Origin of the sequence: Thermomonas sp. (assembly GCF_029945965.1) — a bacterium.
In the GTDB taxonomy this organism is placed as follows: Bacteria; Pseudomonadota; Gammaproteobacteria; order Xanthomonadales; family Xanthomonadaceae; genus Thermomonas.
The window spans coordinates 1-57,671 of the sequence record NZ_JAQSDO010000005.1 but is presented as its reverse complement, the minus strand read 5'-3'; the positions used below and the strand labels follow the sequence as shown (position 1 = coordinate 57,671).

Genomic DNA, 57,671 nt, shown 5'->3' with positions numbered 1-57,671 from the left:
CGCGGTGCCCACCAGATAACCGAGACCCATTGACATCGACACCGCATCGCCGCCGGTTTCGCCCAAGGTGGTTGCGGCGATCTTGATCAACCAGAAAACCAGGGTGACTTGCGGAACCTTGGCCAAAGCCTCGCTGGCCGCAACCGGCATATCGCCCCGCGTCATTTTGCAACCTTCATCTGTCCGTGCTCGAAGCGATATGCCGCGGTCTGGTAGTTGCTGACCGCCTCAAGGGTCAACTGCGGATCATCGGCAATCACTGGCTGCTCTTGGTCGCTTTCATAAGCCGGGCGCACCGTATCAACCTTGCGATGCGGCGATAGCTGCACCAATTTTCCGTGGCGCAGATAGCCCAGCAGTTGGTAGGTACCAATGAAGGCGCGTGCGCTGTCCGGTGGACGCTGGAATACATCGACGCCATAGAACTGGCTGTCGTAATCCATGCCCAGCATGCCCAGCAGGGTCGGCGCGATGTCGACCTGGCTGATCATCTCGGTGAAGCGACCAGGCGCGACATGTCCGGGCGCATACACCCACATCGGGATGCGATAGCGGAACACCGGCAGTGCCGCCTTGCCTGCGCTCGAGGCACAGTGGTCGGCGGTGATCACGAAGATGGTGTTGGCGAACCACGGATGGCTACGCGCGCGACGCAGGAAATCCCCGATCGCCCAGTCGGTGTAGGCAACCGCGCTCTCGCGCTTGCCCTGCGGCCATGGTCCGCGCCCAACCGGGAACGTATATGGGCGATGGTTCGACGTGGTCATGACATGCGCGAAAAATGGTTTTCCCGAGGCATGCACGCGATCGAACTGCTGCATCGCCATCGTGTACAAATCTTCATCGGCCACGCCCCAGATATTGGCTTGGTGGATGCTTTCCTTGGGGATTTCCTCGCGATCGTGCACTTCGTAGCCGTTGTGGCCGAAGAAGTAGTTCATGTTGTCGAACGCGCCATAGCCGCCATACAGGAACTGTGAGGTGTAGCCCTTCGCGTTGAACACGCTGGCCAGGCTGAACAGGCCTTCGTTGTGCTCGCGCTTGACGATGGATTCGCCCGGCGTCGGCGGCACCGACAGTGCCAATGCTTCAAGTCCGCGCACGGTGCGGGTGCCATTGGCGTATAGGTCGGTGAACAACAGGCTGTCCTTGGTCAGCGCATCCAGTTGCGGTGTCAGGCTGTGCTCACGCCCATAGGTGCCGGAATATTCAGCGGACAGGCTTTCCACGCTGATCAGCACTACGTTGAGGCGACGCTCGGGCGCGGCGTTGTGGATATGCCGCGCGATGCCAGTCGGGCCATCGAAGGTCGCGTCCGGCGTCGACAATTGCTTGCGCACCTGCGCGAAGGCCTCGTCGATCGGCAGCGTGCGGTAGTAGCGGTCGTAGTCCAGCGATGCACTGCGATATGCCGCGAAGAATTGATACATGCCGTTGCCGGCGAGTTCGTTGACGTAGGTGTTCTCGGTGCGGTCCTTCATCTCGCCGGTGACCAGCCAGGTGCCGAGCACGCTCAGCGCCAGCCAGCCGGCGACCACCAGCGTACGTGCGCCGAAGCGAGCTGTGTCGTTGCGCACCTGCCGCCAGCGCCGTGTGGCGGCGAACACGGCAATGCCCAGCGCCGCCAGTCCAGAGAAGATCCAACCCACCGGATACGACTCGCGGATATTGCCGATCACCTCGGTCGTATAGACCAGGTAATCGACTGCGATGAAGTTGAAGCGCGCCTGGAACTCCTCCCAGAACGTCCATTCCGACACCGCCACGAACAGCAGCACGAACAGCAGCAGCAGGCTCAGTCCGTCAACCAAGGCCATACCCGGCCGCCGCGCCAGCCAGCGCCTCGGCAGCAACCACAACAGCAGCACCAGCGGCCAGGCGAAATACACGAAGGTCAGCAGGTCGTAGCCCAGGCCGACCGCGAAGGCATACAGCCAATAGCCCGGCGACACCGGCACGCCGCCACCGGTTGCGACCAGAAGTGCGAGCCGGGTCAACATGGAAATGGACAGGAAGCACAGGCCCAGCCACAGCAATGGCCGGAAACGCGACAGCAATGGCGATTGAATCACGGGCGACTGGATCAAGACGAACTCCCACCGGTGCATCCGGCAGGGGCAGGATAACTGCCTGCGCGTAAGGCATGCTGAGTGAAATCTCAGCACATCGTTAAGCGCACCCTTCGTTCAACAGCCCGATGCACACCCGGCCCTCATGCGTGGCACCCTGTCGGCTGTTTCCGGGAGCACGCGATGGCCAACGACAGCCGCAACGGACTGCGGGTTCTCGTCATCGAGGACCAGCACGACATCGCCGCCAACATCTGGGATTTCCTGGAACGCCGCGGCCACGCGGTGGACCACTGTGGCGATGGCGTCTCCGGACTGGCGCGGGCGATGGGCGGTGGCTTCGACGTGATCGTGCTCGACCTCGGCTTGCCGCGGCTGGACGGCCTGGACCTGTGCCGGCAATTGCGCGCGGCCGGCCATGGTGTGCCGGTATTGATGCTGACCGCGCGCGACACCCTTGACGACAAGCTGCGCGGCTTCGGCGAAGGCGCCGACGACTACATGGTGAAACCCTTTGCGATGCGCGAGCTGGAAGCCCGCATCCGCGCCGTGCACCGGCGCGTGCAACCTGCATCCGACACCCTGGAGCTGGGCAGGCTCAGCTACGATCCCGCCACGATGTTGGCCACCCGCGAAGGCCGGAAGGTTCCTTTGACACGACTGCAGGGCAGCATCCTCGCCACCTTGTTGCGCGATGCCCCGAAGGTGACGTCGCACCAGCGCCTGCTGCAGGTGGCCTGGGGCGATGACGGCGGCGACATCGCTGCACTGCACACCCAAGTCTATGAGCTGCGCGTACTGATCGACCGGCCCTTTGCGCAGGCCATGATCCGATCCGTCCGCGGCATCGGCTATCGCCTGGTGGAATTACCGTGAACATACCCATGCCACTGCGGCGCCGGGTTGCGCTGGCCTTCACCCTGCTCGGTTTCCTGCTGAGCCTTGTGTTCTCGGCCGCGGTCATCCGCATCACCGGAGACTATGGAGACACATTGGCTGCAGAAATCCTGCAGAGCCAAGCCGAGGACTACAGCCTGCGCCTCACCAACCACCTGACCGCAGAACTGCCGCAGACCCATCGCCTCAGTGGCTACCTGGCCAATGCGGCCCGCACGCCACCGAAATACCGTGCGTTGCCGCCGGGCATCCACGAGGATGCCAGCGACAATGGCACCACTGTCGGCGTGTTCGACACCAGCGCCGGGCGGTTGATCTTCGTGATCGACCTGAGCGACATCGAAGAGCTGGAGGAGCTCCTGAACCTGTTCCTCGCCGGCATGGTCGTGCTCGGAACCGCACTGGCCGGTGGACTGGGCTGGTGGTTTGCGGGTTTTGCCTTGCGGCCCGTGCAGCGCCTGGTCGATGACGTCGATGCGCTACCGGTGCAGCCACGCCGCAGCCGGTTGGCCGCGCACACCAGCAAGGACGAACTCGGCCGCCTGGCGCATGCCATCGATGCCTACCAGGCCCGCCTGGTCGATGCCGACACGCATGAGCAGGCGTTCTTCGCCGATGCCAGCCACGAACTGCGCACGCCGCTATCAGTGGTGCAGGGTGTGACCGAAGTGATGCTGGATGCTCTCAATGATGATCGCGGCAATGATCCTGCGCATGTTTCGCGCCTGCGACGGCTGGAGCGTGGCGTGCGCGACATGGGCCACCTGATCGAAGCCCTGCTCGGCGTGGCCCGGCGCAGCGAACTTCAGCCCGAAGCGATGGATGCACTCACTTTCCTCAAGGAAGCCGCACACATCGCTCTACACGACAAGCAGTCGCGCATCGCCATTGAAGCGAGTGGCAGCCTGCAACTGCCGCGTCGCGAAGCGCTGCTGCTGGTCTCTGGCCTGCTGCGCAAGGTCGCCCAGCAATCGCCGGATGCGGTCATCCATGTCAGCCTGAGTGACCACGAATTGCTGATCGACAAGCAGCTCGATGCCGCTTCGATAAACGATGACACCAGCACCGCACGCAGCGACATCGGCCGTGGCTCCGCCCTGCTCGACCGGCTCGCACAGCGACTTGGCTGGCAGGTGAAATTCGAAAGCGCGACGCGCATCCGGATCCGCCTGCACGATTGACTCGAATAGCGGAAATCACTCCTGCCGCAAGGAGGTGATCGGATCCAGTTGCGCGGCCTGCCGAGCCGGATACACGCCGAAGGCCAGGCCAACCAGCGCGCAGAATGCGGCCGAGAGCAGGATCGGCAGGGGTGCCCATGCCACCTGCCAGCCAGCGAACGTGGCGATCATATAGGCGAGCGCGGTGCCGAATAGAAGGCCCAGCAGCGCGCCCACGACGCAGATCACGGTGGCCTCGCGCAGGAACTGTGCGACCACATCGCGACGGCGCGCGCCGAGGGCGCGCAGCAGGCCGATCTCGCGGCGTCGTTCGAGAACATTGGCGAGCATGATGTTCATGATGCCGATGCCGCCGACCAGCAGACTGACGCCAGCAATCGCGCCCATCACCACCTGGAAGATGCGCTGGGTCTGTTGGTGTTGGCGGAACAACTGCTGTGGCACCACCAGCGTGTAATCGCGCATGCCAGCGTGGCGCTGGTCGAGCATTGCAGCGAGGACACTCGCGCCTGCGGCAAGCTGTTCCGGATCGCGCAGGCGCAACAGGAAGCGGTCAACTTCGTCTTCCTGCTGCTGGAACTTGAAGCGCGCCCGCGCGCTGGCCAAGGGCAGGTACACCCGATTGCTCTCCAGTCCCAACGGCACACCTTCGAAACTGTCCTTGCCGAGGTCACGATCGGCCAGCACACCGACCACTTCCAGCCACACGTGGTTGACCTTGACGTGGTCGCCGATCGGATCAGTCTTGGGGAACAGGTCAGTAGCGGCCTGGTGGCCGAGCACGGCCACCGGCGCCAGTTCGGCATCGTCTTGCGCAGTGAGCGCGCGACCGCGTGCGACCTGCAACGAGGACAGGGCGAACCAGTCTGCACTGACGCCACTGGCCTGCGCATTGCCGCTGCCAAAATCGCTGAATACCGAATGGGTCTTCACCGGTTTTTCCGCGGCGAAGCGCTCCGCACCCGGCACCACTGCCAGCGCGGCGCGCGCGTCGGCAACATTCAGGCCCAAACTGCGCGCGCGGGTTTCCTTCAGCACGTCCTCATCCTGCTGCTTGGCTTCAACGATCAGGTTGTGAAGGCCCAGGCTCTCGACCAGCCGCAGTGCCTCGCGCTTGCTGCCTTCGCCGACCGCCTGCATCGCCACGATCGCGCCGACCCCGAAAATCATGCCAAGCAAGGTGAGCAGCGTGCGCAAGCGGCGACGCCACAGTTCGTCGATCGCCTCGCGCCAAATCTGCGGCAGGTACCGGAGCACGCGCTGAATCATGTCTTGGTCGCCCCGTCATCGCCCGCAGGCTTGTTGTCCTTGCCGTCCCCTGCAGTCGCTCCGGCATCGTCGGATTCGGGTGCAACACCGCTGGTCAGCCGTACGTTCTCGCCTGCCTTCAGCCCCTTGAGCACCTGCGAACGCGCAGTGTCGCGTATGCCAAGCGTCACTTCGCGACGCTTGAAACCATCGCCGTCGCGCACCTGCACGTAGCTGCGGCCGTCGTCACTTTCCACAGCAACGTTGGCCACGCTCAATGCATTGTCGGCGCGCAGCAAGATGATCGTGGCCTGCATGTTCTGGCCGGGGACCAGCCCGTAATTGCGGATCGCATCGGCCGGTATCGGCGCCTTCATCGTCAGCACCTTCACCGGGTTGCTGCGGCTACGCGGCTTGGCGGCGCTCGCCACCCAGCTGAGCTTGCTGGTGATCTTCTGCGCGGGCCGGCCCACCGGATGCACTTCCACCAGCATGCCAAGGCGCAGGCCCTGCGCCTCGATCTGAGGCAGGGTCAGCTCGACTTCCATCCCGCCGGGGTCGGGCAGGCTGCCGAAGTCGGTGCCCGCGAACAGGTTGCTGCCCACGCTCAGCTTTTCGCCGGACCAGTTGGCGCTGAGCATCAGCACGCCGTCGTGTGGCGCGCGCAACTCCAGCGCATCAAGGTCGTCCTGGCGCGTCTTCGCATTGATCGAATACGTTGCGCGCTGTGTGTCCAGCACCGCCAGCTCGGCACCGCCGCGCACGCCGAACTGGCCACGCTTCCATTGCATGTTGTCGCGCTTGGCGCCTAGGAACCTCGCATCCTGCACCGCGTCGAGCACGTCATTGCGCGCCATCGTGCTGAGGTCGGCGTCGGCGTAGCGACGGGCAATGCCGAGATCGGTACCGACCTTGGCCAGGTCGACGTCGACGCGGTCACGACCGGCTTCAAGCTCGTCCTGCTTGGCCGCGTGCGCCAGCGCGTTGCGCTGCAGGTCGATCAGCGCCTGCGCCAACTGCTGCTTGCCTTCATCGGCGGAAAAACGCGCGATCAGCTCGCCCTTCTTCACCAGGCTGCCTTCCGGCGCCATCCAGGTTAGCCGGCGAGACGACCAGTTCTGGCCCGGCACCATCAGCGGCGTGGCTTTGGAGGATTTCAATTCGCCATCAGCCTGCACACTGAGCACGATATTGGCTGGGGCGACAGTTTCAAGCACCGGCCCCGGCACGTCTTCGCTGCAGGAGGACAGCGCAAGCACGATGCACGCAAGCAATAGCTTGCGGCTGTTCATGGCGATGCCCCGGCATCGGCGACAGTCAATTCCACCCGTACCGGCTGGCCGGGTTTGAGCTTCGCCCGCGGATTGTCGAGTTTGATTTCCACGTCGATCACCGGGATCGGCTGCACCCGCGATTTGCTGCGCACGGTGCGACCAATCGCGGTGACACGGCCTTTCAGCGCACTGCCGACACCGCCTTCGATCACTATCCGTGCCGACCCGCCGATCCGCACCCGGGTCAGCTCGCGCTCGGGCAGTTGCGCGCGCACTGCAAGCGTCGTGGTGTCGGGGATCTCGGCCACCGACATCCCCTTCCACACTTGCGAGCCGACATCGAACTTCTCACCCTGCCAGTTGCTCTTGTGCATCATCAGCCCGGTGCGTGGTGCGGTGACGCGCATCGCCGCCAGTGATGCCTGCAACTCCAGCACTTCGCGCTGCAACTGCGCGACCTCGGATTCGAGCAAACGCCTTTCCTGCACACGCTGTTCCGCGCTCAGTTGCTCGCGGCGCTCGACCAGTGTTGCACGGCGTTCGGCTTGCTGGCGCGCGACCATCAACTTGCGGTACGGAATGCCGCCGATGATCTCCTCCGGCTGCGCGGTCTTGCGCTGCGCCTTCTCGCGGTTGGAACGCGCCTCGGCGGTACTCAGGTGTTCGTTGCGCTGGCGCTCGGCCAGTTCCAGCAGCAGTTTGTCGAACTGGCTCTGCTTCTCCTTGAGCAGGCTCTGCTTTTCGGTAAGCCGCTTCATCAATTCGCTGCCATCGAAGGCAAGCACGACTTCGCCCTGCTTGACCGTATCGCCGTCGGCAGCAAGCTGGGTGATGTTGAATTGCCAGAGATCATCGACCGCAGGTGGCATCAGCGAGGCGGTGCGCTGGGCATAGACCTCGCCGTCGATCTTGAGCGTCGCGGCGAAGGCGGTGGTCGCGCACAACAACAGGCAGACGCAAAGCAGCTGGCGTTTCATCGTTGCGCTGCTCCCGTGCTTGGTGGCTGGCCCGTTGGCTGGCCCGTTCCTTGGCCATTGCTCGGCGCAGTCACCCGCACGCTCATGCCTGGTAGCAGCTTGAGCGCACCCTGCTGGCGCATGTCGATGTCGATGGTGAAGTAGCGGCCCTCGCCCCATTCCGGCTTGCGGTCCGGTGCGCCGGCAATGGCCGTGATTCGGCCGGGCTGGGCGTGGCCCGGATAGGCGTCGAAGGCCAACTGCACGTCCTGGCCGACATGCAGGTTCCGACGGTCCGGTTCCAGCGCCCAGGCGCGCACGCGCATCGCGCCGCCGCTGACGACTTGCCCAGCCTTGCTGCCGGGCATGGTCGAGGAACCCTCGTCGATCCGTCCTTCCAGCCAGCCCTGGTTGAAGCCGTGCACGACGACGCCGTCGCGATCCGCGCGCACCTCCGCAGTCAGCATGCGCAAGGCGTGATAGTCGCGCTGCACTTGCAGCTTCTCCACTTCCAGTGCGCCATCGCGGCCGCGGCGCTCGACCGCAGCACGCGCATCAGTGAACTCGGCGCGCTTGAGCGCAGCTTCGCGAGTGGCACGATCAAGTTCGCCCTGATAACGGTCAAAATCCAGGCTCGAGATCAGCTCGCGCGGAATCTTCGCGTCGATCCTTGCTGTGGCCAACGCGGCATCGGCATCGCCAAGTGCCAGTTCGGCATCGACCGACTTGACCCTCAACTCCGCCAACTCCTTGGCTGCGCGTGCACGGGTTTGTTCGATCTGTGCCTCGAGCTCACGCACCTGGCTCGTGGACTGGCCGGGGTCGAGGCGCAGCACGACGTCATCTTTCTTGACCTGCGTGCCTTCGGGAATGAAGTAGCGGATCACCACCGGTGACGAATTCGACTCCGGCGTGTAAATGGTCTGCGCATCGACCGCCTGCACCTCGCCGGTGAGCACGGTCGCGGTTCCGGCCACGGCCGGCCATGCAGCCGCCAGCAGCAGGCAGGCTGCGAATGCGGCGCGCAGCTCAGTGCGCCGCATGCTGATGCACGTCATATTCGATCCTGCCGTCATGCAGACGGATCTGGCGCGCCGCGCGCGCGGCGATGTCATGGTCGTGGGTGACCATCACTACGGTCTGGCCGCCGGCATGCACGCCTTCGATCAGGCGCAGCACGTCCGCTGCGCTCTTGGAATCCAGGTTGCCGGTGGGCTCGTCAGCCAGCAGGATCGCCGGACGCAGCACCAGCGCACGGGCGATTGCAGCACGCTGCATCTGCCCGCCCGACAATTCCGTCGGCCGATGCGCCATGCGATCTTGCAGCCCGACCTGGCGTAGGAGTTCACGTGCATGTGCGTCTGCATCCTGCGGCGGTTGACGATGGAAGCGCAGCGGCAGCAGCACGTTTTCCAGCACGGTCAGGCGCGGCAGCAAGTGGAAACTCTGGAACACGAAGCCGATGCGACGGTTGCGGATGTCACTGGCGGCCTCATCATCCATGCCAGCGACATCCAGCCCCTCGATCAGGTAACGGCCCTCGGTCGGGCGATCCAGGCAGCCCAGGATATTGAGCAGGCTCGACTTGCCCGAGCCAGAGGCTCCAGTAATCGCGATGAATTCGCCAGCACGAATGTGCAGGTCGATGCCGGCAAGCGCGTCCACCACCTGCCCGTCCATGGCATAGCGACGGCGGACAGCATGCAACTCGATCAGTTCGGCCATCGTTCTCTATCCGTCACCCAAACCCCCGGCCCGCAGCCATTGACCGAAGGATGTGACAGGGAAGCCGAAGCACAATTCCCGCCGGCAACCGCGATTGCCGGACATGCACCTCGTCGCACACGCATGCTCAGGCCAACGCCCTCGCCGTCTCGACCACGTTCTCCACGGTGAAACCGAAGTGCGGCATCACGGCTTCGATCGGTGCGGAAGCGCCATAGGTATCGATGCCGATCACGGCGCCATCCAGGCCGACATACTTGCGCCAGAAATCGCTGACGCCGGCTTCAATCGCAACACGCTTGCGGCAGGCATTCGGCAACACCGCTTCGCGATAAGCCGCGTCCTGGCGATCGAACACATCGGTCGATGGCATCGACACCACGCGCACGCCATCGCCCAATTGCGCGGCAGCATCCATCGCCAGGCCCACTTCGGAGCCGGTCGCGATCAGGATCAGTTGCGGCGCGCCGACGCTGTGCTTGAGCACGTAACCACCACGCGTGATATCGCGCAATTGGTCTGCATCGCGCGCCTGGTGCGGCAGGTTCTGCCGGCTGAAGATCAAACAGCTCGGACCATCGCGGCGATCAATCGCGGCCTTCCAGCACACCGCCGACTCCACCGCATCGCAAGGGCGCCAGACATCGTTGTTGGGGATGTAGCGCAGCGATGCGAGATGCTCGATCGGCTGATGGGTCGGGCCGTCTTCACCCAAGCCAATCGAATCGTGCGTGTAGACATGAATCGCCTGCGCGTCCATCAATGCACTCATGCGCACAGCGTTGCGCGCGTAGTCGCTGAACACCAGGAAGGTCGCGTCGTACGGAATGAACCCGCCATGCAGGGCCAGCCCATTACTGATCGCGGTCATCGCGAATTCGCGCACGCCGAAATAAATGTAGTTGGCATCGGCATCAGCGGTCGCGACCGACTTGCTGCCCTTCCACAAGGTCAGGTTGGAATGCGCGAGGTCGGCCGAGCCACCCACCAGTTCCGGCAACTGTGGCGCGAATGCTTCGATCGCCATCTGCGAGGCCTTGCGCGATGCAATGCTCAAACCTTCGGCCTGCAACTTCTCGATGTACGCCTGTGCATTGGCCTCGAAATCGTCAGGCAATTCCTTCTTCGAACGCCGCACCAGTTCGTCAGCCTCGACCGGATAGCGCGTCGCGTACGCATCGAACAAGGTGTTCCATTGGTCTTCGCGGACCAGTCCGGCATTGCCGGCACGCCAGCCGTCGCGCAGCTGCTGCGGGATCTCGAACGCGGGATACGGCCAGCCCAGCGCTTCACGCGTCGCTGCCACTTCATCCTTGCCCAGCGCCGCGCCGTGGCTGGATTCCTTGCCGGATTTGTTCGGCGAACCAAAGCCAATCGTGGTCCGGCAGCAGATCAGCGTCGGCTTGCCATCGGATTTCAGCGCGGTCTCGATCGCGGTCTTGATTTCGGTTGCATCGTGCCCGTCGACGCCGCGGATCACGTTCCAGCCATAGGCCTCGAAACGCGCCGGGGTGTCGTCGGTGAACCAGCCCTGGACATTGCCATCGATGCTGATGTGGTTGTCGTCCCAGAACGCGACCAGCTTCTCCAGGCCCCAGGTGCCGGCCAGTGATGCGGCTTCATGGCTGATGCCTTCCATCAGGCAGCCGTCGCCCATGAACACCCAGCTGCGGTGGTCGACGATGGCCAGTTCCGGCCTGTTGAAACGCTGCGCGAGGAGCTTTTCCGCCAGCGCGAACCCCACGGCATTCGCGAAGCCCTGCCCCAGCGGACCGGTGGTGGTTTCCACGCCCGGGGTCATGAAGTTTTCGGGATGGCCCGGCGTCTTCGAATCCAGCTGACGGAACTTCTTCAGGTCATCGATTGACAGGTCGTAGCCGCTCAGGTGCAGCAGCGCGTAATGCAGCATCGAACCGTGGCCATTGGACAGCACGAAGCGATCGCGGTTGAACCATGTCGGATTGTTCGGGTTGTGCTGCAGGTAATCGTTCCAGAGCACTTCGGCGATGTCGGCCATGCCCATCGGCATGCCCGGGTGGCCGGAGTTGGCGGCCTGCACCGCGTCGATGGCAAGGAAACGGATCGCGTTGGCGAGTTCGCGGCGACTGGGCTTTTCAGAAGCAGGCGTGGTCATGTGGGCACGTTGGGCTGCGCCCGGCGGCACGCGGGCCGCGCATTGTCCCATCCATGGCCAGTGCTGTCGCGGTTGCGCCGGCCGGTGCGCGTTGCTAGGCGGCCTGCGCCGCATAACGATTCGCTGAGATACGGCTGAGCCACCCCTCACGCCTGCAAGCGCAGGCTGCATGCTCCCCAACCGACAGGACACGGCCATGGTTCCGCGCCCTCTAACTGTACTCGGTGCGATGCTTTCGCTGCTCCCGGCGTGCGCGATCGCGGGTGGGCCGCTCGGCATCGACCATCGCGTCACCTACGACGATTCCGGAATCTGGAAACGCAGCTACCAGAAGGACCTGGCAGCGGGCGCCGCATTGACGGTACTCGGCGGCGCGCTGTTCGCCGACAGCGATACCCGACTTGGCCGCACCTTCGACCAGTCGCTGGATGCCATGGTGTTCACCGCAGGCACCACCACGGTCATGAAATATGCGTTTTCGCGGGCGCGCCCCATCCAGGACGCCAATCCCAACGATTTCTTCAAGGGCCACGGTTACCAAAGCTTCCCGAGCGGCGAAGTCGCCGAAATCAGCGCCGTGGTGACACCATTCATCGCCGAGTACGGCCACGACCATCCTGCGGTCTGGGCACTTGCAGTATTGCCTGTCTATGACGCGGTCGCACGGGTCAAGGTGCAAGGCCATTGGCAAAGCGATGTGCTGGTGGGCGCCGCGATCGGCGTTGGCTGGGGCCTGTATTCGCACCATCGCAAGAGCCCGTTGATCATGGGACTGCTGCCCGGCCGTGGGCTGATGGTCGGCTACAACAGGAAATTCTGATTCCACATGTTCCACCCGTACCAGTCACGCTCGGCAATCGCCGGGCAATCCCCGAATCTAAGGAGAACCATCATGTCGTTCCGAAACAGCTTGATTCCGCTCGCCGCCGCAACCGTTTTCGCTATTGCCTGCAGCGCCCCTGCGCATGCTGCAGAAGCCAGCCAGGCTTCACTCCTGAAGCAGGCCAAGGTCACCAAAGAAGCCGCAACCAAGACCGCGCTTGCCAAGGTCCCGGGTGGCACGATCAAGGACTCCGAACTGGAAAACGAGAATGGCGCGTTGGTCTGGTCGTTCGACATCACCCTTCCGAAAGACCGAAACATCCACGAGGTTCAGGTCAATGCCCTGACCGGCATGATTGCCAGTAGCGTCATCGAGACGCCAAAGGACCAGGCCAAGGAACTCGTACAGGACAGGAAGGAAGCCAAGAAAGCCAGGAAAGAATCCAAGGAAGAGGCTAATGAAGAAGCCATGGAAGCCAAGAAAACCAAGTAATCCTGGATAGCGCCCTGCGCGAAGTCCTACCCGGCTATCGGGGAGCGGCTTCGCGCATCCACTTCGTCCTTCGACACGATGGTGGCCAGCATCAGATCGCCGGTGACATTGAGCGTGGTCCGGCACATGTCCAGGAAGCGATCAACGCCCAGGATCAGGCCGATCCCTTCCGGCGGCACGCCGACCATTCCGCAGATCAGGGCGACCACCGGTAGCGATCCTGCCGGCACGCCGGCGGTGCCGATACCGCCGAGGATGCAGACGAACATCACCGTCACCTGTTGCATCAGACTCAGGTCGACGCCGAAGAACTGGGCCAGGAACAGCACGGTGACGCCCTCGAACAGGGCGGTGCCGTTCTGGTTGGCGGTGGCACCGACGGTCAGCACGAAGCGCGATACATTGCGCGGCAGGTGCAGTTTCTCGTCGGCCACGCGCAATGCAACCGGCAGGGTGGCATTGCTCGACGCGGTCGAGAACGCCATCACCATCGCTTCCTGCACGCCCTTGAAGAACTTCGGCGGTGACCAGCCGGCCAGGAACTTCAACATCAGCGAATAAACCACGAACATGTGGATCGCCAGTGCCAACACCACCACGCCGACGTAGGCGCCAAGGCTGCGTAGAAGATCCCAGCCGAACAGCGCGGCCAGGTTGAACATGAAGCAGAACACCGCATACGGGGCCAACCGGATGACCAGTCCGATCAGGGTCATCGATACTTCGAACAGCCCCTGGATTCCCAGCAACAGGACTTCGGTTGCCTTGCTGCGGGTGAGCACCAAACCAATACCGAGCATCAGCGAGAAGAACATCACCGCCAGGATCGTGTTGTCCGCCGCTGCCTTGATCACGTTGTCCGGGACGATCCCGAGCAACATGTCGATGCCCTTCATCTGGCCACTGTTGCCACTGACGATGGCCTGCGCGCGGTCGGCGCCCTGCGCCAGCATTGCTTGTGCCGCAGCCGGATCCACGCCGGCACCGGGCTTGAGCCAATTGACCAGCACCAGGCCCAGCACGACCGCGATCCCTGAGGCCACCACGGTGTAGCCCAGCGTCTTCCAGCCGACGCGGCCGAGCGAACGCACGTCGCCCATTTCCGCCACGCCCATGATCAGCGCCGAAAACAGCAGCGGGATGATCAGCATGAAGATCAGGCGCAGGAACAAGGTACCCGCGGGTTGGGTGACATAAGTCGTCAACCACTGCACCCATCCCGCATCGGCGCCGGAGACGTAATGTGCAACCAGGCCCAACCCCAAGCCGGCAATGAAGCCAATCAGCATCTTCCAGTGCAGCTGCAGCTTGCCGTCGCCGGCCTTGGCTTCACTCATGGTCTGGTTCCGTCGTTTCCCGGTAAGCCGGCGAGCTTAGCAAACGACGGGGTCAGGACTGCGGATACAAAGGCGGTAACAGTGCTTTGGCCTGACGATTCTTCCGGCGCAGGCGCAGGCCTTTGCCGAAGGCAGCCCGCAACGAGGCAAGCGCCGCGGTCGCGTCGCCACTTCCCCAGCGCGCAGCCTGCAATCGGCCCACCGCGGCGACTTGGCCGGCATCGTCCAATTGCATGCGCAGCGTATCCAGGTCGTCGCCGGGCAGGCCCGCTGCGTTGCAGAGCGCTTCGGCGATACCGGCAAGCCCACCTGCCTTGAGCGCATCAGCCAACGACAGTGCTTTAGGCGCTGCGCCAATCGTGGTCGGTGGGGTCACGGCGAGGGCATCTACCCGGGTTTTCCGATGCCGTGCGAACCACCATCCGCCCAGCAACACGGCAAGTCCAAGCATCGCTGCCAGCCACGGCAGTACCTGCCTGAAACCGGCAAAGGCTTGCGCCACCGGCGACTTCCTGTCCTGCCGTGCTGCAATGCCTGTGGTCGGTTGCGAAGCGCCAGTAGCGTCTGCAGCCACAGTCGCAGCTCCCGGTGCAACCTGCAGCGTCAACGGCGGCAACGTGGCAGTGCGCGCAACGCCTTGCGTGGCATCCCACCAGTCAACGCTCGGTCCTGCCAGGCTCAGCGTTCCGGCATGCAACGGCACGATGGAAATCCGCAGGCGCAATGTGGCCCGCGGACGTCCATCGACCAATTGCACATCGGTTTGCGGCGGATCGGCGAATACCTGCGCATCCTTCGTTGGCGGAAATACCAGCGCCGGCAACTGGCTGGCGCTGGCACCGTCAGCGATCATTTCCAATTCGACGGTTGCTGCAACACCCGCGCGCGCCTGCTTGGGGTCCTGCACATAGCGCAACCGCAAGTCACGCAAGGGCAGCCATGGCTGCGGCGCATTGGCCGGGATCTTTTGTACCTGCAGCAGCTTGGCCGGCGCCGCGGCAGACAACGGCTTGCGACCATCGCCGAATGCGCCGTCGAAGAAATCGCTCACCGACTGCCCGTTGAAACGTGCGCCGGGAATCAGCAAGTCGCCGCTGCGTTCGGGGATCAGCAGGTAGCGGCGTTCGATCACGCTGTAGCGGCGACCGTCGATTTGCCGCTGGTAACGCAGGTCTTCACCGACCTGCTGCAGGCTGGTGCCGGGTGGCTGGTCCTGGTCCAACTGGCCAGACAACAAGTTCACCCCGACAAACAGCCGCACCACCATGCCAACCGCCTGCTGCACGTAAGGGTGGTCGGCATCGACCTCGGTTTCCACGAAGGCATCGGCATCGCTGCTGGCTTTTTGCACCGAAGCAGGCATGATCGTCATCCGCAGCGGTTCAGTGCTGGAATTGCCGACGCGTAACGCCGGCACCGTGACTACGCCGGGTCCGCGCGGGCGGATGCCGACCGCGAACAGCGAATGCGTGCTGGATTTCCCGTTTACCCGTTCGAAACTACGGCGCACGGTCTGCCCGGCGATCTCGAAGTTCGCGGCCAGCGGCGCATAGTCGATCTGCTGAACGGAGCTGTCGGTCTCGATGTTGAGGGTGGCAGTCTCGCCGTAGGTCACCTGTTCGCGATCCAGCCATGCACGCGTCTGCGCGAATGCAGGCAGCGTGCATGCCAACAACATCAGTGCAATGCATGCGTGTATCCACGCCTGGCGCAGGTTCGCGCTCACGGCCCTTCATCCAGCTGCTGTCGGCGCTGGTATTCGAGCCGGAACCTTGCCCGCAGCAGCGCACCGGGATCGTCGGGAACGCGTTGCAACTGCGCCTGGTTGGCGAGGCGGCGCTCGCGCTGTTCGGCGGTCTCGGATTGTGCTTTGGTCTGTTTACCGGGCTTGTCTGCCGGTGTCTGTTTGCCTAGAGCCTCCTGCATGCGCTTGCGTTGTGCGGCATCGGCATCAGCCTGCGACTTCGCATCCTGTGGTTGCGGCGCATCCTGTTTCGATGGCGACTGCCCAGGCTTGGACGGATCGACTTGTTGATCCTGTTTACCGGGCTGCGCCTGCCCTTGCTTCGGCTGCGAATCCTGGCCGCCCTCGCCGTGCTGGTCTTGCTGTTTGTCGTCCTGTTTGCCTTGCGGCTTGTCTTGTTGCTCGCCTTGCCCTGGCTTCTGCTGCTTGTCCTGCTGCGAGTTTTTCTGCTTGTCCTGCTGCGACTTGCCATCCGGTGGCGGCTTGCGCTTGCGTGCGGCCTCGACTGCTCTGCGGTTTTCAACCGCATCACGCATTTCGGGCTGCAGTTTGAGCGCGCGATCATAAGCGGCAATCGCATCATCCAGGCGCCCAGCCTGTGCCAGCGCATTGCCCAGGTTGTACTGCGCATCGGCACCGTGCAGATCCGAAAAATGCTCGATCGCTTGTTTGTAATTTTTCTCGCGATAGGCCTCGATGCCTTGCTGCATGCCCGCGTAATCCAGCTGGTCGCTGCGCTTCCACAGTTTGCTCGTGGATGGGCCCGTGACCTGTGCCTTCTGTGCCTGGGGTGCACTTGCCTGCGCGGCAGGGCCTGTCTGAGCCCGTGCCGGTACCGGTGACAGCGGCAACAGCACTGCAAGCACGAGTATCCCCGCCGCCATCATGCCGGCGCCGCGGCGGAATAGCGGCAACGCCAGCAGCATGACCAGCGGCAGCAGCCAAAAACCGCCATCGCGCCAGCTGGCGATTTTTTCGCCACGTGCTGCGGCGCCACTATCAGCTTGCGGATCCAGCACGCCCAATGCGCGCAAGTCTGCATCATCGACGGTCAGCGTCTGGTAGCTGCCACCACCACTACTGGCCAGCCTCTGCAGGCTTGCAGCATCCAGCCGCGCCTGGCCCAAGCCGGCGCCGGTATCGAACGTGCCGCCCTGCGCCGTGCCAAGGCCCAATGCCGACACCCGGTAGCCGGCCAGATGTGCCTTGGCCGCGACGCCCACCGCCGCTGCATCGGCATGATCAGTAAGCAGCAGGATCTCGCCATTGGCGAAGCCGGCCTGTTGCAACAGGTTGCGTGACCATGCGATCGCACGATCCGCGCGCTTGCCGTCTTCGGGCATCACATCCGGGCTCAGGGCATCCAGGAACAAGGCGACATTGGCCGCGTCTTCGGTCAACGGCGCGACCGTGTAGGCATCGCCTGCATACGCGACCAAGGCGACCTGGCCGCCCGCACGTTCGCGCAGCAATGTCGCGAGTTTCGCGCGTGCCTGCGGCAGGCGCGAAGGCGGCAGGTCACTGGCAAGAATGCTGCTGGAAAGATCAAGCGCAACCACCAGAGGCGCCTTGCTTTGCCACAACGGCTGCTCGTCCTTCTGCCAGGCCGGCCCGGCCATCGCCAGTACTGCGATCACCGCGGCGAGCAGGCCCAACCATCGCGTCCACGCGCGAGATGACGTGGCGACATCACCTACCAGCAGATGTGGCAGCAGGTGCGCGTCGACATTGGACTGCCACGGGTTGGCGCGCATCGCATCGACACGCCACCACCATGCAATGGCGGGCAACAGCAACAGTCCAAGCAGCCACCAGGGCCGCAGGAAATGTAGTTGGGCGATGCTGGCCAGCAAGGCGTTCATCGACGTCGCCCCAACACCAGCACAAGCAAGCCGAGCGACAGTGCTGCTCCCAGCGGCAGCGGATATCGCTCGATCTTCGGGCGTACCGCACGGCCCTGCCGTTGTAACGGTTCGAGCTTGTCGATTTCAGCATAGATGCCGGCCAGGTCGTCGGTGTCGCGCGCACGGAAGAACCGGCCACCCGTCAACGCAGCGATGCGCCGCAAGCCGGCCTCGTCAACATCATCGCCACCCATGGGCAACTGGAAACCGAACACCGACATGCTGCTGCCATTGCCACCGAACGCGATCGCGTGGATGCGCACACCACTGTCTCGTGCAATCTTGGCGGCCTTTTCAGGATCCAGCGTGCCAGCGGTGTTCACGCCGTCGGTAAGCAGGATCAGGACGTGCTGTTTCGAAGAACCATTCGCATGTTCTTTCGGCTGAAGCCGTTTGGTTGCCAGCGCGATGGCATCGCCAATCGCGGTTGCGCGCCCGGCCAGCCCGACCACGCTGTCGCCAAGCTGGTCGCGCACGCTGTCGCGATCCAGGGTCAGCGGAGTCAGCGCAAAGGCGCGTTCGCCAAACACGATCAACCCAACCCGATCGCCTGCGCGACGGTCGAGGAAATCGGACAGCACGGCCTTGGCCGCGGTCAGCCGATCAACCATGCGACCACCGAGCTGCATGTCTTCTTCGCCCATGCTCGCCGACAGGTCGACCGCCAGCATCAAGTCACGACCCACTTGTGGCGGCGCAATCGGCGGGCCGAGTTGCTGCGGGCGCGCGGCAGCAATACACAGCAGGCACCAAGCCAGGAATGCCAGCCAGCGGAACCCATGCACCCGCACCGCCCCATCGCCGGCGGCAGCAATGCGCTGCACGCGATCAGCCCACGGCACCCGCAGTGCGGCACCGCTATTCTTGCGTGCAGGCACCAGCACATGCACCAGCAAGGGCAGCGGCAAGGCTGCGAGCAACCATGGCCAGGCGAACCCTTCAATCGACAACATCGCCAGCAACGCACTCATCGCCGCTGCATCCACAGCAGGTAGCGCCGCCGCGCCAATATGCGTAACGCAGCGACGTCGCCCTCGGCCACGTCAGCGCGAAAACCGCCGTCACGCAACAGCGCACCCGCGCCGCTGCTGAACGGCTGGCCCGGCAAGCCGTCATCGAGGAAACACAGCCATTCCTCGCCTTCCAGCCGGTCCGCAGCGGGATCGCGACGGCGAGCGGCGCGGCGCAGGAGTTCCGACATCGCTGCGACCTGCTGCGACGGGGTTTCGGCGCGATCGACGGCTTCATCGAACAAGCGCAGCAGCGCGGCTTGGCGACGACGCTTGCGCAGCAGCCAGCCAACAAGCACGGCAACGCCAATCAAAATGATCGCCGCCAGCAGCCACCACCCAGGCGCAGGCGGCCACCAGCTGGGTGTGATGCCTGGATGCATGTCGTTCAATTTCAATGGCGCGATCATTTTCCAGCGACCATGCGCGGGCGTTCGAGCAGGGGCAGCCAGGCATCGCTGTCGTCAGCGCTGGACAGCTCCATCGCGCGCGCGCCACGACTGCGCAGCAAGGCGAGCGTGGTTTCCACCGGCACTGTAAATTCCTGCCGCCAACGCTGCCGGGTCACCGCGGCATCCAATCCAAGCTCTGTGCGCTGGCCAGTGGCCGATGCGAACGGCAAGCGTGCCTTCGGCGGTTGTTGTTCAATCGGATCGGTCAACAGCAACACCACCAGCTCGTGGTGCATCGCCAGTGCTGGCCAGGTCTGTGGCGCTATCGCGCCAACGCTCGCGGGATCTGCCAGCACCACGATGCGCGAACCGGGACGCAGCAGGCGCCTGGCGTGGTCGAGCGCCGTCGCCAGTCCGGCGTCATTCTCGGGGGGACGCGCATACCAGCGCACTAGCGCGTCCAGCACACGCAATGCACCGCGTGGGCCGGACGCGGGTGCGACCGGCGCTTCCCGTGACGAGCCACGCAGCGCTGCGATGCGGTCGCCATCGCGTACCGCCATCCATGCCGCCAGCGCACCGGCACGCGCTGCCTGCACCGACTTGAAACGCACGCGTGTGCCGAAATAAAGCTCCGGCGCGGTATCAGCCACGATCAGGCTCAGGCGTTCGCGTTCGGTCTGGAACAACTTGGTATGCGTGCGGCCACTGCGCGCAGTCAGCCGCCAGTCGATGTGGCGTGCGTCGTCGCCCTGCGCGTATTCACGCGACTCCGCGTATTCCATCCCGCGTCCACGCAGGCTGGACAGGGCATGCCCCTGCACACCGTGCTGGCCACGCCGCGCGCCACGCCGCCCCTGCACCAATGCCTGCAGGGCAATGAGTTCGGACAACGTCGGCAGGATTCCGGTTGCCGCGTCCGTTGGCTGGCGTGCCTGCTCCATCACCAGGCTCAGGGCAGCGGAACCCGCTGCAGCAATTCGCCGACCAGGCGGTCACCATCCCAACCTTCGGCTGTGGCCTCGTAGCTCGGCAATACGCGATGGCGAAGCACGTCCGGGGCTACTGCACGCACGTCCTCGGGCGTCACAAAGTCGCGGCCTGCCAGCCACGCGCGCGCGCGCGCGCATCGTTCCAGTGCGATCGAGCCACGCGGACTTGCACCCCAGGCGATACGCCGACCCAGGGCGGCGTCATAACGGCTGGCATCACGCGATGCCAGCACCAGCTCAATCAGGTACCGCTCCAGCGAAGGCGCCAGGTGCAGGTCGAGCACAGCCGTGCGCGCGGCGAATACATCCGCAAGCGGCATGCGCTGGATTTCGCGAGGTGCGGGCTGCAATGCCTGGCGGGCGCGCTCACGGGCCAGGCGCAGGATTTCGGTTTCTGCTTCGACCTGCGGATAGCCGATGCGCACATGCATCAGGAAACGATCGAGTTGCGCTTCGGGAAGCGGAAACGTGCCTTCCTGCTCGATCGGATTCTGGGTGGCCATGACCAGGAACAGCGCCGGCAGCGGATAGGTCTGGCGTCCAACGGTGACCTGACGTTCCCCCATCGCCTCCAGCAGCGCCGATTGCACCTTGGCCGGGGCACGGTTGATCTCGTCCGCAAGCAGGATCGGATGGAAGATCGGGCCAGGCTGGAATTCGAAGCGACCATCCTGTGGGCGCCAGACCTCGGTGCCGGTGAGGTCGGCAGGCAGCAGGTCGGGGGTGAACTGGACACGGGCGAAATCGGCATCCAGGCGGGACGCCAATACGCGGATCGCAGTGGTCTTGGCCAGTCCGGGCGCGCCCTCGACCAGCAGATGACCATCTGCCAGCAACGCAATCAGCAGCCGTTCGATCAGGGCAGACTGCCCGACGATTTCGGTTGCAAGGTCCTCGCCCAGCGCAGTGAATGAGGCATGCAGGCGTGAAGTATCGACGGTTGGGGTATCCATGGGTTCCTCAGCTCTTTCTGGCCTATTCGACCATGATTGACCGTAAAGGTTCGTCGCGAGCCAGGCGCGGACTTGATCCTGCGCCCCAAATGCATCGGGGGCCTTGCGGCCCCCGATGTGGATTACTTGTCGCCGATGACTCAGTTGCGCTGGGCGACGCGCATGACCTTGGGGGTCACGAAGATCAGCAACTCCGCCTTGGTCTTGGTGCGGTTCTTGTTGCGGAACAGGTTGCCGATGAACGGGATGTCCCCCAGGAACGGCACCTTCGCGATGTCCGTGCGGTCGCTGAACTCGTATACGCCACCGATAACCACAGTCTGGCCATCCTCGATAAGCACGGCGGTATTGACTTCACGCTTGGCGATCTGCGGCACCTGTCCGAAAGCACCTACACTGATGAAGCCATCCAGCTCGTCCTTCTTGATCGCAAGGTTCAGGAACACGCGTCCGTCATTGGTGATGGTGGGGGTCACCTTGAGTTCAAGCAGGGCTTCCTTGAACTGCACCGTCGGGATGGAGCCGCTCTGGCCGCCAGTTACGGTCAAGTAACCGATTTCCTTGCCCTGGCGGATCACCGCCTCCTTCTGGCTGCTGGTGACGATGCGCGGGTTGGAGATGACTTCAGCACGGCCCTGCTCCTGGATGGCCGAAAGCTCCATGTCCAACGCATAGCCGGCATTCAGGATGGACAGCGCCAACGAGCCGGCCGGATTCTGCAGAGTGGCTGGCAGGTTCGACATCAGGCCACGGGTGATTGACGGCAGGATTGGCGGATTGGGCGGAGTGGTGCTGTTGTTGTTCAGATTGTTTGCATTGGCGAGCGAGTTCTGCGTCAGGATGTTGTTCTCGATACTGTTGCTGAAGTAGCCCTTGCCACTATTTGCGCTACCCGAGATCCCGAACCTGGCCCCCAGTTCACGGGCCACACTTTCATTGGCAATCACGATCCGCGCCTCGATCACCACCTGGTCAACCGGCTTGTCCAGCTTGTTCACCAAGTCGTGGATGTTGGCGACGCGCTCAGGGATGTCGATCACCAACAACGTATTGGTGCGCTTGTCGAAGCTGATGCTGCCGCGCTGGGACAGGAAGCCGCGATCCAGTTGGCCGCCATTGGCCCCGCCGCCGCCTTGGCCTCCACCCTGCTGGCTGCCTTTGGCACCCTCGGTCAGCAGGTTGGCGATGTCTTCTGCATTGGCATAGTTCACCGGGATGTATTCGGTGACCTTTTCGGCACGCTGTTCCAGATTGATGCGCGCGTCTTCCTTGTCCTGCTCGAATTGCGCGATTTCCTTCTGTGGGGCGACCCAGACCACATTGCCACTACGACGCTTGTCCAGCGATTTGGCCTGCAGCACGATGTCCAGCGCCTGATCCCACGGCACATTGATCAAGCGCAAGGTCACGTTGCCCTGTACGGTGTCGGCGGCAACGATATTGAGGTTGGATTCCTCGGCAATCAGTTGCAGCACAGTCCGGACCGGCACGTCCTGGAAGTTGAAGGTCACCGCCTTGCCGCTGTAGTGGACATCGGAGGTGCTGCTGGTCGCGCCCATCGACGCGGCGCCCATGGCAGGAGCACCTGCGCGTGCCTTGGTGGCCACCGGTGCCGCACGCGGTACAACTTCCACGATGTATTCGTTGCCACTCTGGTACGCCATCGACTCGAAGGTGCCCTTGGTATTGAGCACAAGTTGCGCGCCATTGCTGGTCGCCCTCGCATCGATGCGTTGAACTGGCGTCGCGAAATCAGTGACGTTGATCGGGCGCTGCAGCGATGCCGGTAACTGCGCATTGCCGATATCAACCACCACGCTGGAACCCATGTTGCGCAGGTCTGGCGCGGCACCTTCCCCGCTGAAGCGCAGGATCAACTTGCCGGAGCCGCCATCGCCACGCTTGAAGTCGATTGCGGACACGGTCACCGCGCCTGGCAGGCGCTTGGCGGGATCCGCCATGGCTCCGGTCGCGGATTGCCCCATTGTCACGGTGGCAGTGGATACCGGTAGTGCGCCGGCGGTCGCGGCATACAGGCCCAGCGCGACCCCGATCGCACAGGCGCGAAGGGACAAGGGGCGCCGGACAGGCCGCTGGCTCTTGGCGTTGGTGACGATCATCGGTCTATCCCCTAATCAATTGTCTTCGAGCGCAATGGTCGCAGGCCGTTCCAACCAGCCACCCGCGCCATCCGGAACCAGTTCGATCAATTCGACCCGGTCTTCATACACGGCGGTTACCCGCCCATCACTCTGCCCCAAGTACACGCCTGGGCGCACCCGATAGGTCACCTTGTCAGGCGCCATTACCAGCGCAACCGCGCCAGCACCGAGACCGATGGTGCCCACCATGTTGAGGCTATCCAGCGGGAACTGCTCCAGCGTCTGCTTGCGCCGGCCTGGATCAGGCCGCGGGCCACTGCTGTTCGCACCATTGAACTCCTCGCTGAAAGGATCGCGAAGATTCTGCGCGGCATACTCAAACGTCTCGAACTGCTGCATCACCGGCAATGGAGTAAGCGGGGGCGCCGGACGTGCCTTGACCTCGGCCACCCATTTCTGCAAATCGTTGTTGCCACCGGCACAGGCAGCCAGCGCGGCGCAAACCGCCATGACTGCTATCAGATGCAAGGATGGACGGCGATTGCGGATGTGATCAGTGCGCATCTCAGCCACCTCCCTTCGCGGGTGCCGCAGCGGGCGTTGCGGCTGTAGCCTGGTCGGCAGACTCTTCCTCATCCAGGTAACGATAGGTCTTGACCGTGCCGGATAGCTCCAGCGGGCTGTTCGGACCAATCCTGCCACCAGTGGTGTCCACAGGCTTCAGCGAGATGTCGTGCATGGTCATGATCACCACGCGCGGCAATGATGCGACGCCACTGACGAACGCACCGAACTGGTGATAGGTACCCACCATGCGTAGCGCGATTGGCTTCTCCGCATAGAACTCCTTCGGAGTTTCCGGACCAGGCTGGAAAAGCTCATTGTTGATGCCAGTCGCCAGCGCGGTCTGTGAAATGTCGACGATCAGGTCGGGCATTTCGGTCTTGCTGGGCAGCTGGCGCAGCATCTGCTGCAACTGCTGTTCCATCTGGGCCAGTTGCTGCTTCAACGGTTCCAGGTTTGCCGCGCGACCCTGCTTGGTTTCGAACTCGGTACGCAAGTCGCTTTCCTGACCCTGCAGAGTTTCGAGCTCCGTGCGCTTGTCGCTGACGAACAGCCACCAGGCAAGGGCGATAATCAGCAGGGAAAGGAGTGCGCAGAAACCGATCTTGGCGTTCTGCGGCCACGAGCCGATGTTGTTGATATCCAGTTCACGCAGGCTGAGCTGTTTGTTGCTCACGATGAGGTTCCTCCTGCTGCTGGTGTGGCACTGGCAGGTGCGGCGGCAGGCTTGCCGGCATCCTCGCCTTCCTTGGGCGCATTCGGATTGACCAGCTTGACCTTGAGATTGAACTCATACGGCAGACCAGGATTGCCAGCCTTGGCCTCGATGATATTGAGGTCAGGCTTGCTCATCCAACCCGATCCCTCCAAGGTGCGCATATAAGTACTGACGCGCGCATTGGACTGGGATCGGCCAGTGAGGGTCAGGATGTCGCCCTCCTGCTTGATCGCGCTCAACGTCACGCCATCAGGAATGGTACGCACCAGTGAATCGAACAGGTGCACCATCTGCGAACGATTGGCCTGTAGCTGTTCGATCACTTCCTTTCGGGCAAGCAGCCGGTTCTTCTTCTGGTCGAGTTCGGTGATCTCTTTGATCTGTCCGTCAACCTTGGTGATTTCGGCGTGCAGATACTGGTTTCGTGAATTCTGGCTGCCGATCCGGCCGTTGTAGTAGCTGACGATCAGGAACGAAACCAGCACGCCGGCCAGCGCCGCCAGCCCAAGCATTCCGTAGAAATCTTTCTGGCGGAGCTTTCGGCGTTCTTCACGCCACGGGAGGAGATTGATCTTGGCCATCAGTCGAAGCTCCTCAGTGCGAGCCCGCAGGCAATCATCAACGCAGGAGCATCCTGCGCCAGTGCATGTGCCTGCACGCGTGGCCCGAGCGTCATGTGCGCCAACGGATTAGCCACGGTCGTCGAGACGCCGAGCTGCTCCTCGACCATTTCGGAGATGTTGGGGATCGAGGCGCAACCGCCTGCCAGTACCACGTGGTCGACGCGGTTGAACTCGCTGCCGGCGTAGAAGAACTGCAGCAGGCGACTGACCTGTTGCACCATCGCCTCCTTGAACGGATCCAGCACCTCGATCTCGTAACTTTCCGGCAGGCCGCCCTGGCGCTTGGCCAAGCCAGCCTCTTCATAGCTGAGGCTGTAACGACGCATGACCTCGTCGGTCAGCTGCTTGCCGCCGAACACCTGTTCCCGGGTGTAGATGCTGCGACCGCCCCGCAGGACGTTGAGCGTGGTCATCGTCGCGCCCACATCGACCAGCGCCACCAGTCCGTCGCGAGGCACGTTAAGCGATCCCGCCATCAGCGCGAAGGCATTCTCGATGGCAAAGGCCTCGACATCGATCACCTTTGCGGTCAGGCCGCCCAGTTCCAGGGCCGAGGCGCGCACTTCGACGTTCTCCGAACGCGACGCCGCCAGCAGGACCTGCACCATCTCATTGTTGCCCGGCATCGGACCGAGCACCTCGAAGTCGAGGTTCACTTCCTCGATCGGGTACGGGATGTAGTTGACGGCCTCCAGCTCGACCTGCGACTCCATGTCGTCCTCGTCGAGGTCGGCCGGCATCGGCATCGTCTTGGTGATCACCGAGGATCCGGAAACCGCGGCCGCGGCATGCTTGACCCGCGTACCCGAGCGTGCAACCGCACGCCGGATCGCCTCGCCAACGGCCTCGACCTCGACCAGGATCTTGTCGACCACTGCATTCGGTGGCAGTGGCTCGACGGCATAATGCTCGACCCGATAACGGTCTCCCGTGCGGGATAGCTGCAAGAGCTTGACCGCGGTCGAACTGATGTCAACGCCGATCAACGGCGGCTGCGATTTCGTTACCAGACCCACGGTATCTCCCCTTCCCACGGGCGCTTACGCGCACTTGGTGCTTCAGTACATGAATAACGGACTTTTCACACATTGGCAACCCATTTGACAAATCGCCACTGTCCAAACCACCGCATTCGCCCCGTACCTGCATCCATTCAACGACTATAACCGTGGAAACCGGCCGCCCCCCGCAGCCCGTTCATGACGGAGGCCTACTCTATACTCCGCGACCACGCCTGTCGCAATCGGAAGTTGTGCAATGCCCCGCCTCCCCCGCCCCCTACGCTGGATTTTGCTGGGCTCTGTCACACTTGCGCTGATCGGCGCCATTACCGCCGGAATCCTGGTTTATGTAGTCTCTGCGCGGCTGCCGGACGTGCAGTCCCTGCGCAACATCGAGCTGCAGGAACCAATGTATGTCTATGCGCGCGATGGCCGCCTGATAGGCCTGTTCGGCGAGATGCGCCGGTATCCGGTGGATATCCGGGACGTGCCGCCACGGGTCAAGCAGGCGTTCCTGGCCGCCGAGGACGCGAATTTCTACGAGCACCATGGAGTGGACTTCACCGGCGTGGCGCGTGCGGTCTGGTTGCTGGCCAAGACTGGTGGGCAGGAGCGCGTTGCCGGCGGCTCAACCATTACCCAACAGGTCGCCAAGCAGTTTTTCCTCAGCTCCGAGTACAGCTTCCGGCGCAAATTCGCCGAAATGCTGCTGGCGATGAAGATGGAGCGCGAACTGAGCAAGGACGAAATCCTTGGCCTGTACCTCAACAAGAGCTTCTTCGGCAATCGCGCCTACGGTGTGGCCGCGGCCGCCGAGTACTACTACGGCAAGAAACTCGATGAACTGAGCCTGGACGAGATCGCCACCCTGGCAGGCACGCCCAAGTTCCCGTCCAGCGGCAACCCGCTGGATAATCCGGAGCGCAATCGCGAACGCCGCGATCACTACATCCTGCCGCGGATGGCCGAACTAGGCTTCGTCAGCGCCAGCGAGGCAGCGGCCGCCAAGACAGTACCGATGCACGCTGCGCCGCACGAGCGCACGATCGAGGTGCATGCGCCATACGTCGCAGAGATGGTCCGCCAGGAAATGATCGCCCGCTTTGGTGGCGATGTGCTGAGCAAGGGTTACCACGTCACCACCACCATCGACCCCGACCTGCAGGCCGCCGCGGTCAGCGCGATCATCGAAGGTCTGCGCGTCTACGACCATCGCCATGGCTGGCGCACGCCCGAGCAGAAGGTGGAGCTCGACGATGGCATGGATGCGAAGGCGATCGCCGCCAAGCTGCGCAGGATCCCACCGCAGGGCGGGTTGTTGCCTGCGGTCGTGACCGGCAGCAGCAGCGCCGGACTGCAGGTGGTGCTGGCCGATGCCAGCCAACTGACCCTCGGCAGCGCCGCAACCGGCTGGACCGGAAAATCGATCGCTTCGCTCGCACAACGCGGCGATGTCGTGCGCGTCCGGCGCGACACTGGCAGCAAGTCCGACGCCGAGCCGACCTGGGTACTGGACCAGTTGCCGCGTGCGCAAACCGCGCTGGTTTCGCTGGATGCCGACACTGGTGCGCTGCGCGCGCTGGTCGGCGGGTTCAGCTACGCCGGCAGCAAGTTCAACCGCGCCACCCAAGCCCGTCGACAACCTGGATCGAGCTTCAAGCCGTTCCTGTACGCCGCCGCGTTCGAGCGCGGCTTCAACCCGGCGTCGATCGTGCTGGACGCACCGGTGGTGTTCAAGGATCGCCGCGGCCACATGTGGCGCCCGCAGAACGACAGCGGCAACTTTGCCGGGCCGATGCGCCTGCGCGAAGCCCTGGTGCAGTCGCGCAACCTGGTCTCGGTGCGCCTGCTGGACGCGATCGGGGTGGACTATGCGCGCCGTTACATCAGCCATTTCGGCTTCGATGAGGCCAGCCTGCCGCCCAACCTGTCGATGTCGCTGGGCTCTGCCTCGCTGACCCCGCTTTCGGTGGCGCGCGGCTATACCGCCTTCGCCAATGGCGGTTTCCTGACCACGCCGTATTTCATCGAAAGCATCCGCGACCGCGATGGCAAGGAAGTCTTCAAGGAAAACCCACCCACCGCCTGCCCGCAATGCACGGTGGTACAGCAGCCCGGACAAGCCGCCGCGACGGTAGCGCAAACCGAGGTGGCCGGATTCGACCTCAGCCCGACCGCCAGCGCGCCAGCAGCCATCGCAACTGCTTCCAGCGCGGGTACCAGCAAAGCAACCGCTAGCGCGACACCAGCCCCAGCCAAGCCGATCAATCCGGACATGGTGGTCGCGCCCCGTGCGATCGATCCACGCGTCGCCTTCCAGATGCAATCGATGATGCGCGACGTGGTTCGTCGCGGCACCGCCACCGCAGCCAGGGTATTGGGCCGTGACGACGTTGGCGGCAAGACCGGCTCGACCAATGACCACCGTGACGCCTGGTTTTCCGGCTTCGGCGGGCCGTACGTGACCACGGTCTGGGTCGGTCGCGACGATTTCCGCTCGCTTGGCTACCGCGAGTACGGTGGCAAGGCAGCGCTGCCGATCTGGATCAACTTCATGCGGGTCGCGCTCAAGGACCAGCCGGAACGCAATCCCGATCCGCCCGCTGGCATGGTCCAGGTGAGCGTCAGCGCCGGCGGCAAGCTGCTGCCCGGGGCTAACGGCAGCGTGGTCGAGTGGGTCAAGGCCGAGGACCTGGATCGGATGGAAAGCTATACCGAGCCCGACGTCGACCCGAATGCGCAGCCGGACGAGGAAGCGTTCGACATTTTCTGATCGCTTCCAGGTTCACGCCCAGCCCGTCCGTGGATGCATGCGGGCGGGCGCTCCGGTACAGTTCATCCAAGCCGGTTCCGGGGATGCACGATGCCGAACACCCGCCAGCACACCAAGCTCCACGCGCACATGCATGCGCAGACCCGCACCCGCGAACGCCGCCAGCAGCTGGCCCACGAAGCCGCCCGGCTGATGGCCGAAGGCGGCATCCGCGACTACCACCTGGCCAAGCTCAAGGCCGCGCAACGGCTGGGCATCCATGACGATGCCTCGTTGCCGCGCAATCGCGAGATCGAAGAGGCCTTGCGCGAATACCAGCGACTGTTCCTGGGCAGTGACCAGGCTTTCGAGGTGCGCCGTCGGCGCGAGGCAGCAGTGAATGCGCTGGAATTCTTCCGCGATTTCGAACCGCGGCTGGTCGGCGCCACCCTCGAGGGCACCGCCGATGGCAATTCCGAGGTCGCCCTGCAGTTGCATTGCGACGATGCCGATGCCGTGCCGCGTTGGCTGGATGAGCACGGCATCCCGACGCAATCGCACAGCCGCCACTTGCGCCTGGATCGCCAGCGCGAAGCCGACTTCCCGGTATGGCTGTTCAGCGCCGAGGACCTGAGCTTCGACCTGACCGTGCTGCCGGCCGATGTGGTGCGCCAGGCACCTCTATCAGGCGTCGATGGCAAACCGATGCGACGCGCATCGCTGGCGCAACTGCGCGTACTCCTCGCGGATGAGGAAATCGCCGGCTACGAAGCCTCGCCCTGAACTGACGCCGCCGGAATTACGACCACGACACACAACCCGGGCTGGTTGTCGTGTAGTTCAACCCGACCGCCGTGACGGGTCGCGATCGCACGCACCAGGCTCAATCCCAAACCATTGCCTGGCGTCCCACGATGCGGCTCCAGGCGCTGGAAGCGATCAAACACCCGGTCACGCTCATCCGCCGTGATTCCCGGGCCATGGTCGGCGATTTCAAGCCTCACGCCATCCTCGGTCGTGCAAGTCCGCACGCGGATGCTGGCGCCCGCAGCGGCATACTTCATCGCGTTGTCGAGCAGGTTCACCACCAGTTGGAACAACTGGTCCGGGTCCCCCACCAGCAAGGCCGGCGCCGTCTCGATATCGACCTGCATGCCGATGTCCACCGCACCCGGCGCGTACAGCTCGACCGCATCGCTGGCGATGCCGGCAAGATCAACCACGCTGCCGTCGGTTGGCCCCTGCCCCTCGATCCGCGATAGCCGCAGCAAGGCGGCAAACGTCTGCAGCAACGCGTCGGTTTCGACGATGGCGGCATCGATCAGGGCCGGTGCGCTGCTATTGCCGCTGGCGGCATGCAGCGCTTCCAGCCGTTGGCGCAAGCGCGTCAATGGGGTGCGCAGGTCATGCGCGATGTGGTCGGTGGCCTCGCGGACTCCATCCATCAGCGCATCAATCCGGTCGAGCATGACATTCAGGCGCGCACCGACGCGGTCGAACGGATCGCCGCTGCCATCGGCCGGCACCCGCAACCCATGCTCGCCCCCTGCGATCCTGCGGGCGGTTTCATCCAGCTGGCGTAGCCGCCTGCCGACCCATAGCGAAGTCAGCCAGCCCACCAGCAAGCCAAGCACGACTGCCACCGCCAGCGCGAGCAGGACCGAGCGCTGCATGATCGCGAGGAAACCGTCTTCGGCACGCAAGCGCATGCCCGCGACCAGCCACTGGCCACGGCCCAGCGGGGCAAGCTTGGCCAGCACGCGTGGATGAGCCGGATCGACCGGATCGCGAAACCGGACCCAGCCTGCCCGGTGTGCAAGCGCCACACCGACATCGTCACCGGCCAGCAGCGTTCCGCGTGAATCGATCACCGCGTACAGCAGGTCGGCATCATCCGGGTCGGTCACGCGCGTGCGCACTTCCGACAGCAAGGCAGCAGTGCCTGCCCGCTGCCGCAGGTCGAGCAATTCGGCGACATCGGAAGCCACGAACTCGCGGGTGTCGTGGTCCAGGTTGGCCAACACCGAGCTGTAGATTCCCGCGCCCAGCAGCAGGAAGGCCGCCAGAAAGGCCATTGAAACCGCCAGTACCAATCGCGTGCTGGTGGATTGCAGTCGCGGGTGCATGCCGGCGCGCCTAGTCGCCGAGCCGGTAGCCGACGCCGCGCACCGTCTGCAGCAACGGCCGTGCGAAGCCCGCATCAATCTTCTGCCGCAACCGGCTGACATGCACGTCGATGATGTTGGTCTGCGGGTCGAAGTGATAGTCCCAGACCGCTTCCAGCAACATCGTCCTGGTTACCGCGCGGCCGGGATGGCGCATCAGGTACTCCAGCAACCGGTATTCGCGTGGTTGCAATGCAATCTTCCTGCCGTCGCGGGTGACTTCATGGCGAAGCAGGTCCAGCACAAGGTCTGCCACCACCAACTTCCCGGATCCAGCGGTGGCGTCTCCTGCCCGCCGCACGATTCCATCCAACCGGGCGCTGAGCTCCGTGTAGGCGAATGGCTTGGCGAGATAATCGTCGCTGCCGGCACGCAGGCCCTCGACCCGGTGGTCGACATCGCCCAAGGCGCTCAGCAACAGCACTGGTGTGCGGTTGCCGGCACCGCGCAGGGTACGCAGCAACGTCAGTCCATCCAGCCCCGGCAGCATCCGGTCCAGCACGATCACATCGTAGGTTTCGGTCGTCGCAAGGAACAACCCGTCCTTGCCATTATCTGCATGGTCGACGGCATGCCCTTCCTCGCGCAGGCCCTTGCCCAGGAATGCGGCGGTCTGCGGGTCGTCTTCCACCACCAGTACGCGCATCGCCAACTCCACTGGAACCTGCCGGGTAGTCTGGCGCATTGTCCGGCTTGCCGCAGATATGCAAACGCCCCGCCGATGGGCGGGGCGTTTGTCAAAACCGGCCGGATTACTTGGTCTTGCCCGGATCAGCCTTGGCCGAATCAGCCTTTGTGGCTGCCGCAGCCGAAGCCTTATGGACCTTATGGGCCTTCTGGGCCTTCTGGGCCTTCTGCGCCGCGGCTGGTGCCGCTGCGGTTGCCGCGGGGGCTGCAGGCTTCGCAGTGTCCTGGGTGGCGGCAACTGCCATGCCACTGGCGGCGAACATGGCGGCAACCAGCAGGATCGATGTGGTCTTCATGGTGAACTCCTGGGGAATGTAAGGATGTAGGAAAAAGAAGGGGAAGAGAGAAAACGTTTGGTCAGATCAGCTCTTGCAGGATGCAAACCGGCCCTTGGTGTCGCGGCAGGTCTGTTTCTTCGCCGTCGTGCCACAGGCCATGAAATGGCCCTTGGCATCACGGCATCGGGTCGCCGTCGCACCCGCTTTTTGCGGGGTCGCGGCAGGCTTGGCGGTGGCGGTGGCAGCGGGGGCGGCTGCCTGTATGGTCTTGGCCGGTATCGTGGGCGCAGCCATCGCAGCCGTGCCCCAAAGGCTGAGGGCAAGTACGACTGACATCAGGATGCGCATGCTGGGATCTCCTCGGTGGTGGCCACTCGACCGTGAGTGGGGTGGTACAGGGGCCACGTTAGGACAGTCAGATTTGCCGGGAGCTGTCCGCGACATTGCAGTTTGGCAATCTCTGGCCCCACAACGAAAACGCCCCGCAATGCGGGGCGTTTCTAGACTGCGGCGAATGCGCCGGCAATCAGCGCTGGCCAACTCCGACGTAGTCACGGTTCGCGTGACCGGTATAGATTTGGCGTGGACGGCCGATGCGATTCTCCGGATCGTTCTGCTGCTCAAGCCAGTGACTGACCCAGCCGGCGGTACGGGCGATGGCAAACATCACGGTAAACATTTCGGTCGGGATCTTCAGCGCCTTGTAGATGATGCCGCTGTAGAAATCGACGTTGGGATACAGCTTGCGCTGCACGAAGTAGTCGTCCTTGAGTGCGGTCTCTTCGAGCTTGAGCGCCACCTCCAGCAACGGATCGTCTACGCCCAATTCAGCCAGGACTTGGTGGGTCATCTCGCGGATGATCTTCGCGCGCGGGTCGAAGTTCTTGTAGACGCGATGGCCGAAGCCCATCAGGCGGAATCCGGATTCCTTGTCCTTGGCCTTGGCGATGGCGCTATCCACGTGCTTTGCATCGCCGATCTCGGCGAGCATCTTCAGGACTGCCTCGTTGGCGCCACCATGTGCCGGCCCCCACAGCGCGGCGATGCCCGCCGCCACCGACGCATACGGATTGGCACCGGTTGACCCGACCAGGCGCACGGTCGAGGTCGATGCGTTCTGCTCGTGATCGGCGTGCAGGATGAACAGCAGGTCCAGCGCCTTGGCGACCACTGGATTGATCTCCAGCGGCTCGCTTGGCACCTCGAACATCATGTGCAGGAAACGGTCGACGTAGCCAAGGCTGTTGCGCGGATAGCTCACCGGCCAACCAATAGAATAGCGATACGCTGCAGCAGCAATCGTGGGAACCTTCGCGATCAACCGGATCGCCGCCAGCCGGCGCTGTTCGGGATCCTCGAGGTCCAGCGTGTCATGGTAAAACGCAGACAGTGACGCAACCGAACCACAGAGCACCGCCATCGGATGGGCGTCGTAACGGAAGCCGCCAAGAAAATCCTTCAGCGACTCATGCATCATCGTGTGGTGGGTGACTTCGTTGTCGAACGCGGCGAACTCGGCCTGGTTCGGAAGTTCGCCGTTCATCAACAGATAGGCGACTTCAAGGAAGCTCGACTGCTTGGCCAGTTGCTCGATCGGATAGCCGCGATACAGCAACACGCCGGCATCGCCATCGATATAGGTGATCGCCGACTTGCAGCTGGCGGTGGCGCCGAAGCCCGGATCGTACGTAAAGCAACCGGTTTCCTTCGGAAGCTTGGCGATATCAACGCAGGGCTGGCCAAGCACCGGCTGGATTACCGGCAGGATCACCGACTTGTCGCCGGCGGTTAGGGTCATCTGATCGAGTTGCGACACGACGCGCTCCTGTAATTCGAACGGCACGGCTGCGGTCGCGCAAGACGACGGGCAAGCGGCGCTGGGGGTCGCGCATTATCGCACAGCGGATTTGAGCGGATGCTCGGTCGAAAGTACAGGTGGACGCCGGATAACCACCGCCCACGCGGTTCACGCGCTTGGTTACGGCTGCAGGATGGGAGGCCGGAAACGCAAACGGCCACCGCTGGGGTGGCCGTCAGGGCGACGCAGGCTCGCGCTTACTTGGCGGCGTAGCGCTTGCGGAACTTGTCCACGCGGCCGCCAGTATCCAGGATCTTGTGCTGACCGGTATAGAACGGGTGCGACGACGACGAGACTTCCACTTTGACCAGCGGATATTCGTTGCCGTCTTCCCACTTCACCGTTTCCTTGCTGCCAAGGGTCGAGCGGGTCAGGATCTTGAAATCGGAAGTCACGTCCTGGAAGACGACGTCACGGTATTCGGGGTGGATGCCGTCTTTCATGGCGTGGACCTGAATTGAAGCGGAAGAGAGCCGCGCATTATAGCGACCCTCGCCAGCGAGGTGCAAGCTTCACGTTTTGTTGTGACGGCGCGACTGGCCGGTATTCGCTACACGGCTCGAAATGCCGCTGCGCAGATCACCTAGTCGAGCGTGTCCGGCCAGCCCCACCGTCACATCACGAAGCGGCCAGTGCCGACTCCAGCAGCCGCTCGAAATGGCCTTGCTCGTAACGCATCAGGATTGCCGTATTGTCCGCACGGCCGCCCTGCCTGTTCCAGTCGATGACCGTGCTCCCGCGCGTGTGGCGTCCGTCGAGTTCCACCACAAGCGGACGCTCGAGCATCTCGACAACGCCGCCCGGCTCGAGCGCCAATGCCATCGCCAGCGCATCGGCGGCATGCCAGCGCTCGCCACGCCCGGCCCGCGACCAGGCCCGCGTATGCGTGGAGATCCCCGCATAGAAGCGCGCACGCGGCGAATCCGCCGCCAACCAGCGTTCCACATCGACATGCGGCAACCCATGCGCCAGCACGGCTTCCCAGTCGGCCAGTTCGATCCGCGGAAACGCGGCGAAGACCAGGTGCGCCGATTCCGGGTCGAAGGCGATGTTGAACTCGGCAGCCGCGGTGATATTGCCGTGCGCGCTCACCGCGCCGCCCATCACCACGCAGCGGGCGACACGTTGCGGCAGGGTCGGATCAAGCTTGAGCGCCAGCGCGATATTGGTCAGCGGGCCGAGCGCGACCAGCAACAGGCGGCCGGCGTGTTGGTGCGAGAGCCGCAGGATGGCCAATGCAGCATGTTCGGCCTCGGCCTGGCGCTTTGATGGCACATAGCCGGTATCGCCGAAACCGTCACGACCGTGCACATAGGCAGCGTCCAGCGCGGGATGCAGCAACGGAGCGTCCGCGCCGGCAAACACCGGCACGTCCACGCCGCAGACCTCGCACAGCTTCAGGGCATTGGCGACAGTGTGTTCCAGGCCGACATTGCCGGCAGCAATGGTCAACGCCACCAGCTCATGGCGTGTGTCGTTGAAGGCCATCAACAGGGCGAGCGCGTCGTCCACGCCCGGGTCGGTATCGATCAGCAGGGGAATTCGGTCATTTGTCATTCGCACATTATTGCTTCATCTCGACCCGTCATCGCGATGCGACATGCGGATGCCTCATGCCGACGCGTAACGCGCGGCGCCGCCCACCCAGCGCATGACGATCCGTTCGGCGATGTCAGGGGATTCGAGCAACAGCCGGTCCGCCAGCGCATGCACCTGCGGCAGCAGGTCGGCGTCACGCGCCAGGTCGGCGAGGCGGAAATTCGCGAGGCCGGTCTGGCGGGTGCCCAGCAATTCGCCGGGCCCGCGCAATTGCAGGTCCTTTTCGGCGATCTCGAACCCGTCATTCGTGCGCCGCAAGGTGTCCAGGCGCTCGCGCGCCATCGCCGACAGCGGCGCCTGGTAGAGCAACACGCAGCTCGAGGCCGCACTACCGCGGCCGACCCGTCCGCGCAGCTGGTGCAGCTGGGCCAGGCCCAGGCGCTCGGCATTCTCGATCACCATCAGCGACGCATTCGGCACGTCCACGCCCACTTCAATGACCGTGGTCGCCACCAGCAGGTCCAATTCGTTCTGCTTGAAGCCGCGCATCGTCGCCTGCTTTTCAGCCGCCTTCTGGCGACCATGCACCATGCCAATGCGCAGCTCCGGCAGGGCCAGTTGCAAGGCTTCGAAGGTGGACTGCGCGGCCTGCGCGACCACTTCGTCGGAATCATCGATCAGGGTGCAGACCCAGTACGCCTGCCGGCCTTCGGCGCAGGCAGCGCGGATGCGCTCGACCAACTCCGGGCGGCGCTCGGCGGCCAGCGCAATGGTGGTGACCGGAGTCCGGCCCGGCGGTAATTCGTCGATTGCCGAGACGTCAAGATCGGCATAGGCGCTCATTGCCAGCGTGCGCGGTATTGGTGTTGCAGTCATCACCAACTGATGCGGCAGGCCGTTACCTTCACGCCCCTTGTCGCGCAAGGCCAGGCGCTGGTGCACGCCGAAGCGATGCTGTTCATCGACGATGGCAAGCGCGAGATCGTGGAACGCGACGCTTTCCTGCATCAATGCGTGGGTGCCGACCACCACTTGCGCCGCACCGGAAGCCACGTCGGCCAGCGCCGCCACCCGTGCCTTGCCGGTGACCTTGCCGGCCAGCCAGCACACGCGCACACCGAGTGGTTCCAGCCATGCGCGCAGGTTGCCCAGGTGTTGTTCGGCCAGCAGCTCGGTCGGGGCCATCAGCGCGGCCTGGCGACCTTCCTCGACTGCCAGCAACGCGGCCATCGCCGCAACCACGGTCTTGCCGCTGCCCACGTCGCCCTGTACCAGTCGCAGCATCGGTCGCGGCAGTGCCAGGTCATCGCGCACCTGCGCGTATACACGCTGCTGGGCGGCTGTCAGCTTGAAGGGCAGTTGCTTGCGCAGGCGCTCTACCAGTCGCCCCTTGCCTGTGAGCGGCCGCGCGCCTTGCTGCTGCATGGCGATCCGTTGCCGGCGCAGGCTGAGTTGGTGAGCCAGCAGTTCTTCCAGCGCCAGCCGACGCTGGGCCGGATGCAGGCCGGTTTGCAACGCGCCGACATCGGCATCCGCGGGCGGCCGGTGCAGGGTCAGCAAGGCCTCACGCATACCGGGCAGGCGCAGTTGCGTCAGTGCGTCCGCAGGCAGCAGTTCCAGGCTGGCGGCATCCGGCAAATGTTCCAGCGCAAGCCCGATCAGCCGACGCAAGTTGGCGGAACCAATTCCCTCGATGTCCGGATACACCGGATCCAGTGCGTCGCCCAGCGCGTGCTTGCCATCGCCAAGAATCCGGTAACTGGGATGCACCATCTCCAGGCCGTGCTGGCCAGGTCGTGGCGTGCCATAGGCGCGCACCCGCACGCCGGGGCTGAACTGCGCGACCTGTTGTGCACGGAAATGGAAGAACCGCAGCACAAGCGTCGCGCGGGAGTCATCGCCCAACGCCACTCGCAGCATGGGCCGGTAGCGGAAACCACGCTCCACTGCCTCGACCCGCCCTTCCACCTGCACGGCGGTGCCCGCCTGCAGGCTACGAATTGGCACCAGTGCGGTGCGGTCCTCGTATTGGCGTGGAAGGTGCAGCCACAGGTCCTGCAGGGTCAGCAGCCCGCGTGCGGCGAGTTTTTCGGCCAGCACCGGCCCGACCCCAGGCAATGTGGTGATCGGGGTGGCGCCGGACGCACTCAGCGCCGGCGCAGGAGCTTTGCCGCGGGCCACCAACTCAGGGCAGGACGAGTACCGCATCCACCTCGAAATCCGCGCCCTTCGGCAACGCCGGAACTTCGATGGTGGAGCGTGCCGGGTATGGCGTCTGGAAGTACTCGGCCATCACCGCATTGACCGCGGTGAACTGTCCGAGGTCGGTCAGGTACAGCCCTACCCGGACGATGTCGTCCATTGAACCGCCCGCGGCTTCGCAAACGGCCTTGATGTTGTCGAACGCGCGGCGCGCCTGCACGCTGATATCACCCTCGACCAGCACCCCGGTGGCGGGATCCAGTGGGGTCTGTCCACTCAGGAAGACCAGGTTGCCGCTACGCACGGCTTGCGAATACGGTCCGATCGCAGCGGGAGCCAGTTCGGTATGGATGGGATTGCGGGGCATGGCAGGCTCACGGATGGAAACGGTGGCCCAGTGTAACGGCGCTACAACCGTTGCACTCCATGCACCACGCCCAGCCTTCTGATCCGCCGGATCACGTCGGCAAGATGCTTGCGACCCTGCACCTCGATCGAGAAGCGAATTGCAGCCACGCTATTGTCGCGCTCCAGGTATTCGACACGATCGATGTTCGATTCCGCATACGCGATCGCGGCGGCGATCTGTGCCAGCGAACCGGGGCGGTTGTCGACCTCGACCCGAAGCGCCGCATCGAAACCGCCGGAAACCTCGCGATCCCAGCCGATCTGCACCCAGCGCTCCGGTGATTTGCGGTACTCGGCCACGTTCGGGCATTCCAGCCGGTGGACGACAATGCCCTTGCCGGCACTGTGGTAGCCCATGATCTCGTCGCCCGGAATCGGCATGCAGCACTTTGCAAACGAAATGACGCCGCGCTCGGCACCGGTGATCAGGATGCGCTCCTGTGGTGCGCCACCACCCAGCTGCAGCATGTCAGCCGTCTCTTCCGTGGCGACATGTGCCAACACCCGCGCGACCTGCACGGGCATACGGTTGCCAAGTGCAATGTCCGCCAGCAGCTCTTCGAGGCGGGGGAAGCGGTTCTCCGCCAGATAAGTATCCAATCGTTCCGGCGGCAGGCGGTCGAGCGATGTGCCCTGGTTGCCGAGCGCGCGATCCAGCATCCGGTGCCCAAGCTGGACTGCATCCTCATGATCAAGGTGCTTGAGTTGGTGGCGGATCGCGGTGCGTGCCTTGCCCGACACCACGAACTCCAGCCATTGCGCCGCCGGCGAAGCAGACTTCGCGGTGATTACCTCGACCGTCTGTCCGCTGCTCAAGGTCGTGCGCAGCGGCGCCAGCTTCTTGTCCACCCGCGCGGCGACCGCATGGTTGCCGACATCGGTATGCACCGCATAGGCGAAATCCAGCGCCGTCGCATTGCGCGGCAAGGCGAGAATGTCGCCCTTTGGCGTGAACAGGTAGACCTCGTACGGGAACAGGTCGACCTTGACGTTCTCCAGGAACTCCAACGACGATCCCGTGCTGCGCTGGCTCTCGACAAGGTTGGCAATCCACGCGGACGCCCGGCTCTGCGCATTGCTGCCGGATTCGCCACCATGCTTGTAGGCCCAGTGCGCAGCCACGCCGCGTTCGGCCACCAGGTCCATCTCGCGGGTGCGGATCTGCACCTCGATCGGCGAGCCATACGGCCCGAACAACACCGTGTGCAGAGACTGGTAACCGTTGGCCTTTGGAATGGCGATGAAATCGCGGAAGCGCGCATCCAGCGGCTTGAATACCGAGTGCACCACGCCCAACGCGTGGTAGCAGTCCGGCACGCTGTCGACGATCACCCGATAGCCGAACATGTCCATGACCTGGTCGAAGCTGCGGTGTTCGGCGCGCATCTTGTCGTAGATGCTCCAGGGCGTCTTGATCCGCCCGATCAGCCGGTGCTCGAGCTTCTCCACTGCAAGCCGCTGTGCCAACTGCGCCTCGATCTGGGCCAGCGCCTCGCGGCGAACCAGCGGCTGCGAACGGATGCGCTTTTCGATCACCGCATGCCGCCAGGGGTGCAGCGCGCGGAACCCGAGGTCCTGCAGCTCGGCCTTGATCAGGTTCATGCCCAGCCGCTGCGCGATCGGCGCAAAGATCTCCAATGTCTCGATGGCGATGCGCCGACGCGCCTCCGCCGATTGCGCGCCGAGCGTGCGCATGTTGTGCAGGCGATCGGCCAGCTTGATCAGGATCACCCGCAAGTCGCGCGACATCGCCAGCAGCATCTTGCGGAAACTCTCCGCCGCCGCTTCCTGGCGATCGGCGAAGTGCAGCTTGTCCAGTTTGGTGACCCCGTCCACCAGATCGGCCACGGTCTCGCCGAACTGCGCGGCGATGTCCGCGCGCGTCAGCGGCGTGTCCTCGATGGTGTCGTGCAGGATCGCCGCGATCAGGGTTTCCACGTCGAGACCCTGGTCGGCCAGCACCTGCGCTACCGCCACGGGATGAGTGATGTAGGGCTCACCGGACTTGCGTAGCTGCCCCACGTGCGCTGCCGCACCCACCGCCCATGCCCGCCGCAACAACACGTGCTGCGGTTCCGGCAGGTAGTCGGCCGCCCGCTCCAGTGCCTGCACGTAGTCCGGCACCATGCCGTCATCGGGCATGGCATCAGACGGCAGGACTGGCGCGGGATCAGCGGGACTCATGCCGTCGAGCCTAACCGCGCCGTTGCGTGCCCGCAAACACAAATATGACTGAAACGAAAACGGCCCCGCAGGGCCGTTTCAAACATGATGCCGACGCGGGATCAGTCGTCGCTCTTCATGTCGTCATCGCCGGATACCACTTCGGCCGCAGCCCACTCCAGCGCCTCGCGCTCCTTGCGTGCGCGCTCGGCCTTCTCGACTGCGTCGATGTAACCGGTATCGATCGCGCGCGCGGCGATTTCGCGCAGGGCGAGCACGGTTGGCTTGTCGTTGGCTTCGCTGTTGTCCAGCTTGGACTCCACGCCACCGGCCAGCTGGCGCGCGCGCTTGGCGGCCATCATCACGAGTTCAAAGCGGTTGTCGACCACTTCCAGACAATCTTCGACGGTAATACGGGCCATGTGTGTCCTACGACCGGGCGGCCGCTTGAAGTGATCAGAAGGGGCGGAATTGTAGCTGCAGCCATCCCGCCACGCAAGGTGACGCCTTGAGAATCAGTCACTTAGGTTTCAGGAATTACCATCATCCGCCAGCAATGAGCTGATCAGGCGCGCATGCCGCGCCACCTGCGGATCCTTGCGCAGCCGGCTGGCACCGAAAATGCTGCACATCTCGCCAACCGCTGTGTCGAAGATTTCGTTGATGATCACGTAATCGAATTCGCCATAATGGCTCATCTCCTCACGTGCAGCTGCCAGCCGCCGCGTGATCACCGCCTCGCTGTCCTGACCCCGCTTGCGCATGCGCTCCTCCAGCGCCGCGCGCGAGGGTGGCAGGATGAACACACTGACCACGCCGGGCACACGTGCACGCACTTGTCGCGCGCCTTGCCAATCAATTTCCAGCAACACGTCGCGACCGGCCGAAAGCTGCGGATCCACCGATTGCCGCGCGGTGCCCTTCCAGTCGCCGTGCACCTTGGCATGCTCGAAGAAGTCGCCCGCCTCGACCATCGCCTCGAATTCGATGGCACTGATGAAGTTGTAGTGCTCCGCATGGCGCTCACCCGGACGCGGCTGGCGCGAGGTGAACGAGATCGACAGGCTGATGTTGCGGTCGCGCGCCAGCACCGCGTTGACGATGCTGGATTTTCCCGCGCCCGAGGGTGCCGCGACGATGTAGAGGGTTCCGCGCATGGCTAGTCGATGTTCCTGCTACTCAATGTTCTGGATCTGTTCGCGAATCTGGTCGATCAGCACCTTCAGCTCGACCGCAGCGTTGCTGGTGCGCGCATCGACCGACTTGCTGCCGAGTGTATTGGCTTCGCGATTGAACTCCTGCAACAGGAAATCCAGGCGCCGGCCAACCGGTTCAGACTGTTTCAGCACGCGGCGCAGTTCCGACAGGTGGCTGTCAAGGCGATCAAGTTCTTCATCCACGTCGAGCTTCTGCAGCCAGATCACCAATTCCTGCTCCAGCCTACCTGGGTCTGCCGGCTGCGACAGATCCGCCAGTCGTGTTTCCAGTTTCAGCCGCTGGCCGGCACGGATCTGCGGCACCAGGGTGCGCACCTCTGCGGCGATGCCGGCGATTGCTTCGGCACGTTCGCCGATCACCACGGCGAGCTTCCGGCCTTCACGTTCACGCGCGGCGATGAAGTCGTCCAGCACCGCATCGACCAAAGCCAATGCCTCACGCTGCAGGGCTTCGGCATCGACACCGCGCGATTGCAGCACGCCGGGGAACTGCAGCAGCTCGGTGAACTGCACGCGCAATTGCGGGAAGCGGGTGCCCAGGCGCTGGGCAAGGCTGCCGAGCTGCTCGACCACATCCTCGTCGACCTGCAATGCATTGCCCTCGCCTTGGCTACGCAGGCGCATTACGAGATCGAGCTTGCCACGCGAGACTCGTGCTGCCACCCGTTCGCGCAACAGCGGTTCGAACACGCGCAACTCGTCGGGTACGCGCAGGCCGAGTTCCAGGAAACGATGGTTGACCGCGCGCATTTCGCAGCCGAGCATGCCCCATTCGGTTGCGCGTTCGCCGGAGGCGAAGGCGGTCATGCTGCGGATCGGCATCAATGGTGTGGCCAGGACAGTGGAATGCGAATGGTAATCTAGCGCCCCGCCGATTGCCGGCAACATGTCCGGAAGGCTTGAATGACTATCTCCCGCCCCAGTGGCCGCGCCAACGATCAATTGCGCGATGTGGTGATCACGCGTGGTTTTACCCGCCACGCAGAGGGCTCGGTGCTGGTCGCTTTCGGCGACACCCGTGTGCTGTGCACGGCAAGCGTGGAGAACCGGGTGCCCGGCTTCCTGCGCGGCAAGGGCGAAGGCTGGGTCACTGCTGAATACGGCATGCTGCCGCGCGCCACCAATACCCGCAACGATCGCGAGGCCTCACGCGGCAAGCAGGGCGGGCGCACGCTGGAAATCCAGCGCTTGATCGGCCGTTCGCTGCGTGCCTGCGTGGATCGCAAGGCGCTTGGCGAGCGCACGATCACCCTGGACTGCGACGTGCTGCAGGCCGATGGCGGTACGCGTACGGCCGCGATCACCGGTGCCTATGTGGCGCTGGTCGATGCGGTGCGCTGGCTGCAGGCGCGCAAGGACATCAGCAAGAATCCGGTGATCGGCGCGATCGCGGCGATTTCGGTTGGCATCTATCGCGGCGTGCCGGTGCTCGATCTCGACTATGCCGAGGACAGTGACTGCGACACCGACATGAACGTGGTGATGAACGACGGTGGCGGCTTCATTGAAGTCCAGGGTACCGCCGAAGGCCATGCGTTCCGGCGCGATGAACTGGATGCGCTGCTGGTGCTGGCCGAAGGCGGCTGCCGCGATCTGTTCGCTGCACAACTGGCGGCACTGGCGCAAGCGTGAAGCTGGTCCTTGCCAGCAGCAATGTCGGCAAGCTTGCCGAGTTGCGCGACTTGCTCGGCGATGCATATGAGCTGCAAGCACAATCCGAGTTCGGCATCGGCGACGCCGATGAAACCGGGCTGAGTTTCGTCGAGAACGCGATCCTGAAGGCACGCCATGCTGCACAGGCAACCGGCCTGCCTGCACTGGGCGACGACTCCGGCCTGTGTGTCGATGCACTGGAGGGCGCACCTGGCCTGTACTCAGCGCGCTATGCCGGCAGCCACAGCGATGCCGAAGCCAATATCGACAAACTGCTGCGCGAACTGGATGGCATCGACGACGCCCGCCGGGCTGCACGCTTCGTTTGCGTGCTCGCGCTTGTTCGCACTGCAAACGACCCGCAACCGCTGATCGCTGAAGGCGTATGGGAAGGTTGCATCCTGCATTCGCGCCACGGTACCAATGGCTTCGGTTACGACCCGGTATTTTTCTCGCCCGCGCATGACTGCAGCGCTGCAGAACTCGATGCTGTTGTGAAGAACCGCGACAGCCATCGTGGCATCGCACTGGCGCAATTGAAGAAGCACATCACGGAGCTCATGTAGGAGCGCCCTTCAGGGCGCGATCTCCAAGGCGCGACCAACAATTCGCCGAGTCCCATTTCGCGCCCTGAAGGGCGCTCCTACAATAGTCGCCATGCTTAGCACCCCTCCTCTGTCCCTCTACGTCCACCTGCCCTGGTGCGTGCGCAAATGCCCCTATTGCGACTTCAACTCGCATGAGTTCAAGGGCGAAGGTGGACGTGGCGCGCTACCGTTCGATGCCTATGTCGATGCACTGATCGCCGACCTCGACCACGATCTGCCGCTGGTGTGGGGACGCACAGTGCAGACCGTGTTTTTCGGTGGCGGCACGCCGTCGCTGTTTCCGCCGGACGCCATCGACCGCTTCCTGCAACAAGCCAGTAGTCGCCTGCGCTTTGCCCCGAATGCGGAAATCACCTTGGAAACCAATCCCGGCACAGTCGAGCACGGCCCGTTCACGGGCTATCGCGCCGCTGGCGTGAACCGGCTGAGTTTCGGCGTGCAGAGTTTCGATGATGGGTGCCTGCAACGCCTCGGCCGCATCCATTCCAGCGACGATGCGCAGCGAGCAGTCAAGGCCGCGCAGGATGCCGGCCTGGACAACCTCAACATCGACCTGATGTACGCCCTGCCCGGGCAGACCCTGGCGATGGCGCTGGACGATGTCGAACGCGGCATTGCGCTGGCTCCGACTCATTTCAGTCATTACCAGCTGACCCTGGAGCCGAACACTGTGTTCGCGTCACGCCCACCAAGTGGCATCCCGGACGACGACGACGCCTGGGACATGCAGGAACAATGCCAGGCGCGGCTGGCGGATGCCGGCTACGCGCAATACGAAACCAGTGCCTACGCAAAGCCAGACCGCCAATGCACGCACAACCTCAATTACTGGCGATTCGGCGATTACCTCGGGATCGGCGCTGGCGCCCACGGCAAGCTCACACTCGGTGCCAGCCAGCAAGTCCTGCGCCGCTGGAAGCTCAAGCATCCAGCCGCCTACCTGGCCAATGCTGGCAGCGCGGCAGGCATCGGTGGTGATGAATTCCTGAGTGAGTCCCGCCTGCCATTCGACTTTATGCTCAATGCGTTGCGCCTGAACGAGGGCGTGCCGCTGACGATGTTCGAAGCGCGCACTGGCCTGCCACGAGCCGCCATCGCAGGCACGCTGGAAATAGCGCGCGAACGCGGCCTGCTGGAGGTGGATGAAGCATGGCTGCGCCCCACCGAACTCGGCCGCCGTTTTGCCAATGACGTGATTGGCCTGTTCCTGGCCTGAAACCCGTGCATTGAGGTCACAGGTCGACGCGCATACCATGGGTCGATTCGCCAACGCGTTAGGGGACGTTGATGGCTGCAGCCGGCACCGATCACCAGACTACTGCTCCACGGACGCTGGCCACTGCCATCCTGACGCCGCGCGTCAGGCGTGCGCTGGAAAACCAGTTGAAGACGGCGTTCTCCGACCTCGACCGCAAATTGCCGGTCGTGCTGATGGAAACCGACCTGCACCTGGGCCGCCAACGCGAACAGTCCTCCTTGCCGAAACTGCAGGTGGCGGCATTGGAATCCGCACGAATTCTGCGCATGGCCGAAGCCGGCTTGATCGCACGCTTCCTGCAGGAGCTTGAAGCGGGCCTCGCCAACCTCCACGCACCCCGAGACTCACGCCGGCTTGAGGACGTGACCGCACCCAGCCAAGGGCTGTCCCTGGTCGACGATTCCGAAACCAACGAAGGCGGCGTGCTGGCCAACATCGCGTTGCGCAGTGACTCCCGCAACAGCCTTGCGCTGCAACTGATGGGCTACCGCTACGGCGTGCTGGCGGGCGCCCCCGCCTTCGACGCGGAACACCTCCCGCTTGGCCCGCATGCGTTGTGCCATGCGCTGCGCAATGCCGCCCATGCAGCAGAACTGACTGCCGACGTGCGCCTGCTGTTGTACAAGCAGTTCGAGAAAGTCGTGATGCCGCATTTCCCGGCACTGCTGGATACGCTCAATGCGCACTTGGCAGAGGATGGCATCCTCCCGTATCTCAGCTTTGTACCGGTGCGCATGCGCCCGGTCACCGATGCGTCTGCAGAGGCCTCGCGTGCGGTGGACCAATCCGGCGGCCCTGTATTGCCAACCGGCTCCGGCGCTGGCAAGGCAATGCCGACAACGGCGTTCCAGAAAAGTCCCCAAGGGGCTACCCAGGCACCAACGGCCGCTGGAAGCGCCAAACCACCCATGGATGCCTTCGCCGTCCTGCAGGATCTGCTGGCGCGTCGGCGCGTACTGCTGGCGAAACTCCGCCCGGGTGGCAACGATGAGCGCGTGCGTGAGCCGCTTGCTCGCGATGAAGTGCTGGACGCGTTGCGCCGCATGCGAAGCAACGGTGCAAAGCCTGGCAGCCTGACCGAGATCCGGCAGACATTGCTGGCACAGGCACGCCAGATGCACGGGCATGGGGTCGCGCTGACCGATGCCGACAGCGACAGCTTCGAATTGTTCAACTTGTTCATGGCCCAGCTGCAGCGCGAGATGCGCGAGGGCCCGGGCAACGCGCTGATCGAACGCCTGAAACTCCCGCTTGTGCAGTTGGGCCTGCGTGAGCACAGGTTCTTCGTGGATGCCACCCACCCCGCCCGCATGCTGCTGGACGCGGTGTCGCTGGCCGGTGCGCAGTGGCTGGGCGACGACGACATGGATGCGCAATGGCTGGGGTTGCTGCAACGCGCAGTGGCCACGGTGCAGGAAGACCCCGAGGCCGCCCACGACACCTTCGTCACCGCCAACCATGCCTTGCAGGGCGGCCTGCTGGCGGCCGCGCGCAAGAATGAAATGGCCGAACGGCGGCAGGTCGAGGCTGCGCGGGGGCGCGAAAAGCTGAACCTCGCGCGGCAACGCGCCGCAAATGAAATCACCCGCCTGGTTGCCGGCCGCCCGCTTCCGCGTTTCCATGCCGTGCTGCTCGACCAGGCTTGGACGGACGTGTTGTCGCTGACGCTTCTGCGCAGTGGCGAGGACTCGGAGACCTGGCGCGAATTGAGTGATGCCACCGCCGCCATCGTGGAAGCCGGTACCACGGCTGGCCCCAGGACAATCGATGCGGCGTTCGTGAAGCGCCTGCAGGAGGTGCTGGGGCAAGTGGGCTATCACGCGGAGGACGCCAGCGCGATTGCGTGCCAGCTGGCGAATGGGCGCGCCGAGGATGACGACCTGGCGTCCCGTACCGAGCTCATCCACCAGCTCAAGGCGCGCGCGCGTCTGGGTGGAGACGATGCCCCACAGAAGGCCGCATCCCCTCCACGCACTAAATGGGAAGAGGAGGCATATGCGACGCTGGCAGGCCTGAGTTCGGCCTGTTGGCTGGACATCAACGACCCTGCCGAGGAACGCGCGGTCCGCCGCCGACTGGCATGGGTCAGCCAGCGCAGCGGACATGCCCTGATCCTGAACCGTCGTGGCCTGCGCGTAGCCAACGACGACCTAGACTCATTGGCGCGCAGGCTGGCAGCGGGCCAGTTACAGGTGATCGAAGCCGACACCCACCCTGCCGAACTTGCCTGGCAGTCGATTTTGGCCAACCTCACCCGCATCTCAGGCGATCAAAGCGCGAAGGAGGCCAGCCATGGGTAGGGAATCCCGTCGCATGCACCGGCGCGATGTCGCCGGCATGATCGATGTCATCGACACCATGACCGGTCAATCCATGGGCCACCTTGGCAACCTGTCGGTTGGCGGGATGTTGCTGATCGCCAGCGTGCCGCTCACCGAAGATGCGTTGTACCAGTGCCGCTTCGTGCTGCCGGACAGCGATGAAGGCAGCATCGAGGTCGGCGCGCATGTGTTGTGGTTCGACGATGCCAGCGCCCCCGGGCAGTCATGGGCTGGCGTGCGCTTCCTGGGGCTGGATCCGGATACCACCCGCCGCCTGCGCATATGGTGCCAGCCCAAGCAGTAGTCGCGGCATCGTCACTGCGAAACTCGTTGGAATCCGTCAAAGTCGGGGTTTGCCTCCCGGGAGATGCCCCATGAACAGCCCAGCACTGGCGAGCCTGTACGCCCAACACCTCGATGCGCTGCATGCGCGCACGGCAGTTGCGCTGCAGCGCGGCGGCTTCGAGCACCTGCTGATTCCCAGCGGAACCCTGCTCTACCAGGTATTCGACGACCGCGACTATCCCTACGCGGTGAACCCGCAATTCAAAGCCTGGCTGCCGGTTACCCGTGCACCTGGTAGCTGGCTGGTAATTACCCCGGGCCAGCGGCCGAAACTGCTGTTCATGCAGCCACACGATTATTGGCACGTGGTGCCGGAAGCACCCAGCGGCTACTGGGTCGAGCATTTCGACATCATTGTCATCCGCACGCCCGACGAAGCCCTGCAGCACCTGCCAAAGGACACCGCGCGCTGCGCAATCCTGGGCGAAGCGCAAAGCGCCATTGGCAGCTACGTCCCGAACAATCCGCAGCCGGTGCTGGACTATCTGGACTATCAGCGCGCGTTCAAGACCGCGTACGAAATCGAGATGATGCGGCAGGCCCAGCGCATCGGCGTACGCGCCCATCGCGCCGCCGAGCGTGCGTTCCGCGCCGGTTCCAGCGAGTTCGGCATCCACTTGGCCTATTGCCAGGCTGCAGGCCAGGACGCCAATGACCTGCCCTACGGCAACATCATCGCGCTCAATGAACATGGCGCCGTGCTGCACTACACCGACCGCGACCGGGTGCCGCCAAATCAGGCACGCAGTTTCCTGATCGATGCCGGTGCCAGTTTCGGTGGCTATGCCTGCGACATCACCCGCACTTACTCGGCGCAGGAAGACGAATTCGCCGCGATGATCCGAGCGGTCGATGCCGCCCAACTCAAGATGTGCGCCTCGGTGCGCGCCGGCTTCGACTACAAGCAACTGCACCTGGATGCGCACCTGGCATTGGCCGGCGTGCTGAAGGATTTCGGCGTCATCATGGTGTCCGCGGAAACCGCCGTCGAAACCGGCGTCTCCAGCGCTTTCTTCCCGCATGGCATCGGCCATGGAATCGGCCTGCAAGTACACGATGTGGGCGGTTTCGCCGCCAGCGATAGCGGCGGCACGATCGACAAGCCTGAGGGCCATCCCTACCTGCGCCTGACCCGGGTATTGCAGCCGGGCATGGTGGTCACCATTGAACCGGGCCTCTACTTCATCGACATGCTGCTGGGCGAAATCAAGCAGAAAGGCCTCGGCGACAGCGTGGACTGGGCGCGGGTGGAGACATTCAAGCCATACGGCGGCATCCGCATCGAGGACGAAGTGGCCTGCACCGATGGCGAAGCGCTCAACCTCACTCGTGAGGCGTTCGCGGCGTAGGCGAAATCAGCGGTGGCAGCGGTTCAACCCGCTGCCATCAATGCCTCGACCTGGTCGGCACTGCGCTCCAGTGCATCGGTCAGCACGCGATGGCCGTTGGTGGTGACAAGCACGTCATCCTCGATGCGGATGCCAATGCCGCGCCATTTCGCCGCCACGCTGGTGTCGCCGGGCGCGACATACAGGCCGGGTTCTATCGTGAACACCATGCCCGGCTCGAGCAGGCGCGACTGGCCTTCGATGCGGTATTCGCCGACATCGTGCACGTCCAGGCCCAGCCAGTGCCCGGTCTTGTGGCGGTAGAAGCGCTTGTAATCGCCAGCGGCGATCGCAGGTTTCAAGCGCCCCTTCAACAGACCAAGCGATAGCAGGCCGTCGGTCAGGGTTTCCACTGCAGCCGCGTGCCCAGCTTCATACGCCATACCGGGCCGCGCTTGCGCCAATGCAGCCGCCTGCGCGGCGCACACCAGATCATGCAGGGCGCGTTGCTCTTTGCTGAAGCGGCCATTGACCGGGAAACTGCGGGTGATGTCGGAGGCGTAATTACGGTATTCGGCACCGGCATCGATCAGCACCAGCTCGCCATCACGCAACTTCGCGCTGTTGGCGCGGTAGTGCAGCACGCAGGCATTGGCGCCGGCACCGACGATGCTGGAATACGCCGGCTGCGCGTCGTGCATGCGGAACACGCGCTCGACTTCAGCCTGTAATTCGTATTCGTGGATGCCAGCACGCGCGGCGTGCATGGCGGCGCGGTGCGCCAGCACGCTGATGTCGGCGGCGCGCTGCATCAGCTTCAATTCGCCGGCCGACTTGAACAGGCGCATTTCGTCCAGCACATGGCCCAGCGCCAGGAATTCGTAAGGCAGCTGCGCGCCTTGCCGCACCTGCGCACGGACGCGATTGAGCCAACCGATCAGCTTGAGGTCGAACTCCGCATCACGGCCCAGGTGGTAATGCACCCGCGCGCGACCTTCCAGCAGGCCAGGCAGGATGTCGTCGATGTCGCCGATCGGATAAGCATCGTCGATGCCCAGCACCTCGACCGCGCCCTCCGGTCCCAGCTGCGGACCATCCCAGGCTTCGCGCTCGGGGTCGCGCTCACGGCAGAACAGGATCGACTCGCCATGCTTGCGGCCGGGCACGAGTACCAGCACCGCATCGGGTTCGACGAAGCCGGACAAGTACCAGAAGTCGGAATCCTGCCGGTATGGGTAATAGGTATCGCGGCTGCGGATGCGCTCGGGTGCGGCCGACAGGATCAGGATCGCACCATCACCTGCCGCCTGCATCAGCTGCCGGCGGCGACGCGACAGCACGCGACGTTCGGCCACTGTCACGCCCATTTCAATGCAGGCGTTGGCGGTGGCGCGGGCCGAGCGTGCAATCGGCATGTAACAGCAGCACCGCCATCCGCAGGTATTCCTCGATCTCGGCCAGCGACTCCTCGTCGCCTTCCGGATCCACGTCATCCACCCGCGCCGCGGCCAGGTTGGCGATGTCGCTCAGCGCTTCCTCGCCTTCCTCGGACAGCTTCTTGTCGGCAACCGCCAAGCCGAAACCACCCAGGAACGCGCGGCACCAGTCGAACATCGCGCCAGCACGCTCGGTGACCGGCACGTTCTCGTCAGGCAACAGCAACTGGAAGCCGAAGTCGGTATCGCCCAACTGCGACACGCTGGCGCCGCGCAGGCAATCCAGGACGTCGCCCTGCATCGGGGCGGGCAATGAATCGTCGGCCATCACCAGTGCCGGCCATGCCGTCACGTCCGTGCCACCGGCTGCCAGCCAACCGCATAGCGCACCATGCAATTCCGCGGGGGTGCTGGCCAATGACAACCGATCCGCGGCACTGGCGACATCGGTCCAACCCGGCAAATCGGTCTCGCTCACGCGGTTGCTCTCGTTGCGGGAAGCACAAGTGTAGCAACCAGGCACCTCACGGATCGCGTGCTGACCCCCATTAATAGTTGTGAGCCCCATGCCTGCATGCCTACACTGGCCCGATGCCCCGTCGTTTTCCCCCGAGCGCTGGTTGTCCGGCTGCCCATCCCTGCGTTCGCAAACCGGGGCTGGCGGGCATTGGACTGGCGGCGCCTGTGTCGCAGGCGGCCCTGCCATTGCCTCTCTTGCAAACCATCGCCCTGCTGGCTGCACTGCTGGTGCTGTTGATGGCCGGCCTGTTGCTGGCTGGTCATCGACGTCGTGAGCAGGAACAACGCGAGCACCTGCGTGCACTGCGTGAGCGCGAACAGCGCTTGCGACTGTCGCTTTGGGCATCCAATGAACTGTATTGGCAGTACGACCTGGAACGCCACGAACTGGAAAGCACCCAGATTGAACCCGGCCGCAGTGACGATCTCAACCTCAGCATCAATCTGGATACCGACCATCAGATCCATCCTGATGACCTGCCCCTGGTGATCAAGCGACTTCAGCAGTACCTCCGCGGCGATGCGCCGATGTTCCTGTCCGAACACCGCATCCGGGACGAGCAAGGCGAATGGCAATGGATGCGCGCCCGTGGCCGCGCGGTGGCGCGAAATGATGCAGGCCGGATCACCCGGATCGCTGGCACCGCACGCAACGTCACCTTCGGCCGCGAGCAGGAACGCGAACGCCGCATCGCCGCCGAAGTCATGCACGACATGGCCGAAGCAGTGGTGGTGGTGGACGATGCATTCCAGTTCGTGACGGTCAATCCGGCATTCACCCGGATCAGCGGCTACGAAGCACCCGACGTGGTCGGCAAGGACGCCGGCATCCTCAACAGCGAGCAGCACGACTCCGCATTTTACGAGCAGTCGCGCCTGACGATCTCGCAACAGGGCCATTGGACCGGCGAGATGTGGCAGAAGCGCAAGGATGGCAACGAATATCTGTGCGCGATGCAGGTCCACGCGATCCAGGAACCGGTGACCCAGCGGCGGATGTTCGTGGTGGTGGCCTCGGACATTACCGACCGCCGCCGGATCGAGCAGGAACTGCGCTACCTGGCCAATTACGACACCCTCACCAACCTGCCGAACCGTACCCTGCTTGCCGAGCGCCTGTCGCGGGCGATCGTGCGCGCACGCCGCCAGGGCACCTGCGTCGCATTGCTGTTCCTCGATCTGGACCGTTTCAAGGACATCAACGACACCCTGGGCCACGCTACCGGCGACCGCATGCTGCGAATGGCCGCGCAACGCCTGCAGCAGGCGACGGGCGCCTCGCATACGGTAGCCAGGATCGGTGGCGACGAGTTCACCGTGCTGCTGGAGGACCTGGCGCATGGTGACGAGGCCGAATTGTGCGCGCAGCGCGTGATCGATGCCTTCGACGAGCCCTTCCTGCTCGATGATCGACAGGAAATCGTGGTCACCCCGTCGATTGGCATCAGCCTGTATCCCGAACATGCGCAGGTGCCGACCGACCTGCTCAAGCATGCCGACACCGCGATGTACCAAGCCAAGGCTGCCGGCCGGCATACCTTCATGCGCTACACCGAGGCCATGGACAGCCACACTCGCCGGCGCGCCGGCCTGCTCACGGCGCTGCGCCGTGTGGAGGAACGCGACGAGTTGCGCCTGCTCTACCAGCCACAAATGAGCCTGGCCGACGGCGGCATCCATCGGGTCGAGGCCTTGTTGCGCTGGGACAGCATCGAGCATGGCGAAGTGATGCCCGCCCAGTTCATTCCGCTGGCCGAGGAAAGCGGAATGATCGTCGCCATCGGCGAATGGGTGCTGCGCGAAGCCTGCAACACGCTTGCAGACTGGCATCGCGCCGGATTCCATGACATGACCATGGCAGTCAACGTCTCGGCGGTGCAATTGCTGCGCAGCGACCTGCCGCGAACAGTGGAGCGCATCCTGCGCGAAACCGGCGTGGATGCCCGCCACCTGGAGATCGAGATCACCGAAAGCGTGTTGATGGCCAATGCCGAACTCGCCGCGGAACGCTTGCAAACCTTCCGCAAGCTCGGGGTCTCGATCGCGGTGGACGACTTCGGTACCGGTTATTCCTCGCTGGCCTACCTGCGCCGGCTGCCGATCACTACCCTGAAGATCGACAAGGCGTTCATCGACGACCTTGGTGGCCCCAATGACAGCGAGGACGCTGCGATCACCACCACAGTGATCGCGATGGCGCATTCGCTGGGCCTGGACGTAGTCGCCGAAGGCGTGGAAACCGCCGAACAGCTGGCCTTCCTGCGCCAGCATGGCTGCGATGTGGTGCAGGGTTATTGGCTCGCGCGCCCACTGCAAGCCGACGTTTGCATGCAATTCGTGCGCGACTGGCCGGAGCGATATGCCTCTATCGCCGTCGAGACAGTCTCCACAGTGCCTTGACCCTGTCGGATCGGCTGCCTATCGTGCAGGGATGGACAAGCGCGACTTGATCGGCGAACTGCGGCAACTGCTGGCACGCATCGATGCGCTGGCCATGCAATTGCAACGCAGCCAGGAAGAAAACCGCAGCCTGCGCCAGCAGCATGAGCAAATGGCGGGCGAACGCGCGCAATTGCTGGCCAAGCAGGAACAGGCACGCACACGGGTCGAAGCGATGATCGGCCGACTCAAGTCGCTGGAGCAGCACACGTGAGCACCAGTGAGTCAGGCAAGAGCGAACCGGTCACCATCCGCATCCTGGATCGTGAATACACGGTCGGCGTCAGCGAGGTCGAGCGCGCCAGTCTGACCGCCGCCGCCCGCATGCTCGACACCCGCATGCGCGAACTGCGTGGTACCAACAAGATGGTGTCGCCCGACCGCCTTGCTGTACTCACCGCATTGAACCTGGCCCACGAATTGCAACAGCTACGCGACGATGCCGGCAGCCACGATGGCGATGCCTTCAGGTTGCTCGACGAAGCCAACGCGAAGCTCGACGCATTGCTGCCCGCTACGTCCTGAACCAGTCATGCCGACATCGGATTGCAACCGACAAACGGCCGTCGCTCCCAGCACCCCCGCGCTATACTGACCACGTCCTCTGCTGTGTGCGACGGCGTGTGCAAACATTCGCCTTGTCCCTTAATTACGACTACGGGGGCGCATTGGAGTCCAGGAGTGCATGTCCGCCTTGAGCGGGAAGCCCAAAGGCCGCCACGCGTTCCCACTTGAACCCCGGGTTCAAGGTCGTTTCGCATGCATCGCCACGGCGGAGACATTTCTTTCGTCTCGGTGTGAACCGCGTGAATCCACCGCCTGATCGCCGCGCACTGCGCACCTCGCTGCGCGAGTGCAGGCGCGCACTACCTGCCTCCATCCGTATTGCCGCCGCCGAATCGTTGGCGGAGCGGCTACTGACTTTGCCATTCATGCCCACAAGCGGTTTTGTCGCCGGTTACTGGGCGGTGGATGGCGAGATCGGCCTGCATGCCTGGCAACTACGCCTGCCACCCACACTGGACTATTGCCTGCCCGTGCTGCACCAAGACGGTCGCTTGCGCTTCGCGCCTTGGAAGGCTGGCGGCGCCTTGGTCACCAATCGCCATGGCATTCCCGAACCTGATGTCGAGGCCGACACATTGCTGGAACCCGAACGGATGTCCCTGGTGGTGCTGCCGCTGGCGGGGTTCGATGCACGCTGCCACCGGCTCGGCATGGGCGGCGGCTGGTACGATCGCAGCTTCGCATTCCGCCAATCGCAACCGGCGCCGCCGTGGTTGGTAGGCGCCGCGTTCGCTATCCAGCAGCTTGACCATGTGGAGTCCCAGGACTGGGACGTGACGCTGGATGCCGTGTGCTGCGAGAACGCAACCCACATCGCCAAGGCCACTGCATGAGCACCGTCCCATGACCACACCGGGTTCCAGGAAAAAGCGTCATTACTGGCTGATGAAGTCCGAGCCGGATGGATTTTCCATTGATGACCTGAAACGCGTCGGCACCGAACCTTGGAACGGCGTGCGCAACTACCAGGCGCGCAATTTCATGCGCCAGATGCAACCGGGCGATGGGGTGTTCTTCTACCACTCCAACTGCAAGGTACCGGGCATTGTGGGTCTCGCCCAGGTCGCCAGCGTGGCGTATCCGGACCCGACCCAGTTCGATCCGAAGTCGGACTACTTCGACCCCAAGAGCACGCACGAGGAACCGCGCTGGTCACTGGTCGACGTGTCCCATGAGCGCACGCTCAAGCGGACGATCCCACTTGATGAGATCAAGCAACATGCCGATGCGCTGGGCGATGGCTTCGCCCTGACCCAACGCGGTTCGCGCCTGTCCGTGCTGCCGGTGACCGCCGCGCAGTGGAAATTGCTGCTGTCCCTGGAATGAGACCTCTGGAATATGTCATGAGTGAAGCAAAGAAACGCGCTGCGGAGAAAGCCCTCGACTATGTCGAGGACGGCATGATCGTCGGTGTCGGCACTGGTTCCACGGTCGCGTATTTCATCGATGCGCTGGCGGCATGGAAAGATCGCATCGCAGGCGCCGTGTCCAGTTCCGAACAAAGCACCGCACGCCTGCTGTCACATGGTATCGAAGTGCTAGACCTCAACAACGCCGGCAGGTTGTCGCTATACGTGGATGGCGCCGACGAAGTCGACCCGCGCAAATGCCTCATCAAAGGCGGTGGCGCGGCATTGACCCGCGAGAAGGTCATCGCCGAAGCCAGCGAGCGCTTCGTCTGCATCATCGACCCAAGCAAGCGCGTGGACGTGCTGGGCAAGTTCCCGTTGCCTATCGAAGTAGTACCAATGGCGCGCAGCCTGGTCGCCCGTGAGATCCTGCGCCTGACCGGTGGCCAGCCAGTATGGCGCGACGGCGTGGTCACCGACAACGGTAACGTGATCCTGGACTTACACAACCTGCGCATCACGGAACCCCTGGTGCTGGAGCGTGAGTTGAACCAGGTCCCAGGTGTGGTCAGCGTGGGTCTGTTCGCCCGCCGGCCAGCTGACATCGTCATTATTGGTGGGGAACCGCTGCTGGTGTTGTAGCCGGCACATCCATTGGTCTCTGTTGGCGAGACTCGGGTTTGGCATCGTTAGTCGAATCGTGAAATTCGCGCGCTCTGTTGCGACGCGACCGATCGATACTGCCTACCCATGCGTGGAGTACCGCGCCCGTGACCCTACGCTGCCTGTTCATCGACTTCGATTCGTTCTTTGCTTCGGTGGAGCAACACGACGCGCCGCATTTGCGTGGGCGTCCGGTCGCGGTGATCCCGGTCGCCAGTGACGCCACCTGCTGCATCGCAGCCAGCAAGGAAGCCAAGCTGCAAGGCGTCAAGACCGGCACCGGCGTGCGCGAGGCGGCGGAGCGCATCCCCGACATCGTGTTCCAGTTGGCACGGCCGGCACGCTACGTGCAGATCCACCATCAATTCCTGGATGCCATCCAGCAATGCATCCCGCACGGAGCCGCCGGCTCGATCGACGAAGTACCGTGCTGGCTGATTGGCCGCGAACGCCAGCGCGACAATGCGATCGCCATCGCCAGGTCAATCAAGCAGAAACTCGTCGATGTCGGCATCGGCCCCAGCATGACCTGCTCGATTGGCATCGCGCCCAACAAATTCCTGGCCAAGACCGGATCGGACATGAACAAGCCGGACGGGCTGACCGTGATCGAGCAGGCCGACTTGCCAGGCGCCCTGCACGGACTGGACCTGCGTGACCTGTGCGGGATCGGCCCATCGATGGAGCAGCGGCTGCGCAATGCCGGCATACAAACCGTGCAGCAACTCTGTGCGAGCACGCGCAAACAGCTACGTCGTGCCTGGGGCAGCATCGAAGGCGAGCGCTTCTGGTTGCAATTGCAGGGTTTCGACCTGCCCGAGCGTGAAACAAGACGCAGCTCGATCGGCCATTCGCATGTGCTCGGACCCGAGTTGCGCAACTTCGCCAGCATGCGTTCGGTGCTCTTCAAGCTGCTAGCCAAGGCCGCGATGCGGCTGCGCGACGAGGAATTTCTCGCGGCCGGTATGGCGATCCGGGTGCGCTTCGTCGGCATGGAGGCCCGCTTCGACCGTGACCTGCGTTTCGCGCCACTGGATGACACGCCAGCTTTACTTCAGATCTTAGGCCGGAACTTGGAGGTATTGGCACGCGACACCGAGAGTGGCCGCTGGCAGGTTCGTCGGCATCCACCCCTCTCGGTTGCCATCACCCTGACCAGACTGGAACCGCGGAGCACCGTGTGCGGTCAGCTCATGGATGAACGTCTTCGGTCGAAGGCCGCCAGCGTCCTGCTGGACCGGGTCAATCGTAAATACGGGAACAACACGCTGTACATGGGTGCGATGGCCGACGCGGTGTCGCGGAATGCCGCACCAATGCGGATTCCGTTCCAGCACGTACCCGAGCTCGCGTTGGAAGAAGAGACCGCACTGCATTGCCTGGAACAAACACCCACGACTGCAGCGGATTTACTGCAGGTGCGAATGAACCAGTTCAGGGTGCTAGCCGAGAAAACCCATCGCGAACGCACCATCAAGCATAAGTCTGCAGGCGCAGGCAGCTGGGAAACAGCAAAGCAACTTATGAAATCCCCGCAGCGATCCTTGTTCTGAGGTATCCGGCAGCGGCAGTCGTGGTAACTGTTATGACTAAACAACGAACCCCCAGACCTGATGGTCTGGGGGTTTGTTTGGGATAAAGCCCCTGGCGATGACCTGTTGCGGGTCGCGCTGCGCGCAAAGAAAAACCCCGCCTCAGACGAGACGGGGTTTTGGATAAAAACCCTGGCGATGACCTGTTGCGGGTCGCGCTGCGCGCAAAGAAAAACCCCGCCTCA

Annotated in this window: 52 protein-coding genes, 1 other RNA gene and 2 pseudogenes (1 of these 55 running past the window's edge); 20 read left to right on the top strand and 35 right to left on the bottom strand. The window is 63.8% G+C overall.

The genetic code is table 11. From position 1 onward, the window contains the following. Positions 1–165, bottom strand: the start of a protein-coding gene (locus PSV05_RS01220) for a hypothetical protein (RefSeq protein WP_300060282.1). 609 nt of this gene lie to the left of the window's left edge; 165 of the gene's 774 nt are visible here — the first part of the coding sequence; it begins with the start codon at positions 163–165; its stop codon lies off the left edge, out of view. Further along, positions 162–2,087, bottom strand: a complete 1,926-nt coding sequence (locus PSV05_RS01215; RefSeq protein WP_300060279.1) for an LTA synthase family protein — start codon at positions 2,085–2,087, stop codon at positions 162–164. The genes PSV05_RS01220 and PSV05_RS01215 overlap by 4 nt, the downstream gene beginning before the upstream one ends. Positions 2,088–2,252: 165 nt before the next feature. Here PSV05_RS01215 and PSV05_RS01210 point away from each other — a divergent pair, with 165 nt between their 5' ends. Together PSV05_RS01210 and PSV05_RS01205 are read left to right on the top strand one after the other, a co-directional pair. Continuing rightward, positions 2,253–2,945: a response regulator transcription factor gene (locus PSV05_RS01210; RefSeq protein WP_300060276.1), complete on the top strand. Its 693-nt coding sequence runs from the start codon at positions 2,253–2,255 to the stop codon at positions 2,943–2,945. Further along, positions 2,942–4,147 (top strand): HAMP domain-containing sensor histidine kinase, encoded by a 1,206-nt coding sequence (locus PSV05_RS01205; protein WP_300060273.1) that lies wholly within the window; start codon positions 2,942–2,944, stop codon positions 4,145–4,147. The genes PSV05_RS01210 and PSV05_RS01205 overlap by 4 nt, the downstream gene beginning before the upstream one ends. A 15-nt stretch (positions 4,148–4,162) precedes the next feature. Here the strand turns inward: PSV05_RS01205 and PSV05_RS01200 are convergent, their stop codons facing one another. From PSV05_RS01200 to tkt, 6 genes are all read right to left on the bottom strand, one after another. Then, complete coding sequence (locus PSV05_RS01200; protein ID WP_300060270.1) at positions 4,163–5,416, bottom strand: ABC transporter permease; 1,254 nt, start codon at positions 5,414–5,416, stop codon at positions 4,163–4,165. Continuing rightward, entirely contained in the window at positions 5,413–6,687 is a 1,275-nt protein-coding gene (locus PSV05_RS01195) for a hypothetical protein (protein WP_300060268.1), read from the bottom strand. Before PSV05_RS01195 ends, PSV05_RS01200 begins: the two co-directional genes overlap by 4 nt. Next, positions 6,684–7,646, bottom strand: coding sequence for an HlyD family secretion protein (locus PSV05_RS01190; protein WP_300060266.1), 963 nt, complete (start codon positions 7,644–7,646; stop codon positions 6,684–6,686). Before PSV05_RS01190 ends, PSV05_RS01195 begins: the two co-directional genes overlap by 4 nt. Further along, entirely contained in the window at positions 7,643–8,683 is a 1,041-nt protein-coding gene (locus tag PSV05_RS01185) for an HlyD family efflux transporter periplasmic adaptor subunit (RefSeq protein ID WP_300060263.1), read from the bottom strand. The genes PSV05_RS01190 and PSV05_RS01185 overlap by 4 nt, the downstream gene beginning before the upstream one ends. Continuing rightward, positions 8,655–9,350, bottom strand: a complete 696-nt coding sequence (locus tag PSV05_RS01180; protein WP_300060259.1) for an ABC transporter ATP-binding protein — start codon at positions 9,348–9,350, stop codon at positions 8,655–8,657. Before PSV05_RS01180 ends, PSV05_RS01185 begins: the two co-directional genes overlap by 29 nt. A 127-nt stretch (positions 9,351–9,477) precedes the next feature. Next, complete coding sequence (gene tkt / locus PSV05_RS01175) at positions 9,478–11,484, bottom strand: transketolase (protein ID WP_300060256.1); 2,007 nt, start codon at positions 11,482–11,484, stop codon at positions 9,478–9,480. Positions 11,485–11,713: 229 nt separating this feature from the next. Here tkt and PSV05_RS01170 point away from each other — a divergent pair, with 229 nt between their 5' ends. Next, the gene (locus tag PSV05_RS01170; RefSeq protein WP_300060253.1) at positions 11,714–12,304 is read left to right on the top strand and encodes a phosphatase PAP2 family protein; all 591 of its coding nucleotides are present in this window, start codon (positions 11,714–11,716) and stop codon (positions 12,302–12,304) included. Between the two features lie 72 nt (positions 12,305–12,376). After that, on the top strand, positions 12,377–12,799 hold the full coding sequence (locus PSV05_RS01165) for a PepSY domain-containing protein (RefSeq protein ID WP_300060250.1): 423 nt from the start codon (positions 12,377–12,379) through the stop codon (positions 12,797–12,799). Positions 12,800–12,825: 26 nt separating this feature from the next. Here PSV05_RS01165 and PSV05_RS01160 read toward each other — a convergent pair whose 3' ends face one another. The 12 genes and pseudogenes from PSV05_RS01160 to PSV05_RS01105 all read right to left on the bottom strand — a co-directional run bounded on the left by PSV05_RS01160 (position 12,826) and on the right by PSV05_RS01105 (position 26,154). Then, positions 12,826–14,136, bottom strand: a complete 1,311-nt coding sequence (locus PSV05_RS01160) for a dicarboxylate/amino acid:cation symporter (RefSeq protein ID WP_300060247.1) — start codon at positions 14,134–14,136, stop codon at positions 12,826–12,828. Positions 14,137–14,188: 52 nt separating this feature from the next. Further along, positions 14,189–15,862 carry a BatD family protein gene (locus tag PSV05_RS01155; protein WP_300060244.1) on the bottom strand — a complete coding sequence of 558 codons (1,674 nt, stop codon included), beginning with the start codon at positions 15,860–15,862 and terminating at the stop codon, positions 14,189–14,191. Further along, entirely contained in the window at positions 15,859–17,742 is a 1,884-nt protein-coding gene (locus tag PSV05_RS01150; protein ID WP_300060241.1) for a VWA domain-containing protein, read from the bottom strand. Before PSV05_RS01150 ends, PSV05_RS01155 begins: the two co-directional genes overlap by 4 nt. Next, positions 17,739–18,755: a VWA domain-containing protein gene (locus tag PSV05_RS01145; protein WP_300060238.1), complete on the bottom strand. Its 1,017-nt coding sequence runs from the start codon at positions 18,753–18,755 to the stop codon at positions 17,739–17,741. Before PSV05_RS01145 ends, PSV05_RS01150 begins: the two co-directional genes overlap by 4 nt. Next, the gene (locus PSV05_RS01140) at positions 18,752–19,177 is read right to left on the bottom strand and encodes a DUF4381 domain-containing protein (RefSeq protein WP_300060236.1); all 426 of its coding nucleotides are present in this window, start codon (positions 19,175–19,177) and stop codon (positions 18,752–18,754) included. Before PSV05_RS01140 ends, PSV05_RS01145 begins: the two co-directional genes overlap by 4 nt. Positions 19,178–19,200: 23 nt before the next feature. Beyond that, the gene (locus PSV05_RS01135) at positions 19,201–20,130 is read right to left on the bottom strand and encodes a DUF58 domain-containing protein (RefSeq protein ID WP_300060233.1); all 930 of its coding nucleotides are present in this window, start codon (positions 20,128–20,130) and stop codon (positions 19,201–19,203) included. Between the two features lie 8 nt (positions 20,131–20,138). Continuing rightward, complete coding sequence (locus PSV05_RS01130) at positions 20,139–21,131, bottom strand: MoxR family ATPase (protein ID WP_300060230.1); 993 nt, start codon at positions 21,129–21,131, stop codon at positions 20,139–20,141. A gap of 140 nt (positions 21,132–21,271) precedes the next feature. After that, positions 21,272–23,251, bottom strand: a complete 1,980-nt coding sequence (locus PSV05_RS01125; RefSeq protein ID WP_300060227.1) for a type IV pilus secretin PilQ family protein — start codon at positions 23,249–23,251, stop codon at positions 21,272–21,274. Between the two features lie 15 nt (positions 23,252–23,266). Next, a pseudogene (locus tag PSV05_RS01120) lies at positions 23,267–23,698 on the bottom strand (pilus assembly protein PilP); the annotation flags it as partial. 100 nt (positions 23,699–23,798) lie between these two features. Continuing rightward, positions 23,799–24,473 (bottom strand): type 4a pilus biogenesis protein PilO, encoded by a 675-nt coding sequence (gene pilO / locus PSV05_RS01115; protein WP_300060224.1) that lies wholly within the window; start codon positions 24,471–24,473, stop codon positions 23,799–23,801. 65 nt (positions 24,474–24,538) lie between these two features. Continuing rightward, positions 24,539–25,096: pseudogene (locus PSV05_RS01110) on the bottom strand (PilN domain-containing protein); the annotation flags it as partial. Continuing rightward, positions 25,096–26,154 (bottom strand): pilus assembly protein PilM, encoded by a 1,059-nt coding sequence (locus PSV05_RS01105; protein ID WP_300060220.1) that lies wholly within the window; start codon positions 26,152–26,154, stop codon positions 25,096–25,098. The pseudogene PSV05_RS01110 and the gene PSV05_RS01105, both read right to left, overlap by 1 nt. 241 nt (positions 26,155–26,395) lie before the next feature. Between PSV05_RS01105 and PSV05_RS01100 the strand changes: the two genes are divergently transcribed. Together PSV05_RS01100 and PSV05_RS01095 are read left to right on the top strand one after the other, a co-directional pair. Beyond that, entirely contained in the window at positions 26,396–28,912 is a 2,517-nt protein-coding gene (locus PSV05_RS01100) for a penicillin-binding protein 1A (RefSeq protein ID WP_300060218.1), read from the top strand. Between the two features lie 129 nt (positions 28,913–29,041). Next, positions 29,042–29,674 (top strand): hypothetical protein, encoded by a 633-nt coding sequence (locus PSV05_RS01095; RefSeq protein ID WP_300060331.1) that lies wholly within the window; start codon positions 29,042–29,044, stop codon positions 29,672–29,674. Here PSV05_RS01095 and PSV05_RS01090 read toward each other — a convergent pair. From PSV05_RS01090 to PSV05_RS01030, 13 genes are all read right to left on the bottom strand, one after another. Then, positions 29,656–31,017: a HAMP domain-containing sensor histidine kinase gene (locus PSV05_RS01090; RefSeq protein WP_300060215.1), complete on the bottom strand. Its 1,362-nt coding sequence runs from the start codon at positions 31,015–31,017 to the stop codon at positions 29,656–29,658. The genes PSV05_RS01095 and PSV05_RS01090 overlap by 19 nt on opposite strands. Positions 31,018–31,027: 10 nt before the next feature. After that, positions 31,028–31,741 (bottom strand): response regulator transcription factor, encoded by a 714-nt coding sequence (locus PSV05_RS01085; protein WP_300060212.1) that lies wholly within the window; start codon positions 31,739–31,741, stop codon positions 31,028–31,030. Between the two features lie 67 nt (positions 31,742–31,808). Next, positions 31,809–32,039, bottom strand: a complete 231-nt coding sequence (locus PSV05_RS01080) for a hypothetical protein (protein ID WP_300060209.1) — start codon at positions 32,037–32,039, stop codon at positions 31,809–31,811. Positions 32,040–32,105: 66 nt separating this feature from the next. Then, positions 32,106–32,369, bottom strand: a complete 264-nt coding sequence (locus PSV05_RS01075) for a hypothetical protein (protein WP_300060206.1) — start codon at positions 32,367–32,369, stop codon at positions 32,106–32,108. 178 nt (positions 32,370–32,547) lie between these two features. Continuing rightward, positions 32,548–33,837: a citrate synthase gene (locus PSV05_RS01070; protein ID WP_300060203.1), complete on the bottom strand. Its 1,290-nt coding sequence runs from the start codon at positions 33,835–33,837 to the stop codon at positions 32,548–32,550. A 239-nt stretch (positions 33,838–34,076) separates the two neighbouring features. Beyond that, entirely contained in the window at positions 34,077–34,322 is a 246-nt protein-coding gene (locus PSV05_RS01065; protein WP_300060200.1) for a type B 50S ribosomal protein L31, read from the bottom strand. Positions 34,323–34,497: 175 nt separating this feature from the next. Then, the gene (locus PSV05_RS01060) at positions 34,498–35,436 is read right to left on the bottom strand and encodes a nucleoside hydrolase (RefSeq protein WP_300060197.1); all 939 of its coding nucleotides are present in this window, start codon (positions 35,434–35,436) and stop codon (positions 34,498–34,500) included. 54 nt (positions 35,437–35,490) lie between these two features. After that, a complete protein-coding gene (gene recG / locus PSV05_RS01055) occupies positions 35,491–37,599 on the bottom strand; it encodes an ATP-dependent DNA helicase RecG (RefSeq protein WP_300060194.1) in 2,109 nt (702 codons plus the stop codon). A 4-nt stretch (positions 37,600–37,603) separates the two neighbouring features. Next, positions 37,604–37,987 (bottom strand): RidA family protein, encoded by a 384-nt coding sequence (locus tag PSV05_RS01050; protein ID WP_300060191.1) that lies wholly within the window; start codon positions 37,985–37,987, stop codon positions 37,604–37,606. A 41-nt stretch (positions 37,988–38,028) separates the two neighbouring features. Continuing rightward, positions 38,029–40,212, bottom strand: a complete 2,184-nt coding sequence (locus PSV05_RS01045; protein WP_300060189.1) for a bifunctional (p)ppGpp synthetase/guanosine-3',5'-bis(diphosphate) 3'-pyrophosphohydrolase — start codon at positions 40,210–40,212, stop codon at positions 38,029–38,031. 101 nt (positions 40,213–40,313) lie between these two features. Further along, entirely contained in the window at positions 40,314–40,613 is a 300-nt protein-coding gene (gene rpoZ, locus PSV05_RS01040) for a DNA-directed RNA polymerase subunit omega (protein WP_300060186.1), read from the bottom strand. A gap of 108 nt (positions 40,614–40,721) precedes the next feature. Continuing rightward, positions 40,722–41,348 carry a guanylate kinase gene (gene gmk, locus PSV05_RS01035; RefSeq protein WP_300060183.1) on the bottom strand — a complete coding sequence of 209 codons (627 nt, stop codon included), beginning with the start codon at positions 41,346–41,348 and terminating at the stop codon, positions 40,722–40,724. A gap of 18 nt (positions 41,349–41,366) precedes the next feature. Then, the gene (locus PSV05_RS01030; RefSeq protein ID WP_300060180.1) at positions 41,367–42,215 is read right to left on the bottom strand and encodes a YicC/YloC family endoribonuclease; all 849 of its coding nucleotides are present in this window, start codon (positions 42,213–42,215) and stop codon (positions 41,367–41,369) included. 96 nt (positions 42,216–42,311) lie between these two features. Here PSV05_RS01030 and rph point away from each other — a divergent pair, with 96 nt between their 5' ends. From rph to pepQ, 6 genes are all read left to right on the top strand, one after another. Next, positions 42,312–43,040, top strand: a complete 729-nt coding sequence (rph, locus tag PSV05_RS01025) for a ribonuclease PH (protein WP_300060178.1) — start codon at positions 42,312–42,314, stop codon at positions 43,038–43,040. Beyond that, positions 43,037–43,627, top strand: coding sequence for an RdgB/HAM1 family non-canonical purine NTP pyrophosphatase (rdgB, locus tag PSV05_RS01020; RefSeq protein WP_300060175.1), 591 nt, complete (start codon positions 43,037–43,039; stop codon positions 43,625–43,627). The genes rph and rdgB overlap by 4 nt, the downstream gene beginning before the upstream one ends. 91 nt (positions 43,628–43,718) lie before the next feature. Further along, positions 43,719–44,885 carry a radical SAM family heme chaperone HemW gene (hemW, locus tag PSV05_RS01015; RefSeq protein ID WP_300060172.1) on the top strand — a complete coding sequence of 389 codons (1,167 nt, stop codon included), beginning with the start codon at positions 43,719–43,721 and terminating at the stop codon, positions 44,883–44,885. A 71-nt stretch (positions 44,886–44,956) separates the two neighbouring features. Beyond that, positions 44,957–47,227 carry a DUF1631 family protein gene (locus PSV05_RS01010; RefSeq protein WP_300060170.1) on the top strand — a complete coding sequence of 757 codons (2,271 nt, stop codon included), beginning with the start codon at positions 44,957–44,959 and terminating at the stop codon, positions 47,225–47,227. After that, positions 47,220–47,552, top strand: a complete 333-nt coding sequence (locus tag PSV05_RS01005; protein WP_300060167.1) for a PilZ domain-containing protein — start codon at positions 47,220–47,222, stop codon at positions 47,550–47,552. The genes PSV05_RS01010 and PSV05_RS01005 overlap by 8 nt, the downstream gene beginning before the upstream one ends. A 70-nt stretch (positions 47,553–47,622) precedes the next feature. Then, positions 47,623–48,942 carry a Xaa-Pro dipeptidase gene (gene pepQ, locus PSV05_RS01000; protein WP_300060164.1) on the top strand — a complete coding sequence of 440 codons (1,320 nt, stop codon included), beginning with the start codon at positions 47,623–47,625 and terminating at the stop codon, positions 48,940–48,942. Positions 48,943–48,965: 23 nt separating this feature from the next. Here the strand turns inward: pepQ and PSV05_RS00995 are convergent, their stop codons facing one another. Together PSV05_RS00995 and PSV05_RS00990 are read right to left on the bottom strand one after the other, a co-directional pair. Beyond that, positions 48,966–50,288: an aminopeptidase P N-terminal domain-containing protein gene (locus tag PSV05_RS00995; RefSeq protein ID WP_300060328.1), complete on the bottom strand. Its 1,323-nt coding sequence runs from the start codon at positions 50,286–50,288 to the stop codon at positions 48,966–48,968. A gap of 1 nt (position 50,289) precedes the next feature. Further along, complete coding sequence (locus PSV05_RS00990; protein WP_300060161.1) at positions 50,290–50,835, bottom strand: UPF0149 family protein; 546 nt, start codon at positions 50,833–50,835, stop codon at positions 50,290–50,292. A 236-nt stretch (positions 50,836–51,071) separates the two neighbouring features. Between PSV05_RS00990 and PSV05_RS00985 the strand changes: the two genes are divergently transcribed. The 8 genes from PSV05_RS00985 (at position 51,072) to PSV05_RS00950 (ending at position 57,447) form a co-directional block, all read left to right on the top strand. Then, positions 51,072–53,276, top strand: coding sequence for an EAL domain-containing protein (locus PSV05_RS00985; RefSeq protein WP_300060158.1), 2,205 nt, complete (start codon positions 51,072–51,074; stop codon positions 53,274–53,276). A gap of 31 nt (positions 53,277–53,307) precedes the next feature. Next, positions 53,308–53,529 (top strand): TIGR02449 family protein, encoded by a 222-nt coding sequence (locus PSV05_RS00980; protein ID WP_300060155.1) that lies wholly within the window; start codon positions 53,308–53,310, stop codon positions 53,527–53,529. Continuing rightward, positions 53,526–53,840, top strand: coding sequence for a cell division protein ZapA (locus PSV05_RS00975; RefSeq protein ID WP_300060152.1), 315 nt, complete (start codon positions 53,526–53,528; stop codon positions 53,838–53,840). Before PSV05_RS00980 ends, PSV05_RS00975 begins: the two co-directional genes overlap by 4 nt. A gap of 73 nt (positions 53,841–53,913) precedes the next feature. After that, a non-coding RNA gene (gene ssrS, locus PSV05_RS00970) (6S RNA) lies at positions 53,914–54,097 on the top strand. Positions 54,098–54,121: 24 nt separating this feature from the next. Next, positions 54,122–54,715 carry a 5-formyltetrahydrofolate cyclo-ligase gene (locus PSV05_RS00965; protein ID WP_300060149.1) on the top strand — a complete coding sequence of 198 codons (594 nt, stop codon included), beginning with the start codon at positions 54,122–54,124 and terminating at the stop codon, positions 54,713–54,715. Positions 54,716–54,725: 10 nt separating this feature from the next. Continuing rightward, complete coding sequence (locus PSV05_RS00960; RefSeq protein WP_300060146.1) at positions 54,726–55,208, top strand: EVE domain-containing protein; 483 nt, start codon at positions 54,726–54,728, stop codon at positions 55,206–55,208. Positions 55,209–55,225: 17 nt separating this feature from the next. Then, entirely contained in the window at positions 55,226–55,873 is a 648-nt protein-coding gene (gene rpiA, locus PSV05_RS00955; RefSeq protein WP_300060143.1) for a ribose-5-phosphate isomerase RpiA, read from the top strand. A gap of 128 nt (positions 55,874–56,001) precedes the next feature. After that, entirely contained in the window at positions 56,002–57,447 is a 1,446-nt protein-coding gene (locus PSV05_RS00950) for a hypothetical protein (protein WP_300060140.1), read from the top strand. The last annotated feature ends 224 nt before the right edge of the window (positions 57,448–57,671 follow it).

Excerpts from the sequence above, each read along its gene's own strand:
- PSV05_RS01210 (WP_300060276.1), top strand. The coding sequence starts at position 2,253 with ATGGCCAACGACAGCCGCAACGGACTGCGGGTTCTCGTCATCGAGGAC.
- PSV05_RS01200 (WP_300060270.1), bottom strand. The coding sequence starts at position 5,416 with ATGATTCAGCGCGTGCTCCGGTACCTGCCGCAGATTTGGCGCGAGGCG.
- PSV05_RS01195 (WP_300060268.1), bottom strand. The coding sequence starts at position 6,687 with ATGAACAGCCGCAAGCTATTGCTTGCGTGCATCGTGCTTGCGCTGTCC.
- PSV05_RS01190 (WP_300060266.1), bottom strand. The coding sequence starts at position 7,646 with ATGAAACGCCAGCTGCTTTGCGTCTGCCTGTTGTTGTGCGCGACCACC.
- PSV05_RS01185 (WP_300060263.1), bottom strand. The coding sequence starts at position 8,683 with ATGACGTGCATCAGCATGCGGCGCACTGAGCTGCGCGCCGCATTCGCA.
- PSV05_RS01180 (WP_300060259.1), bottom strand. The coding sequence starts at position 9,350 with ATGGCCGAACTGATCGAGTTGCATGCTGTCCGCCGTCGCTATGCCATG.
- tkt (WP_300060256.1), bottom strand. The coding sequence starts at position 11,484 with ATGACCACGCCTGCTTCTGAAAAGCCCAGTCGCCGCGAACTCGCCAAC.
- PSV05_RS01170 (WP_300060253.1), top strand. The coding sequence starts at position 11,714 with ATGCTTTCGCTGCTCCCGGCGTGCGCGATCGCGGGTGGGCCGCTCGGC.
- PSV05_RS01165 (WP_300060250.1), top strand. The coding sequence starts at position 12,377 with ATGTCGTTCCGAAACAGCTTGATTCCGCTCGCCGCCGCAACCGTTTTC.
- PSV05_RS01160 (WP_300060247.1), bottom strand. The coding sequence starts at position 14,136 with ATGAGTGAAGCCAAGGCCGGCGACGGCAAGCTGCAGCTGCACTGGAAG.
- PSV05_RS01150 (WP_300060241.1), bottom strand. The coding sequence starts at position 17,742 with ATGAACGCCTTGCTGGCCAGCATCGCCCAACTACATTTCCTGCGGCCC.
- PSV05_RS01145 (WP_300060238.1), bottom strand. The coding sequence starts at position 18,755 with ATGAGTGCGTTGCTGGCGATGTTGTCGATTGAAGGGTTCGCCTGGCCA.
- PSV05_RS01140 (WP_300060236.1), bottom strand. The coding sequence starts at position 19,177 with ATGCATCCAGGCATCACACCCAGCTGGTGGCCGCCTGCGCCTGGGTGG.
- PSV05_RS01135 (WP_300060233.1), bottom strand. The coding sequence starts at position 20,130 with ATGGAGCAGGCACGCCAGCCAACGGACGCGGCAACCGGAATCCTGCCG.
- PSV05_RS01130 (WP_300060230.1), bottom strand. The coding sequence starts at position 21,131 with ATGGATACCCCAACCGTCGATACTTCACGCCTGCATGCCTCATTCACT.
- PSV05_RS01125 (WP_300060227.1), bottom strand. The coding sequence starts at position 23,251 with ATGATCGTCACCAACGCCAAGAGCCAGCGGCCTGTCCGGCGCCCCTTG.
- PSV05_RS01100 (WP_300060218.1), top strand. The coding sequence starts at position 26,396 with ATGCCCCGCCTCCCCCGCCCCCTACGCTGGATTTTGCTGGGCTCTGTC.
- PSV05_RS01095 (WP_300060331.1), top strand. The coding sequence starts at position 29,042 with ATGCATGCGCAGACCCGCACCCGCGAACGCCGCCAGCAGCTGGCCCAC.
- PSV05_RS01090 (WP_300060215.1), bottom strand. The coding sequence starts at position 31,017 with ATGCACCCGCGACTGCAATCCACCAGCACGCGATTGGTACTGGCGGTT.
- PSV05_RS01085 (WP_300060212.1), bottom strand. The coding sequence starts at position 31,741 with ATGCGCCAGACTACCCGGCAGGTTCCAGTGGAGTTGGCGATGCGCGTA.
- PSV05_RS01080 (WP_300060209.1), bottom strand. The coding sequence starts at position 32,039 with ATGAAGACCACATCGATCCTGCTGGTTGCCGCCATGTTCGCCGCCAGT.
- PSV05_RS01075 (WP_300060206.1), bottom strand. The coding sequence starts at position 32,369 with ATGCGCATCCTGATGTCAGTCGTACTTGCCCTCAGCCTTTGGGGCACG.
- PSV05_RS01065 (WP_300060200.1), bottom strand. The coding sequence starts at position 34,322 with ATGAAAGACGGCATCCACCCCGAATACCGTGACGTCGTCTTCCAGGAC.
- PSV05_RS01060 (WP_300060197.1), bottom strand. The coding sequence starts at position 35,436 with ATGACAAATGACCGAATTCCCCTGCTGATCGATACCGACCCGGGCGTG.
- PSV05_RS01050 (WP_300060191.1), bottom strand. The coding sequence starts at position 37,987 with ATGCCCCGCAATCCCATCCATACCGAACTGGCTCCCGCTGCGATCGGA.
- PSV05_RS01045 (WP_300060189.1), bottom strand. The coding sequence starts at position 40,212 with ATGAGTCCCGCTGATCCCGCGCCAGTCCTGCCGTCTGATGCCATGCCC.
- rpoZ (WP_300060186.1), bottom strand. The coding sequence starts at position 40,613 with ATGGCCCGTATTACCGTCGAAGATTGTCTGGAAGTGGTCGACAACCGC.
- gmk (WP_300060183.1), bottom strand. The coding sequence starts at position 41,348 with ATGCGCGGAACCCTCTACATCGTCGCGGCACCCTCGGGCGCGGGAAAA.
- PSV05_RS01030 (WP_300060180.1), bottom strand. The coding sequence starts at position 42,215 with ATGACCGCCTTCGCCTCCGGCGAACGCGCAACCGAATGGGGCATGCTC.
- rph (WP_300060178.1), top strand. The coding sequence starts at position 42,312 with ATGACTATCTCCCGCCCCAGTGGCCGCGCCAACGATCAATTGCGCGAT.
- hemW (WP_300060172.1), top strand. The coding sequence starts at position 43,719 with ATGCTTAGCACCCCTCCTCTGTCCCTCTACGTCCACCTGCCCTGGTGC.
- PSV05_RS01010 (WP_300060170.1), top strand. The coding sequence starts at position 44,957 with ATGGCTGCAGCCGGCACCGATCACCAGACTACTGCTCCACGGACGCTG.
- PSV05_RS01005 (WP_300060167.1), top strand. The coding sequence starts at position 47,220 with ATGGGTAGGGAATCCCGTCGCATGCACCGGCGCGATGTCGCCGGCATG.
- pepQ (WP_300060164.1), top strand. The coding sequence starts at position 47,623 with ATGAACAGCCCAGCACTGGCGAGCCTGTACGCCCAACACCTCGATGCG.
- PSV05_RS00995 (WP_300060328.1), bottom strand. The coding sequence starts at position 50,288 with ATGGGCGTGACAGTGGCCGAACGTCGCGTGCTGTCGCGTCGCCGCCGG.
- PSV05_RS00980 (WP_300060155.1), top strand. The coding sequence starts at position 53,308 with ATGGACAAGCGCGACTTGATCGGCGAACTGCGGCAACTGCTGGCACGC.
- PSV05_RS00960 (WP_300060146.1), top strand. The coding sequence starts at position 54,726 with ATGACCACACCGGGTTCCAGGAAAAAGCGTCATTACTGGCTGATGAAG.
- rpiA (WP_300060143.1), top strand. The coding sequence starts at position 55,226 with ATGAGTGAAGCAAAGAAACGCGCTGCGGAGAAAGCCCTCGACTATGTC.